The sequence below is a fragment of the Plantactinospora sp. GCM10030261 genome (assembly GCF_042666615.1).
Classification (GTDB): Bacteria; Actinomycetota; Actinomycetes; order Mycobacteriales; family Micromonosporaceae; genus KBS50.
In genome coordinates, this window is the sequence record NZ_JBHTDD010000041.1 from 1 (window position 1) to 43,030 (window position 43,030).

The 43,030-nt window shown below is 71.8% G+C and carries 46 protein-coding genes; 22 read left to right on the forward strand and 24 right to left on the reverse strand.

Translation table 11 applies throughout. The features are described from left to right. Positions 1-99 precede the first annotated feature (99 nt). From rocD to ACFQUZ_RS30165, 3 genes are all read right to left on the reverse strand, one after another. On the reverse strand, positions 100-1,302 hold the full coding sequence (gene rocD / locus ACFQUZ_RS30155) for an ornithine--oxo-acid transaminase (protein WP_377448304.1): 1,203 nt from the start codon (positions 1,300-1,302) through the stop codon (positions 100-102). Between the two features lie 11 nt (positions 1,303-1,313). After that, complete coding sequence (gene ddaH / locus ACFQUZ_RS30160; RefSeq protein ID WP_377448306.1) at positions 1,314-2,174, reverse strand: dimethylargininase; 861 nt, start codon at positions 2,172-2,174, stop codon at positions 1,314-1,316. Between the two features lie 378 nt (positions 2,175-2,552). Further along, positions 2,553-3,434 carry a DUF308 domain-containing protein gene (locus tag ACFQUZ_RS30165; RefSeq protein ID WP_377448308.1) on the reverse strand — a complete coding sequence of 294 codons (882 nt, stop codon included), beginning with the start codon at positions 3,432-3,434 and terminating at the stop codon, positions 2,553-2,555. 147 nt (positions 3,435-3,581) lie between these two features. Between ACFQUZ_RS30165 and ACFQUZ_RS30170 the strand changes: the two genes are divergently transcribed. Next, complete coding sequence (locus ACFQUZ_RS30170) at positions 3,582-4,406, forward strand: Fpg/Nei family DNA glycosylase (RefSeq protein WP_377448310.1); 825 nt, start codon at positions 3,582-3,584, stop codon at positions 4,404-4,406. A 15-nt stretch (positions 4,407-4,421) separates the two neighbouring features. Here the strand turns inward: ACFQUZ_RS30170 and ACFQUZ_RS30175 are convergent, their stop codons facing one another. Then, entirely contained in the window at positions 4,422-5,843 is a 1,422-nt protein-coding gene (locus ACFQUZ_RS30175) for a WGR domain-containing protein (RefSeq protein ID WP_377448312.1), read from the reverse strand. Positions 5,844-5,932: 89 nt separating this feature from the next. Continuing rightward, complete coding sequence (locus ACFQUZ_RS30180) at positions 5,933-6,730, reverse strand: NAD(P)H-dependent oxidoreductase (RefSeq protein ID WP_377448314.1); 798 nt, start codon at positions 6,728-6,730, stop codon at positions 5,933-5,935. 100 nt (positions 6,731-6,830) lie between these two features. Between ACFQUZ_RS30180 and ACFQUZ_RS30185 the strand changes: the two genes are divergently transcribed. Next, entirely contained in the window at positions 6,831-7,688 is an 858-nt protein-coding gene (locus tag ACFQUZ_RS30185) for a helix-turn-helix domain-containing protein (RefSeq protein ID WP_377448316.1), read from the forward strand. A gap of 21 nt (positions 7,689-7,709) precedes the next feature. Here ACFQUZ_RS30185 and ACFQUZ_RS30190 read toward each other — a convergent pair whose 3' ends face one another. Continuing rightward, positions 7,710-8,330 (reverse strand): DUF1707 domain-containing protein, encoded by a 621-nt coding sequence (locus ACFQUZ_RS30190; protein ID WP_377448318.1) that lies wholly within the window; start codon positions 8,328-8,330, stop codon positions 7,710-7,712. Positions 8,331-8,423: 93 nt separating this feature from the next. Between ACFQUZ_RS30190 and ACFQUZ_RS30195 the strand changes: the two genes are divergently transcribed. Next, positions 8,424-8,936 carry a SigE family RNA polymerase sigma factor gene (locus tag ACFQUZ_RS30195; RefSeq protein ID WP_377448320.1) on the forward strand — a complete coding sequence of 171 codons (513 nt, stop codon included), beginning with the start codon at positions 8,424-8,426 and terminating at the stop codon, positions 8,934-8,936. 1 nt (position 8,937) lies between these two features. Further along, a complete protein-coding gene (locus ACFQUZ_RS30200) occupies positions 8,938-10,224 on the forward strand; it encodes a hypothetical protein (protein WP_377448322.1) in 1,287 nt (428 codons plus the stop codon). Between the two features lie 18 nt (positions 10,225-10,242). Here ACFQUZ_RS30200 and ACFQUZ_RS30205 read toward each other — a convergent pair whose 3' ends face one another. The 3 genes from ACFQUZ_RS30205 to ACFQUZ_RS30215 all read right to left on the reverse strand — a co-directional run bounded on the left by ACFQUZ_RS30205 (position 10,243) and on the right by ACFQUZ_RS30215 (position 12,561). Then, positions 10,243-11,160 carry a DUF72 domain-containing protein gene (locus tag ACFQUZ_RS30205; RefSeq protein ID WP_377448324.1) on the reverse strand — a complete coding sequence of 306 codons (918 nt, stop codon included), beginning with the start codon at positions 11,158-11,160 and terminating at the stop codon, positions 10,243-10,245. 442 nt (positions 11,161-11,602) lie between these two features. Continuing rightward, a complete protein-coding gene (locus ACFQUZ_RS30210; protein ID WP_377448326.1) occupies positions 11,603-11,803 on the reverse strand; it encodes a DUF397 domain-containing protein in 201 nt (66 codons plus the stop codon). Next, positions 11,794-12,561 (reverse strand): Scr1 family TA system antitoxin-like transcriptional regulator, encoded by a 768-nt coding sequence (locus ACFQUZ_RS30215; RefSeq protein ID WP_377448328.1) that lies wholly within the window; start codon positions 12,559-12,561, stop codon positions 11,794-11,796. Before ACFQUZ_RS30215 ends, ACFQUZ_RS30210 begins: the two co-directional genes overlap by 10 nt. 194 nt (positions 12,562-12,755) lie before the next feature. On the opposite strand from ACFQUZ_RS30215, the gene ACFQUZ_RS30220 reads away from it, so the two are divergent. Together ACFQUZ_RS30220 and ACFQUZ_RS30225 are read left to right on the forward strand one after the other, a co-directional pair. After that, a complete protein-coding gene (locus ACFQUZ_RS30220) occupies positions 12,756-12,932 on the forward strand; it encodes a hypothetical protein (RefSeq protein WP_377448330.1) in 177 nt (58 codons plus the stop codon). A 116-nt stretch (positions 12,933-13,048) separates the two neighbouring features. Next, positions 13,049-13,210, forward strand: a complete 162-nt coding sequence (locus ACFQUZ_RS30225) for a hypothetical protein (protein WP_377448332.1) — start codon at positions 13,049-13,051, stop codon at positions 13,208-13,210. A gap of 64 nt (positions 13,211-13,274) precedes the next feature. Here the strand turns inward: ACFQUZ_RS30225 and ACFQUZ_RS30230 are convergent, their stop codons facing one another. The 6 genes from ACFQUZ_RS30230 to ACFQUZ_RS30255 all read right to left on the reverse strand — a co-directional run bounded on the left by ACFQUZ_RS30230 (position 13,275) and on the right by ACFQUZ_RS30255 (position 20,999). Beyond that, positions 13,275-14,663: an FAD-dependent oxidoreductase gene (locus ACFQUZ_RS30230; RefSeq protein WP_377448333.1), complete on the reverse strand. Its 1,389-nt coding sequence runs from the start codon at positions 14,661-14,663 to the stop codon at positions 13,275-13,277. Positions 14,664-14,673: 10 nt separating this feature from the next. Beyond that, the gene (locus tag ACFQUZ_RS30235) at positions 14,674-15,813 is read right to left on the reverse strand and encodes a glutamate--cysteine ligase (protein WP_377448335.1); all 1,140 of its coding nucleotides are present in this window, start codon (positions 15,811-15,813) and stop codon (positions 14,674-14,676) included. Between the two features lie 454 nt (positions 15,814-16,267). Beyond that, the gene (locus tag ACFQUZ_RS30240) at positions 16,268-17,692 is read right to left on the reverse strand and encodes a DUF1501 domain-containing protein (protein ID WP_377448337.1); all 1,425 of its coding nucleotides are present in this window, start codon (positions 17,690-17,692) and stop codon (positions 16,268-16,270) included. A 4-nt stretch (positions 17,693-17,696) separates the two neighbouring features. Beyond that, positions 17,697-19,508: a DUF1800 domain-containing protein gene (locus ACFQUZ_RS30245; RefSeq protein ID WP_377448339.1), complete on the reverse strand. Its 1,812-nt coding sequence runs from the start codon at positions 19,506-19,508 to the stop codon at positions 17,697-17,699. Positions 19,509-19,621: 113 nt separating this feature from the next. Further along, entirely contained in the window at positions 19,622-20,284 is a 663-nt protein-coding gene (locus tag ACFQUZ_RS30250) for a DedA family protein (RefSeq protein WP_377448341.1), read from the reverse strand. Positions 20,285-20,381: 97 nt separating this feature from the next. Continuing rightward, entirely contained in the window at positions 20,382-20,999 is a 618-nt protein-coding gene (locus tag ACFQUZ_RS30255) for a DUF1349 domain-containing protein (protein ID WP_377448343.1), read from the reverse strand. A 129-nt stretch (positions 21,000-21,128) separates the two neighbouring features. Between ACFQUZ_RS30255 and ACFQUZ_RS30260 the strand changes: the two genes are divergently transcribed. Together ACFQUZ_RS30260 and fabG are read left to right on the forward strand one after the other, a co-directional pair. Beyond that, positions 21,129-22,811: an alpha-amylase family protein gene (locus tag ACFQUZ_RS30260; protein ID WP_377448344.1), complete on the forward strand. Its 1,683-nt coding sequence runs from the start codon at positions 21,129-21,131 to the stop codon at positions 22,809-22,811. 105 nt (positions 22,812-22,916) lie between these two features. Beyond that, complete coding sequence (gene fabG / locus ACFQUZ_RS30265) at positions 22,917-23,675, forward strand: 3-oxoacyl-ACP reductase FabG (protein ID WP_377448346.1); 759 nt, start codon at positions 22,917-22,919, stop codon at positions 23,673-23,675. Between the two features lie 89 nt (positions 23,676-23,764). Here fabG and ACFQUZ_RS30270 read toward each other — a convergent pair whose 3' ends face one another. Both ACFQUZ_RS30270 and ACFQUZ_RS30275 read right to left on the reverse strand, forming a co-directional pair. Beyond that, on the reverse strand, positions 23,765-24,202 hold the full coding sequence (locus ACFQUZ_RS30270; protein WP_377448387.1) for a hypothetical protein: 438 nt from the start codon (positions 24,200-24,202) through the stop codon (positions 23,765-23,767). 13 nt (positions 24,203-24,215) lie between these two features. Continuing rightward, on the reverse strand, positions 24,216-24,608 hold the full coding sequence (locus ACFQUZ_RS30275) for a hypothetical protein (RefSeq protein WP_377448348.1): 393 nt from the start codon (positions 24,606-24,608) through the stop codon (positions 24,216-24,218). 194 nt (positions 24,609-24,802) lie between these two features. Here ACFQUZ_RS30275 and ACFQUZ_RS30280 point away from each other — a divergent pair, with 194 nt between their 5' ends. The 4 genes from ACFQUZ_RS30280 to erm all read left to right on the forward strand — a co-directional run bounded on the left by ACFQUZ_RS30280 (position 24,803) and on the right by erm (position 27,922). After that, the gene (locus ACFQUZ_RS30280) at positions 24,803-25,510 is read left to right on the forward strand and encodes a hypothetical protein (RefSeq protein ID WP_377448350.1); all 708 of its coding nucleotides are present in this window, start codon (positions 24,803-24,805) and stop codon (positions 25,508-25,510) included. Positions 25,511-25,569: 59 nt separating this feature from the next. After that, entirely contained in the window at positions 25,570-26,469 is a 900-nt protein-coding gene (locus ACFQUZ_RS30285; RefSeq protein ID WP_377448352.1) for a Gfo/Idh/MocA family protein, read from the forward strand. Positions 26,470-26,537: 68 nt separating this feature from the next. Further along, the gene (locus ACFQUZ_RS30290; protein WP_377448354.1) at positions 26,538-26,660 is read left to right on the forward strand and encodes a hypothetical protein; all 123 of its coding nucleotides are present in this window, start codon (positions 26,538-26,540) and stop codon (positions 26,658-26,660) included. Between the two features lie 449 nt (positions 26,661-27,109). Beyond that, positions 27,110-27,922, forward strand: a complete 813-nt coding sequence (erm, locus tag ACFQUZ_RS30295) for an ErmE/ErmH/ErmO/ErmR family 23S rRNA (adenine(2058)-N(6))-methyltransferase (RefSeq protein WP_377448356.1) — start codon at positions 27,110-27,112, stop codon at positions 27,920-27,922. An 89-nt stretch (positions 27,923-28,011) separates the two neighbouring features. Here the strand turns inward: erm and ACFQUZ_RS30300 are convergent, their stop codons facing one another. Then, positions 28,012-28,203 (reverse strand): DUF2795 domain-containing protein, encoded by a 192-nt coding sequence (locus ACFQUZ_RS30300; protein WP_377448358.1) that lies wholly within the window; start codon positions 28,201-28,203, stop codon positions 28,012-28,014. Between the two features lie 95 nt (positions 28,204-28,298). Between ACFQUZ_RS30300 and ACFQUZ_RS30305 the strand changes: the two genes are divergently transcribed. After that, on the forward strand, positions 28,299-29,558 hold the full coding sequence (locus tag ACFQUZ_RS30305; protein ID WP_377448360.1) for an erythromycin esterase family protein: 1,260 nt from the start codon (positions 28,299-28,301) through the stop codon (positions 29,556-29,558). Here the strand turns inward: ACFQUZ_RS30305 and ACFQUZ_RS30310 are convergent. Continuing rightward, on the reverse strand, positions 29,540-30,391 hold the full coding sequence (locus ACFQUZ_RS30310; protein WP_377448389.1) for an enoyl-CoA hydratase/isomerase family protein: 852 nt from the start codon (positions 30,389-30,391) through the stop codon (positions 29,540-29,542). The two genes, ACFQUZ_RS30305 and ACFQUZ_RS30310, sit on opposite strands and share 19 nt — an antisense overlap. 32 nt (positions 30,392-30,423) lie before the next feature. On the opposite strand from ACFQUZ_RS30310, the gene ACFQUZ_RS30315 reads away from it, so the two are divergent. The 3 genes from ACFQUZ_RS30315 (at position 30,424) to ACFQUZ_RS30325 (ending at position 33,037) form a co-directional block, all read left to right on the forward strand. Continuing rightward, the gene (locus ACFQUZ_RS30315) at positions 30,424-31,164 is read left to right on the forward strand and encodes an MBL fold metallo-hydrolase (RefSeq protein WP_377448362.1); all 741 of its coding nucleotides are present in this window, start codon (positions 30,424-30,426) and stop codon (positions 31,162-31,164) included. A 9-nt stretch (positions 31,165-31,173) separates the two neighbouring features. Then, positions 31,174-32,271, forward strand: a complete 1,098-nt coding sequence (locus ACFQUZ_RS30320; protein WP_377448364.1) for a dipeptidase — start codon at positions 31,174-31,176, stop codon at positions 32,269-32,271. Positions 32,272-32,359: 88 nt separating this feature from the next. Continuing rightward, positions 32,360-33,037: a hypothetical protein gene (locus ACFQUZ_RS30325; protein ID WP_377448366.1), complete on the forward strand. Its 678-nt coding sequence runs from the start codon at positions 32,360-32,362 to the stop codon at positions 33,035-33,037. A 41-nt stretch (positions 33,038-33,078) separates the two neighbouring features. Here ACFQUZ_RS30325 and ACFQUZ_RS30330 read toward each other — a convergent pair whose 3' ends face one another. Next, entirely contained in the window at positions 33,079-33,327 is a 249-nt protein-coding gene (locus tag ACFQUZ_RS30330) for a hypothetical protein (protein ID WP_377448391.1), read from the reverse strand. A gap of 41 nt (positions 33,328-33,368) precedes the next feature. Next, on the reverse strand, positions 33,369-35,771 hold the full coding sequence (locus ACFQUZ_RS30335) for a M4 family metallopeptidase (RefSeq protein WP_377448368.1): 2,403 nt from the start codon (positions 35,769-35,771) through the stop codon (positions 33,369-33,371). A gap of 217 nt (positions 35,772-35,988) precedes the next feature. On the opposite strand from ACFQUZ_RS30335, the gene ACFQUZ_RS30340 reads away from it, so the two are divergent. Further along, on the forward strand, positions 35,989-36,528 hold the full coding sequence (locus tag ACFQUZ_RS30340; RefSeq protein WP_377448370.1) for a hypothetical protein: 540 nt from the start codon (positions 35,989-35,991) through the stop codon (positions 36,526-36,528). On the opposite strand, the gene ACFQUZ_RS30345 is transcribed toward ACFQUZ_RS30340, so the two are convergent. After that, positions 36,509-36,715, reverse strand: a complete 207-nt coding sequence (locus ACFQUZ_RS30345; protein ID WP_377448371.1) for a hypothetical protein — start codon at positions 36,713-36,715, stop codon at positions 36,509-36,511. The genes ACFQUZ_RS30340 and ACFQUZ_RS30345 overlap by 20 nt on opposite strands. A 67-nt stretch (positions 36,716-36,782) precedes the next feature. On the opposite strand from ACFQUZ_RS30345, the gene ACFQUZ_RS30350 reads away from it, so the two are divergent. After that, complete coding sequence (locus ACFQUZ_RS30350) at positions 36,783-37,172, forward strand: integrase (protein WP_377448373.1); 390 nt, start codon at positions 36,783-36,785, stop codon at positions 37,170-37,172. 127 nt (positions 37,173-37,299) lie between these two features. On the opposite strand, the gene ACFQUZ_RS30355 is transcribed toward ACFQUZ_RS30350, so the two are convergent. Next, on the reverse strand, positions 37,300-38,736 hold the full coding sequence (locus tag ACFQUZ_RS30355; RefSeq protein ID WP_377448375.1) for a PLP-dependent aminotransferase family protein: 1,437 nt from the start codon (positions 38,734-38,736) through the stop codon (positions 37,300-37,302). A 53-nt stretch (positions 38,737-38,789) separates the two neighbouring features. On the opposite strand from ACFQUZ_RS30355, the gene ACFQUZ_RS30360 reads away from it, so the two are divergent. The 3 genes from ACFQUZ_RS30360 to ACFQUZ_RS30370 all read left to right on the forward strand — a co-directional run bounded on the left by ACFQUZ_RS30360 (position 38,790) and on the right by ACFQUZ_RS30370 (position 41,231). Further along, entirely contained in the window at positions 38,790-39,254 is a 465-nt protein-coding gene (locus ACFQUZ_RS30360; protein WP_377448377.1) for a carboxymuconolactone decarboxylase family protein, read from the forward strand. A 47-nt stretch (positions 39,255-39,301) separates the two neighbouring features. Further along, positions 39,302-40,072 carry an isocitrate lyase/phosphoenolpyruvate mutase family protein gene (locus tag ACFQUZ_RS30365; protein ID WP_377448379.1) on the forward strand — a complete coding sequence of 257 codons (771 nt, stop codon included), beginning with the start codon at positions 39,302-39,304 and terminating at the stop codon, positions 40,070-40,072. Between the two features lie 157 nt (positions 40,073-40,229). Continuing rightward, positions 40,230-41,231 carry a DNA polymerase domain-containing protein gene (locus ACFQUZ_RS30370; RefSeq protein ID WP_377448381.1) on the forward strand — a complete coding sequence of 334 codons (1,002 nt, stop codon included), beginning with the start codon at positions 40,230-40,232 and terminating at the stop codon, positions 41,229-41,231. Positions 41,232-41,246: 15 nt separating this feature from the next. Here the strand turns inward: ACFQUZ_RS30370 and ACFQUZ_RS30375 are convergent, their stop codons facing one another. Beyond that, positions 41,247-41,795: a CGNR zinc finger domain-containing protein gene (locus ACFQUZ_RS30375; protein WP_377448383.1), complete on the reverse strand. Its 549-nt coding sequence runs from the start codon at positions 41,793-41,795 to the stop codon at positions 41,247-41,249. 111 nt (positions 41,796-41,906) lie between these two features. On the opposite strand from ACFQUZ_RS30375, the gene ACFQUZ_RS30380 reads away from it, so the two are divergent. Further along, positions 41,907-42,905, forward strand: a complete 999-nt coding sequence (locus ACFQUZ_RS30380) for a DMT family transporter (RefSeq protein WP_377448385.1) — start codon at positions 41,907-41,909, stop codon at positions 42,903-42,905. The last annotated feature ends 125 nt before the right edge of the window (positions 42,906-43,030 follow it).

Below are 43,030 nucleotides of genomic sequence, written 5' to 3' on the forward strand. Positions count from 1 at the left end.
GGCAGATGGTCGTGATTGGAGATCAACTGACAACCATCTGCCCTAGATCGACGAAAGGGGGGAGCGGCGGGGAGGGCGGGAGGGGTAGGGGGTGGGGGGTTAGGGGGTTAGGACGGCGGCCAGTTGGTTGACGGCGTGGTCCAGTTCCTCGGTTTCGACCACCAGCGGCGGCGCGAGTCGGATGGTGGAGCCGTGGGTGTCTTTGGCCAGGACGCCCCGGTCGACGAGCCGCTCGCACGCCTCGCGGCCCGTCATCAGCGCCGGGTCGATGTCCACCCCGGCCCACAGGCCGCGCCCGCGCACCGCCACCAACCCCTTGCCGATCAGGTCACCCAGCCGGGCGTGCAGTCGCGCGCCCAACTCTGCCGAACGGCGCTGGAACTCGCCGGTGGCCAGCAGCCGGACCACCTCGGTGCCGACCGCGCAGGCGAGCGGGTTGCCGCCGAAGGTGGAGCCATGCTGTCCGGGACGCAGCACGCCGAGTACGGCTGAGTCGGCCGCCACCGCGGAGACCGGCACGATGCCGCCGCCGAGGGCCTTGCCGAGCACGTACATGTCCGGGGTGACGCCCTCGTTGTCGCAGGCGAAGGTTTCCCCGGTGCGGCCCAGCCCGGACTGGATCTCGTCGGCCACGAAGAGCACGTTCCGCTCCGTGCACAGCCGCCGAACGCCGGGCAGGTAACCCGCCGGCGGCACGACCACGCCCTGCTCTCCCTGGATCGGTTCGATGAGGACGGCGACGGTCGTGTCGTCGACAGCCTCGGCGAGGGCGGCGAGGTCGCCGTACGGCACGATCCGGAACCCCGGGGTGTACGGTCCGAAGTCGTCACGGGCGTCCGGGTCGGTGGAGAAGCTGACGATCGTGGTGGTGCGCCCGTGGAAGTTGCCGTCGGCGACGACGATTGTGGCTTGACCGGCCGGCACCCCCTTGACCCGGTAGCCCCACTTGCGAGCCACCTTCACGGCGGTCTCCACCGCTTCGGCGCCGGTGTTCATGGGCAGGACCATGTCCTTGCCGCACAGGTCGGCCAGCTCGTGGCAGAAGACCGCGAACTGGTCATGGATGAACGCTCGACTGGTCAACGTCAGCCGGTCGAGCTGGGCGTGCGCCGCGGCGATCAGGCCGGGATGCCGGTGACCGAAGTTGAGGGCCGAGTACCCGGCCAGGCAGTCGAGGTAGCGCCGGCCATCGACGTCGGTCACCCAGGCGCCCTCGGCCGAGGCGATCACCACCGGCAGCGGATGGTAGTTGTGCGCGGTCCAGCGCTCCGCGTCCACCACGGCGGACGGGGTGCGGGGCATGCCATCCACGATCATTCGCTCGTCCCTTTCTCACGCACGTTCAGGGTGCAGCACTTCGGCCCGCCGCCCGCCTTGCGCAGCTCGGACAGGTCCACCCCGATGGTCTCGTAGCCGCGGTCGCGCAGCGCCGCCGCGAGGGCGGTTGCCTGCACCGGCATGACCACGTGGCGACCGTCGCTCACCGAATTGAGACCGAAGACCACGGCGTCGGCCTCGGTGGCCAGCACCGCGTCTGGGAAGAGCCGCCGCAGGACGGCGCGGCTGCCGGGCGAGAACGCCTCCGGCAGGTACGCGATGGTGCGGTCGTCCAGCACACAGAGTGCCGTGTCCAGGTGGTAGAAGCGCGGGTCCACCAGATGAAGGCTGATCACCGGGCGCCCGAAGACCTCCTGAAGCTGGGCGTGCGCGGCGTGTGCCGTGCGGAATCCGGTGCCGGCGAGCAGCAGGTCGCCGACCAGCAGGACGTCCCCCTCACCCTCGTTCACGTGCTTGGGATCGTGCACGTCGAAGCCGGCGCGTTCGAGCCAGGCCCGGTACGCGGGCGCCTCGTCGGCCCGCTGCGGGTCGCGGAACTGCACCGCCATCGCCGTGCCGTCGACGACGGTGGCGCCGTTCGCCGCGAACACCATGTCCGGCAGGCCGGGCAGCGGCTCGATGAGATCGACCGTGTGGCCGAGGTCCAGGTAAGTCCGCCGCAGCGTGTCCCATTGAGCGACCGCGCGGGCCTGGTCGACCGGTGCGGCGGGGTTCATCCAGGGGTTGATGGCGTACGTGACGGCGAAGTGCGTCGGACGGCACATCAGGAAGTGCCGGTGGGCGGCGCGCGGGGCGGCGGGCTGCGGCCCGCGCGGCTCCGTGGCGTCCATCGTCATCGTTGCTCCCAGGGGTCGGGCGCGCCCGGGTCAGGGCCCCAAGCTGGCGCCGTCCCTCAACGCTATGCGGGCCGCGGCGTCGGGATCCACCGGTAAGACTTGCGTACAGCCGTTGATTGTTGCGTCTGTGTCGGGATCGACCACCGATTCGTTGCGTCGAGTGGTCGCCCGACGATCGCCAGGTGTGGTCAGGGGTTCTGTGGGCCGGGCACGCCTGCCAGGGTGCTCGGTGCGGTGCCGCCGGGGGACGTTTCTGTGGGCCGGGCACGCCTGAGGGGCGGCGAACCGCCGCCCCTCACTTCGCGCTCAACGGGTGAACCACCACTGCTGTTGCGCTGCCATCCGGTGCATCACCGGCGGCAAGATCTCAGCTACCCCTCAGAAACGATCCACAAACTGTGCGTCAAGCCACTCCCGGAACCGTTGCACCCAGTTGTCATCTGTGCTCGGCCAGCCGAACTGGCCGGTCATGGCCAGGATGCCGATGACGACGGCGGCGAGGCCCAGCAGCATGCCGGTCATCGCCTCGGTGGTGCCGGCGATGTGCCGGCGGCGGGTCGCGGAGAGGCCGGCCACGCCGAGCAGCGCGGCGACGCCGCCGAGCACCATTCCATACCCGGCGAGGGTGCCGGTCAGGACGAACAGCGCGCCAGCGACGCCGAAGATCAGGCTGGCGGTGGCGAGCAGGCTGGTCCGTGGGCGCGGCCCGCGGTCCACCACCACGTCCGTCCGGTCCTCTGGCCGCGGGCGGACGTCCGGCTCGGTCCGCTCGGGGTCCGGGTCAGCGGTCCGGTTGTCGACCGTGCGGTCCAGGTCCTCGTCGGTACGCGCGGAGCCCGCCGCCGGCACGACACGCTCGTCGGTGCGGTCCTCGGCCGGCGCGCGGGTCACCACCGGGTGGGTCCCGGTGCGGCCGGTGGCGGCGCGGGCCGTCGCGGCCCGGTCCGCGGCCCGCCGCTCCGCGTCGGTTCGGGTGTCGGCGCGACCGTCGTTCGCCGTCGCGTCACCTCGATCGTCCGCCTCATCCGCCGACCGGCTGCGGTACGTCGTGTGGTCCTCGGACCGGTCGGTGACCACCGGCGGCGGGGACGGCTCGGCGCCCACGGCGGGGCTTGTCGGTGCCGCCGGCCGGCCGTCCCGTCCGGGGTCGCTCTGGTGGGCGGCGAGGTCGGCGTCGCGCTCGTCGATCCGGCCGTCCTGATTTTCGTCCCGCACCGGTGCCGTCTCCCGGCGGCGGGAGAGCGAAGGAATTCTGACCACAGCACACCTCCTGATACATGCGTGGGACCAGTCCGGTGGCGCCTACGCAAACACCTCATCGGGATACCCCAATGCCCGAGCCGTCACACCTGCACAATGATCAACGGGGAAGTGGGGGTCGGGATACGCGAGCCGTAGGCTTGGCCGGTGCCCGAGGGACACACCATTCACCGGCTGGCCGCGCGGCACCGGGAGCTGTTCGCCGGCGACAAGGTGCTGGCCGGCAGCCCGCAGGGTCGGTTCGCCGACGGTGCCGCGGCACTGTCCGGCACGGTGCTCACCGGCACCGAGGCGTACGGCAAGCATCTGCTGCACCACTACTCCGGTGGGCTGATCCTGCACGTCCACCTGGGTCTGTACGGCCGGTTCACGGACGGTGACGGTGAGCCTCCCGCCCCGGTGGGCCAGGTGCGGTTGCGGCTGGCCAGCGACCGGCACTGGCTCGACGTGCGGGGTCCGGCGGCCTGCGAACTGCTCGGCCCGGCCGAGGTGGCCGCCCTGCGGGAGCGCCTGGGACCCGATCCACTGCGCGAAGACGCCGATCCGGTGGTGGCGTACGCGCGGATCAGCCGCAGCCGCACGGCGCTGGCCGCCCTGCTGCTGGACCAGTCCGTGGTGGCGGGTACCGGCCTGATCTTCGTCACGGAGGCGCTGTTCCGCGCCGGGCTGCCCCCGACGCTGCCCGGACGGGACCTGACCGAGCCGGCCTGGCACGCGCTCTGGGCGGACCTGCGAGAGTTGATGCTCGCCGCCGTGGCGACCGGGCGGATCGACACGGTGGCCGGCGAGCACCTGCCGGAGGCGATGGGCCGTCCGCCGCGGGTGGACCGGCACGGCGGCGAGGTGTACGTCTACCGCCGTCCCGGACTCGCCTGCCACGTTTGCGGCACCGAGGTGCGGCGGGGTGTGCTGGCCGGGCGCAACCTCTACTGGTGCCCCACCTGCCAGGCGTCGTCCACCCGGATCCGGTGATGCGTCACCGGACAGTCAGCGCAGCCGGCGGATGTCGCCGTACGCCCGGTAAAAGCCGCCCCGGCCGGACTCGCGGATCTCGGTGACCAGGTAGCGGGCTCCCGGTTCCCGGATTCCCTTCGGGAACTGGACCGACCAGCCGGAGTGGTATCCGCTGGAGATGACGTGGACGCGCAGCCGTCCACGCTCCTCCACGCACTGCACCACCACGCCGTCGCTCGCGTCGCTTGTCACCTCGACCACGGTTGGCGCCGCCGGTGCCGGCGCACGGCGGGGCGCCTTGACGTCGACCACATCGGGCACGCTGCCGGCCTCCGCCGCCCGGATCGCCGGCTCACTCGCGTCCACGCAGGCCAGGTAGCCGCCCGTGGTAACCACGTACAACCGCTGGTCGTGGTACTGCATCGAGTACGCCGAGCCGCAACCGGTGCCGAGCTTCCACAGCCGGTTGCCCGCCGCGTCGAAGCAGTAGATCGAGGACTGGCTGTCGCCGGCGAAGACGTACCGGCCGCCTTCGGCGGTCGCGCAGGAGAAGACGGGCGCATCGCACTGGTACGACCGCTCGGGCCGGCCGTCCTTGCTCAGCCGCACCACCTCCCGGGTCCCGGTGCCGGCGAAGACGGCACCGGTCTCCTGCCAGCCGAAGAGCACCGAGCCGGTCGGGACGTGCCAGATCTCGCGGCCGGTGCGCCAGTCGTAGCCGGTGACCCCGCGCGAGTGGCCGTGGTAGAGCGCGTCCGGATCGCAGCGGACCATCCAGGCCGCCCGGCCGCGCCCCGGTCGGCGCCAGAGGAACTCGTCCTCGTGGTCGATCGCGGCGATCCCGCCGCCGGCGTCGGAGACGCCGAGCACCCCGTCGTGGATGTCCAGCCAGTAGATGTCGATCTCCGGCGCGATGGCGTACGCCACCCGGGGAACCTTGCCGGAGAGGTCGTAGACGTTGCCGTCGTCACACCCGGCGTAGATCCAGGCGTCGTCGGCGACGATGCACTTCACGCCGTCGGGGAGCCGCACCTGCCCGGCCACGCGGGCATCATGGTCGAGCGTGGTGATCACGCCGTGCTCGTTGCCGACCATGCAGTTCTGCCCGTCGACGAAGATGCCGAAGGCGGGCGCGCCGGAATCGTACCGCCAGAGCACCGGTGCGGTGCGGGCGGTCGACCGGGTGCTGACGATCTGGCGGCGCGAGACGCTGCGCTTCTGCCGGGCTCCGCGCACCGCCGGGGCGTACCCCTTGCGGATCTTCTCCCCGATTTTCTTGTCCGCGGCGGCCCGGGCTCGGGTGTTGTCTGGGTAGCTTGTCGTCTTCACCTGGCCCCGGTCACCGATCCGGCCATATCGGACGGTCAACGCTGTGTCGTCGACGAGCACCTCGTAGAACTTGTGCGCACTGCCGTCCACTTCGGACAGTTCGAGGTAGGTCGTCTCCTGCGACATGGGCACCTCCGAGGGATTCGCGCCGGTAATCGGCACCGTGACAGCGCACACGCTAACCCCACCCCCCGACAGAACCTGTCGGACGCCGGTCAGCTTGGCCGGCGCAGGTGAAGACCGAGCCCGCTCGTTCCCGGCCGCTCCAGTCCGGGCAGCAGCCGCATCTCGCGGTCGTAGTCACCACCCACGAGGGACCGGTACGGCACCGGCTCGTCCGTGAAGAGCCCGTCGAGCCGCCGGCGGTACGCGTCCTTCGCGACCGTGAAGCCCTCCGCCGACAGGGTCAGCGAGTTGTGGACCGCGAACGGTTCGAGCGTCGCCATCCCGGTGAACCAGAGCACCCCGTGCTGGATCGGGAAGAGAAGGTCCGGCAGGTATCCGTGGATGCCGCGGTCGGAGAACGCCGACTCCCGCGCGCCGATGGTCACCGCGAGCAGTGCCCGCCGTCCCGCCAGCGGGCTGTTCTCGTGGTAGGGCGGTGGCACCGCCGGGCCGTGGGCGAACTGCATTGTGAAGACCCGGTCGATCCAGCCCTTGAGGATCGCCGGCATCGAGAACCACCACATCGGGAACTGCAAGATCACCGCGTCCGCCCAGCGGAGCTTCTCCTGCTCGGCCGCGATGTCGGGAGACAGGCGTCCGGCCAGCGTCGCCTCGCCCGACACCGGGAGCACCTCCAGCCGGCGGTCCGCGGGGTGGTCCGGGAAGTCGTCGGCGTCCACCGTCGCCTTCCATTTCATGGCGTAAAGGTCCGACACCCGTACCTCGTGTCCGGTCGCCCGCAGCTCGTCGGCCGCGAAGGCCGCCAGCGCGGTGGTGAGCGACCGGGCCTCGGGATGGGCGGTGACGAGGAGGATCTTCTTCCGCTGGGGTGGGAGTTCGTGGGTCATGTCGCCACGGTCCCCTGGCCACCAGGCGGTAGCCAGAACCCGGTCCAACCGCCCGAACGGTGATCCTGGTACTGCGAGTACCACCCGCATACTTGGGACCATGAACGGAGTCGACCACGCGGGCCGGGCGCTTGGCGGCTTCCTGCGCGCCCGCCGGGAGCAGGTGCCGCCGGAGCGGGTCGGGCTCGCCGGGGGTCGCCGCCGACGGGTGCGCGGCCTGCGTCGGGAGGAACTCGCCCAACTGGCGGGCATCAGCGTGGACTACTACGTCCGCCTCGAACAGGGCCGGGCCACCCAGCCGTCGGCCGAGGTCCTCGACGCGCTGGCCCGGGCGCTCGGCCTGGACGCGGCGGGGCGGCAGCATCTGCGCACCCTGGCCACCGCCCGGCGTGGCCCGGCGCCGAAGACCCAGGTGAGCCCGCTGCTGCGGCGGGTCCTGGACGACCTGACCCGGTCTCCCGCCTTCGTCACGAACGAACGCCTCGACGTGGTGGCCTGGAACAGACTGGGTGCCGAACTGCTCGGCGGGCTGGGCGACCCCGGCCGCCGTGACCGTAACCAGGCCCGTTTCCTCTTTCTCGACCCGGCCTCCCGCGAGGTCTTCCCGGAGTGGCCGGACCGGGCCCGCGAGGCGGCGGGCCAGCTCCGGGTGTCCGCGGGACGCTACCCGGACGACCCGGATCTGGTGGCGCTCATCACCGACCTGTCCGCCTGGAGCATGGATTTCCGGCGGTTCTGGGCGACCGGCGGGGTGGTGATGTGCGGGGCGGGACGGAAACGGCTGCGGCACCCCGCGACCGGGCCGCTCACCCTGGACTACGAGACGTTCCAGGCGCCGGCGACGCCCGGCGAGTCCGGCCTCGTGATGCACGTGTTCAGTGCGCCCGAGGGCAGCCGGGAGGCCGCCGCGCTGGCCCGCCTGATCACCACGTCGTCCGGCGTCGCGCTGGAGACCTGACCGGGCTACGCCTCCGGCGCCTTACTGCGAGCCCTTCTTCCGTTTCGGCAGCCGTACCTCCACGCTGCCGAAGACCACGCGCGACCGCACCTCGATCACCGGCGCGCCGGGAGTCACCGGCCCGCGCAGCTTGGACTCCTTGCTGCCGAAGACCGCGGTTCCGGTCAGTCGGACGTCGATGCCCTCCGGCACGAACAACGTCGCCGCGCCGAACACCGCGAACACCTCGATCACCGTCACCTGGTTCTCGAGCTGGGCGTCCTGCATCTCCAGGTGGCAGTCGCCGAACACGGAGATCGCCCGCATCCAGGCCGGCACCCGCCAGAACCCCTTGCGGGACTCGGCGCCGAAGACGGCGACCAGGTGCTCCGGGGCCTCGTCGTCAGTCCGGGTGGGAAAGCGGCGTGCCGTCGCGCTCACTCCCGAACCAGCCGCCATCGACCGTCCCACCGGGAGATCGTCGGTGAGTCGCGCCAGCTCACCCCGGGTTTGCGCGCTGTGCGCCGAGGTGGCCCGGTCGGCGTACTCCTCCAGGCTGAGCCGACCTTCGGCGGCGGCCTGTCCGAGCAGCTCGACGATATGTTCGCGTTCGGCGTCGGAGACCCGGATGCGGTCGGCGTCGTCATGCGGTTGCAGGCTCACGGCTGCGAGCCTAACCGGGAGAGCAGCCCGACCCGTACAACCGATCCGGTCGGGACGTCGTCCCATATCCAGACCCCCGACGAAGGCAGGACGATGCGGAAAGCCTCGGAACAGGAGTACGTCGAGTACGTGACCGGGCGATTGCCGGCGCTGCGCCGGCTGGCGTACTCGCTCAGTGGTGACCGGGACCAGGCCGACGACCTGGTCCAGGAGGCGGCCACCAAGCTGTACGTCGCCTGGTCGCGTACGCCGACGGTGGGCAACCTGGACGCGTACGTCCGGTCCATCCTGGTCCGTTGCTTCCTGGACAGCCAGCGCAAGGGTTGGTGGAAGGTCCGCCTTGCCGGGGCGGTCCCGGACGTCAACCGGCACACCGACGACGGGCCCGAAGACCGCACGGTGCTGCACGCGGCCCTGGCCGAGGTGCCACCGCGCCAGCGGGCCGTGCTCGTGCTGCGCTTCGTACACGACCTGCCGGTCGACGAGGTGGCCGGGCTGCTCGGCTGCTCCTCGGGGACCGTCAAGAGCCAGACCTCGCACGGCCTCGCCGCGCTGCGCCGGCTGCTGGACAGCCGGCAGTTCGCCATCGCCTCAACCGGAGAATGAGATGACCGAGGATCAGCACACCATCGAGGAGCTGCGGCGGCTCGACATCGAGCCGCCGTCCGGGCCCAGCCGGCTCGATCTGCGGAACGTGATCGCCGAGGGTCGGCGTCGGCGCCGGCTGCACCGGACCAGGCTGGCCGGGGGAGCGGCGATGGCGTTGCTCGCCGTGGCGGTCGCCGTGCCGGCCGCACTGCGGCAGGTCGGCTCGGAGCCGGACCGGTCCGCCGCCCCGGGCACCGCCGCACCCTCGTCCGAACTGTCCCCGACCGCGGGCGCGTCCATGAACATCCCGGACGAGCCGACCGAGTGCACGGCGAAGCGGTTGCCGGTGCCGGGCGGGGTCACGATGAGCCTGATCACCGCCGGTGACCCGACCGGCCGGTTCCTCGCCGGCCGGTCGTACCCGAAGGGGCACCAGGGGAGCTATCCCGTCGTGATCTGGGAGAACGAGAAACCGCGTGTAGTGTCGATGCCCGGTGACGACCAGCGGCTGACCGATATCAACTCGCGTGGCGTGGCGGTCGGCTCCGGCTATTCCGGTGGTAAGGAACTCCCGTACGTCTATCGGGACGGCAGGGTCAACCCGCTGGGTGGGGTGTCCTCCGGGGGGCCCACGGCGATCAACGAGTCCGACCGGATCGTCGGCACCCGGGAGGAGAACGGACGGCAGCGCCCCGTCGTGTGGCCGGCACCCGACCAGCCGGCGCGGGACCTCCCGCTGCCCGGACGGGACTGGGACGGCCGCGCCACCGGCGTCGACGACGACGGCACGGTGGTCGGCGTTGTCGACAAGGTCGACGGCGATTCCGACGCGGCGGGTTCCCGGGAGGCGGTGGGCTACCTGTGGCCAGCCGATGGCGGCCCGGCCCGGCAGCTACCCATGCCCACGGTTCCGGGTGGTCAGGCGACCGGCCTGGCTCCGCTGTCGATCCGTAACGGCTGGATCGTCGCGGTGGCGTCCCGGCGCGAGGACACGGCGATCGCGTTCCACGCCGTCCGGTACAACCTGGCCAAGGGCGAGTACGTGCCCTTCACCGGACGAGCCGCCGTCTCGGTCGGCAACGGTCGGGGCTGGGGGGCCGGTCGCAGCTGGGGTGGCCCGCAGGGACGTTCGGACGGCGCGGCGCTGCTCACCGACACCGGCACGGTGAAGCTGCCGGACCTGGCTGGCCTGACTGGCGGCGAGTTCGTCGATGTGCGCGCGTTGAGTGACGACGGCAGGATCGTCGGCGGTCAGTTCGACGGGCCCGATGGGAAGCCGCAGGCCATCGTCTGGCACTGCCGTTAGCTGACGCCGGCCGGCTTCTCAGCCGACGCCGGCCCGGCGGCGGTCCGCGCCGACCGGGGCACACAGCGGCTCGCCGAGCAACTCGGCGAGCCGCTGCGCGTCCCGCTGCGCCTGCCCACCGCAGCAGTTATTCAGCAGCACGTGCACCTCGTCCGCCTGCTCGGCCAGCTCACCCAGCGGGCCGACCCACTCGCCCAGCTCCGCGTCGGAGTACGCGTACCGGAACTTGTCCTCCTTGCCGCCCTCGACCCAGTCGGCGCTGTGCCCGTGGAACCGCACCATCGCCAGCTCCGCCGTGGCCACCAGGATCGGCGGGATCGACGACGGATGACCCTGCGGCATGTCCACGCAGGTGTACGACAGCTCGTGCCGGCGCAGGAAGTCGATTGTGTCCACCCCGTCCGTGCCGGTCAGCCATGAGCTGTGCCGGAACTCCACCGCCACCCGGTGCGGCTGGCAGCGTCGCGCCAGCTCGGTGATCCGCCGCTTGGCCGCCTCGCCGTACCGCAGCCAGGGCGGGAACTGCAACAGCACCGCGCCGAGCCGGCCGGCGGTGGCGAGCGGGTCGAGCGCCGCGTGGAACCGGGCCCACAGTTCGTCGTACGCGTCCTCGGGCAGGTCGCGGCGGCGAAGCCGGCCGGTGTGCCGGGCCGGGCGCAGGTCGCGGGGGAGCGCGTCGACCGGCGTGGGATGCCCGGTGAACAGGCTGAACGCCTTGACGTCGAAGGTGAACCCGGGTGGCGTGCGCTCGACCCACGCGGCAGTGGTCTCCACCGCCGGCACCGCGTAGTAGCTGGTATCGACCTCGACCAGGTCGAACCGCTCGGCGTAGTAGGCGAGCCGGCCGGCGGCCGTGTTCACCGACCGGGGATACCAGCCGGACGCGAGAAGGGAACGATCCGCCCAGGATGACGTACCAACCCTGATATCGCCCATGGCGGGGATATTGACCGGCCCGCAACGCATTCAAACAACACGAGTGTCATTCGCATCGCGCGGCGTCCGCCCCGCGCCGGTCGCCTGCCGCGCCCGGCCCGGCGAAGGGTGCATGGTGCCTCTGCCCACCACAACCCTGCACACTTCCGCCGGCCGTCGCTATGCGGCCTCGTGTTCTGGTACGGCGTTGGCGCGCACGGTCCGGAGGATCGTGACGATCGAGCACACCGTGAGTCCTCCGCCTTCCTCCGAGGCTCTCTCGCCTCAGCCCAGAACCGCCGTCCGGCGGTACCGCGAAAGAACTGGCCGGGGTCCGGGGCACCTCGTGCGGCCGATCCGTACTGGGGTGACAAGTACTGATTTCCTGCTGGCTCAATAGTGGGCTGAGCCGCCGCCGTGTCCCGGCGGGCTGGGGGTCGCCGGGACGTCGGCCGTCAGGGCGCTATGCGAGTGGGGCGATCCGCTTGGCGAGGTTGACGAAGGTCTGCCACTGGGCGGGGCGGAAGCTCAGCGTGCCGCCGTCGCGGTCCTTGGAGTCGCGGACGAACACGACGCCCGCGAGGTTGTCGGCCACCTCGACGCATGCGCCACCGTTGTTGCCGCTGCGGGTGCTGGTGCGCCACCTGGCTCCGGTCACGTCCATGACGATGCCGCTTCCTTGATGAGGGTGAGGGAATGCTGCCGGGAGAGGGCATCTCCGCGGATCCGTTCCCATTGACGGTCAAGAGTAGCAATTTCCTTCGGCTGGTCGAGGGTCTGCGCTCGCGTCTGGCCGTCCACGTGCGCCACCCGGCGGTTGTCGGGCAGCTCGGCGACGATGAACGGACCGCCGAGGCCCGGGTACATGCCGACGTCAGCCGGCACCACCTGGATCTGGACCGTCGGCAGCTCGGCGCACTCGGCCAGGTAGGCGAACTGCTCGGCCATGACCGCGCGGTTGTTGGCCAGCGGTCGCCGGAGCGCGAGTTCGTCGATGACGGCGACGAACAGCGGCGGGCGGTCCCTCCGTAGGATGACCTGCCGGCTGAGCCGGGACTCTACGAGCTGGTCGATCTCGACCTCGCCAAGCGACTCGTTTGCCAGCGTCGCGCGGGCGTACGCCTCGGTCTGCAACAGGCCCGGAATCCAGGCCAGCTCGTACCAGCGCAACGCGACCGCCTCCCGTTCCCACTCGACCCACTCCCGGAACCACACCGGCGTACGGTGTCGCAGGACGTCCGGCCAAAGGTCCTCCACGTCCCGCCCGAGAGCTTCGGCGGCGGCGAAGCGGTGCCGCGCGTGTGGGATCCGGCCCGGCGTCACCCACCGCGCGACGGTCTTCGGGTCGACGCCCACGCGCTCGGCGAGCGACTCCGCGGTTTGACCGGCATCGGCGAGGGCCGCCCTCAAGACAGCGTTCATCGGCGCTCCCATCGAACGTCTGGAATGTCCATGAGGAACACCGTAGCGAAGTGTGACTGTCTGGTCACTCGTCGGACGATCGAGTTAACGAAAGTGATCAGGTTCGCACCGGGTCCAAATGTGAACTCGTGAAGTGGTCCGGTCAGCTGGGAACGGCGCGGTGAGCTGGCGTTTTGTGTGACGAGGGGCGTGACATGCATCGACGGAGAAACCTGTTCTCGCGGCGCTGCGTCTGCGGCCTGCCGTGGCGATTCCGCGTCGGCTGCCTCGACGCACGGCGGTTGAACCGGCGACCCGCCTGGGTGACCGATCCGACCGAGGAGTTCCCGCCCGCGCGGCGGGCACGCATCTGGAACCGGGGCCACTGGTGACCGCTTCGGGGCCGGCGCACATGCCGGCGCCGGGCTGGATGTGTGGGCAGTGCGGCGAGGACTATCCGTGCTTGGCAGTCCGAGACGTGCTCGCCGCCGAGCCGGATCGCAGATCGGTGGCAATATATCTCGCTGCGCTGTTCATCGACGCCGTCCGCGAGCTACCGGACCGGCCCGTCACGGAGCTGTACGCCCGGTTCTTCGCCGTACTGCGACGCGAACGGCCTGCCGAGAGTCAGGCGCGGCTCTGGGTGCGGCGCGCCTACGGAGGCCCGTGACGGCCCTTCCTCGCGTCAACCGTCGTAGGTCAGTGCCGCCCCGCCACCGTCAGAACGGGAGCGGTCAGGAGATCGGGTTGTCCGCGTGGATCGCGTCGACGGCCTTGCGCGCGGCGATCAGCACCGGATCCCAGACCGGCGCGTACGGCGGGGCGTAGCCCAGGTCGAGCCCGGCCATCTCGTCCACGGTCATGTAGTTCCACAGCGCCACGGCCAGCGAGTCGATCCGCTTCGCCGCCTCCGAGCGGCCGACGATCTGGGCGCCGAGCAGTTGCCCGCTGCGCCGCTCGGCGATCAGCTTGACGGTCATCGGCTGGGCGCCCGGGAAGTACCCGGCCCGGTTCGTCGACTCCACCTGGACACAGACGAACTGGTAACCGGCCTCCTCGGCCTCCCGTTCCAGCAGGCCGGTGCGGGCGACCTCCAGGTCACATACCTTTGTCACGGCGGTGCCGATGACGCCGGGGAAGGTGGCGTACCCGCCGCCGATGTTCAGCCCGGCCACCCGGCCCTGCTTGTTGGCGTGCGTGCCGAGCGGGACATGCACGGCCTGGCCGGTCAACCGGTGTACCGTCTCCACGCAGTCGCCGGCCGCCCACACGCCGTCCAGCCCCACCACCCGCATCCGCAGGTCCACCCGGATGCCGCCGGTCACCCCGATCGGAAAGCCGGCCGCCGCGGCGAGTGCCGTGTTCGGTCGTACGCCGACGCTGACCACCACGATGTCCGCCGGCAGCTCACCCTCGGTCGTCCGCACGGCGCGGACCCGGTCGCCGCCGTCGACCACCAGGTCGGTGACCGTGCAGTCGGTACGGATGTCGATGCCGAGGTCCACAAGCGAGTCGCGGACCAGTACGCCCATGTCGGGATCGACAGTCGACATCGGCTGGCTGTCGCGCTCGACCAGGGTGACCGACAGGCCCCGCTGGATCATCGCCTCGGCCATCTCGACCCCGATGTAGCCGCCGCCGATCACCACGGCGTGCCGAGGTTTCGATGCCCTGTCCAGCCAGGCGAGCAGCGCCGCGCCGTCGTCAAGGGTCTGCACGCCGAAGATCCCCCCGGCGTCGGTGCGGGCCCACGGCGGCTTCGTCGGCACCGCGCCGGCGGCGTACACCAGATGGTCGAAACCTTCCCGGACCTCCCTGCCGGCGTCGGCGTCGTGGGCGACGACCTCGCGCTTGTCCAGGTCGATCCCGATCACCTCGTGCCGCAACCGCACGTCGATCGCGTACTCGTCGCGGAACGTCTCCGGCCGGCGGGCGATCAACTTGTCCCGGTCGTCGACCAGCCCGCCGATCCAGTACGGGATGCCGCACGCCGAGTAGGACGTGAAGTTGCCCCGCTCGAAAGCGATGATCTCCAGATCGTCGGGTCCGAGCCGGCGCCGCGCCTGGGAGGCGGCGGACATGCCGGCGGCGTCCCCACCGATCACCAGCAGACGCTGTGTCACATTCGTGACCTTACCCCCGGGCCTGCCGCGCCAGGTCGTCCAGCACCGCGGAGAGCTGGCCGGTGCGCTCGTACACCGCGCGCTGCCGTTCGGCGCCGGTGCCGTGGCTGTGCAGCTTGCCCAGCAGGTAGGTGGCCAGGCCGAGGTCGCCGTGCCGGTCGAGCTGCGGGCGTACCCGATCGACGAGCTGGCGCAGCACCCGCCAGGCCGGCCGGCGGTCTCCGGTGACCGGATCGACCGCCTGCCCCGCCAGTCCGTCGTGCGCCGCCAGCCAGTGCGCGGCCGCCACCAGGTGGTGGTCGGTCCGCGGCGCCTCCCGGCCGGCGTCGATGTCGGCCAGGGCGGTCGCCACCAGGGCCCGGCACAACGCGGCGATCAGGATCGTGTCGTCAAGCGACGGGCACACGTCACCGATCCGGATCTCCACGGTCGGGTAGCTCGCCGACAGCCGGGAATACCAGTAGAGCATCCCGTCGTCGAGCATGACCCCGCTGGCGATCAGCTGGTCGATCAGTTTCTGGTAGTGGGCGTACGACTCGAGGTAAGGGGTGGGGGCCGTCGATGGCCAACGCTCCCAGAGCATGGAACGCCAACTGGCGTAACCGGTGTCCTGGCCCTCGTAGAACGGCGAGTTCGCGGTGGCGGCGTGCAGGATCGGCAGCCACGGGCGGATGTGGTTGAGCACCTGGACGGCCACCTCGGGGTCGCCCACACCGACGTGGACGTGCATCCCGTTGGTGCCCGGGCCGGGCGCCAACAGCCGGTACTGCTCGATCATGCGGTGGTAGCGGGGTTTGTCGACCACCGGAGGTACCGGGCCGGGCATCGGGCCGGTGCCGACCGCGAGGAGCCGGGCGCCGGCCGCCTCGGCGGCCTCCGCCACCCCGGTCCGGAGCAGCCCCAACGAGTGCCGCAGCGCGGTCAGATCCAGGCCCGGCGGGCTGCCGATCTCGATCTGGCTGGTCTGGAACTCAAGCTGCACCTGGCCTCGCAACTCGGCCGGCACCTGGTCCAGGACGGCGTGCACAGCCGGCACGGCCGCCCCGGTGGCGGGGTCCGCGAGCAGGAACTCCTCCTCGACCCCCACGGTGATCAGGTCCGGTTCGGCGGCCTCCGCCGGACGAACCTGTTCCGCCACACCTGGCGCCATCGCCGCACCACCCCGTCTGCCTCGACGGCAATCGACATGTCCCGTCCCGGACCCGATCGGGTCGGCTGGTCCGGTGTCCCGATACCGTCCGGCTGGATCCGGTGTCCCGATACAGGCCGGCTGGGTCCGGTGTTCCGATACCCAACGCGGCCGACGCGGGAAACCCCAGCGGACTACCGCGACCACAGTGGCATCACAGAACGCCTGAATCATCTGATATCTCTTTTGTCGCTGCGACTCTGACACACCCCCGGCCCGGAAGTTCGACGCCCGGCCAGCCTCAGCGCGGCGAGCAGCCGGCAAGATCGCGCAGGATCCGGGATCCAGGGGCCTCCCCGCAGGGTCGAGAGCCCTCGAAGCGGGATCGAGGACGATCTTGCGGTCCAGTCCCGGTGCGGAACTTGCGGGCCCGTCACGTGGCCGGATCTCGCGGCCCTGTCACGCGGTGCGGAAACTAGCGGAAGACGCCGATGGCCCGCTGCTGGAGGCCGGGGAAGATCTTCTTCGCGTCGGCGATGCCGAGCCGGGCGCGCAACAACTCCGCCAGCACGTCCCGGTAGTCGTTCGCCCCGGCGAGGTCGCCCTGTTCGAGGGCGCCGGGAGCCAGCCCCGGCCACCGGCCGTGCACCCTGCCACCGTTCATCCCGCCGCCGAGCAGCATCATCAGCCCACCGTGCCCGTGGTCGGTGCCCGAGTTGCCGTTGGCCTCCACCCGCCGGCCGAACTCGCTCATCGTCACCACCGTGACGTCGTCCAGCGCCGGACCCAGGTCGGTGGCGAAGGCGCCCAGCGCCCCGGCCAACTCGGTCAGCCGGTTGCGCATGTCGCCGCCGTCCGGCCCGCCGATGTTTGTGTGCATGTCCCAGCCGCCGATGTCGATCGCCGCCACCCGCAGCCCCACCTTGGCCTGGATCAGCCGGGCAACGTCGCGCAACTGGTCGGCGAACCCGCCGCCCGGCCACCGCGCCGTCGACCGGTAGCTGCCGGCGGCGATCTTGCGAGCCGCGGCCACCGACCGCAGCGTCTCCTCGGCCTGGGTGGCCAGCGGATGCTCGCCGAGCCCGGTGTAGAGCGCCCGCAGCGCGGTGAGCGTGCGGTCCCGTGGCGCGCCGTGCTCCGCCAGGTCGTAGTCCCGGATGCCCCGCAGGACAAGTTTGCTCTCGCCCCCGACCAGCGAGCGGGGCAGCGCCGCACCCTCGGCGATGGCCCGGAAGGTCGTCCCCGGGCCCAGCGCGGTCAGCACCCGGTCCAGCCAACCGGTGTGCACGGCGGTGGAGGCGGCACCGCGTTCCAGGCAGTCCTGCGCCTGGAAGTGGCTGCGGCTGGCGTCCGGCGAGGCGACCGCGTGTACGGCGGCCATCGTGCCGGCGGACCAGAACCGCTCCAGCGGAGCCAGCGCCGGGTGCAGCCCGAACCGCCCGTCACCGGCGATGAGCGCCCCCGCCGGCACCGCGATCCCGCGCCGGGCGTTCAGATAGTTGCGGTCGCCTCGCGGTACGACCACCGACAACCCGTCCATCCCGCCGCGCAGGAAGACCACCACGAGCGTGCGGTTGCCGGTGCCCGGGGCGGCGAACGAGACCCGGGTGGTGGCGACCTGGCCGGCGAGGCTGGCCACGCCGACCGCGCCCGCCCCGGCGAGCACCCGCCGTCGGGTGAAGCCGTGCCGCCACCGGTCCCGCTGCCCGGCCAGCTCGGCGGTCACCGTCTCGGCGTACACGCGTACCGCCGCGTCGGCCGTGGTGGGGCCGTGCCGGCGCAGCTCGGCGGCGGTCCGGGGACGCGGTGGCGCGTCGTCCGCGGTCCGGGGACGCGGTGGCGGGTCGTCCGCCGGCCGGGGACCGGCCGGGTCGGCGGCGGAACGTGCGTCGTCGGTCATGTCCTCACCGCAGGGCGTGGTAGATGGAGTCCAACAGCAGCGGCACCAGCTTGTCGACCCGGCCACCGAGCGAGGCGTTGCGCACCGCCGAGCCGTCCTTGGCGCCGAGGAAGGCGAGCAGGGCCGCGCGGTCCTTGGCCGCCAGCGGCTGCTGGAGCAGCCGTGCCGCCAGCGCGTCCAGGTACTGGCCCGCGGTCGGCGGACGCTTTCCGACCAGGCCCTCCGGCCGGGGGTACGCGAGACCGCCGTGCCGGCCACTTACCAGCGCCCGGTGGCTGTTCCACACGGCCAGCATCGCGTGCGCGGACCGCCAGGCCGGCGCCACGTCCGGGTAACCGTTGGGGGGTACCCACCCGAGCGGCGCCTGACCGAACCGCTGGGCGACCTGGTACAGGCCCTCGATTCCGCCCCGCGTGTCGGCGCCGGGGGCGACCCCCAGCGCCCGGACAGCGGCCACGAGATTCTCCAGCGGACGTCGGGTCTTCAGCCCGGTGGCCACCCAGAACTCCCGCGATCGGAACAGCGTGCGCAGCACCGGCACGATCGCGGTGTCGTTCGCCAGGTAGGCGTCGGCCAGCCGCTGGACCAGCCCGTTCGGCGGGGAGTCGCAGACGAACCGGACCGCCAGCTTGCGGGCGATGTTGCGGGCGGTCGCCGGATGCGTCGCCAGGTAACGCAGGTACCGGTCGCCCACCTGGAGTCCCTTGGCCCGGGACGGGTTCTTGTCGGTGAAGCCGAGCACCTTCACCGGATCGATCCAGTGCCGTGCGGCCTCGTAGCGGAACTCGCCGTTCGAGCCGACCGTCCGGCCGGTCATGATGTACGCGCTGTTGCGCACGTCGGCCTCGGTGTAGCCGCCGTCGATCCCCACGGTGTGCAGCTCCAGCAGTTCCCGACCGTAGTTCTCGTTCACCGCGCGCCGGTGCGAGTCGGCGTTGTTGAGGTAGCGCAGCATCGCCGGGTTGCGCGCGCTCGCCGCCAGCAGGTCCGTGAAGCGGCCCAGCGCGTGTTGGCGGATCACCAGGTCGTACGAGGTCCGCACGTCCCAACCGCCGTCGAACGGGTTCGTCACGTTCAGGTGGTTGGACCAGAAGTCCACAATCACCTCGAACAGTTGCCGGTTGCTCCAGAACTGCCGGACCAGCGTCGCCTGTCCCAACTCGTACTGGGCCTGCCAGTCGAACTCCTTGACGGTCCGCCGGATCTCGGCGGTGCTCATGGTCGCGGTGGGGAAGGCGCGCAGTGCCCGGTCGGCCACCTGGTCGTCGATCCGGCCCGGATCGAGTTGGGCGTCGATCCAGGCGTCGACGCCCATCCCGCGTACCGCCTCGGCCTGGCTGCGGATCGGACCGAAGGTGGCGCGGCGCAACAGGTGTTGCACCGGGTCGCGGCTGAGCGGGTTGGCGAAGACCGGAGTGGCGGCCAGGGCGTCGGCGGCGGCCCGCGCCGGGCTGTCGGCCTCCCCGGCGGCACCCAGGTCGATGGAGTCGCCGAGCGACTGGCTGTAGGAGGCGTCCCGGTCGGCGAAGGCCCCAGCGTCGCGCGGCGACCGGGAGGAGGTGGCGGAGTCGCTCATCGCGGCGGCCAGCCCTGAGCCGCCGAGCGCGGCCGCGGCCGAACCGACCGCGCCGGTGGCCACCCCCGCCGCACCGAGACCGATCAGCACCTGTCGCCGGTTGCGGACCAGTTTGCGCAGGGCGGGCTGGCTCGCCCGGGCCAGCCGGGTGACGGTCTGGGCGACCGGCGGCTGGGCCGCCCGGTGCCGGGGACGGGTGCTCCCGCGTGGCCCGTCCGGCTGCTCGCGCCCGTCCACCATCGCCTCGCGCACCTCGTTCGTCGCCGGTCCCCCGGCGAACCCTAGCCAGCTGCTGATCGACGGCTCAACCGTCCGGGCCCGAAGTTAAGCGGTGGCAAAGGAACGGGTGTTGGTCAGCCGGCCGTTCCCGCCCGCTGGCGGGCGCGGCGCTTACGGATCTTCTTTGTCGCCCAGCTCGCGATGCTCACCCCGAAGAAGGCGAAGATCGCGTAGTTGAACCAGTCGTTGTACCGCTCCACCTGCTGCCACTGCGAGCCCAGCGCGTAACCGAGCCCGACGAACAGGGAGTTCCACACCCCGCTGCCGAGCGCGGTGAGCGCGAGGAACTCGGGCAGCGGCATCCGGTTGGCACCGGCCGGGATCGACACGACACTGCGCACCACCGGCACCAACCGGCCCAGCAACACGGTCGCCCTGGCGTGCCGCTCGAACCAGCGGTCGGCCTTCTCCAGGTCGTCGAGATCCACCAGGGGGATGCGGTCGAGCCACCGTTTCAACCGGTCCTCGCCGAGGCCCCGGCCGAGGTAGTAGAGCAGCACCGCCCCACCGACCGAGCCGGCCGTGGCGGCGACCGCGGCCAGCACCACGTTGCCGCTGCCCTCGCTGGCCAGGTATCCCGCCATCAGCAGGACGACCTCGCTGGGGATCGGCGGGATGATGTTCTCGAGGGCCACCAGCAGGGCGATACCGAGCGCGCCGACCGAGTCGATGACCTGCGCCACCCATCCGGTGAGCCCGCCCAACTCGGTGGGTTCGACGTTCTGGGCGAGCGCCACGGGGACCTCCAGGACTGCGGCCGGAGCTGTAGCCGTACCCGGAGAACGGGCCGGTCACACGCGCTGTGCGGAGGATCTCCGGCTGGTGTCCCGGTGGTTACGGCTCGGTGTGCGGGTCGGTGTCCGCCGGCCCGGTCGCCCAACCGAGGAACCGTACGGTGAGATCGTCGCGCGACGGCGCGCAGCAGTACGGGCCGGCGGTGGTCGGCGCGTCGGGGGCCAGCGGGGCGAGGCGCACCAGCCGCCACGGTTCACCCTCGGCCCGGGCCCGGACGGTCAGCGCGTCGTCGCGGCGGCTCACCCGCATGGTGACCCGCCGGCCGGCCCACTCGGGCGCCGGCGCGGTGGACCAGTCGGACATCCCTCGGGTGACCACCGCACCGACCTGCGGCGCGCCGTCGCAGAACTCCACGCCGGTCTTCACCCAGTGCTCCGGGTCCACCCGCACCAGGATGCCCGCCTGGTCGAACTGCGACTCGTAGTCGACCACGAAGGTGACCTCCATGGCGGTGCCCGAGGCCAGCGGCGCGAGCAGCGCGTGCCCGTCGTCGTGCACGAAGCCGTACGAGGTGTGCCGCCAGAAGTCGGTGCCCGCGCCGCAGGTGACGAGCAGTTCGCCGTCGCCGATCGGGAAGCTGCGTACCGGCGGGTTGAGCCAGTCGCCCGTCACCCAGTCGATCCTGCGCAGCCCGCCGCCCGGCGCCGGTTCGGTCATGCGCGAACGGTACCGGCTGCCGGCCGGTCACGGCGGCCCGCTCGTCGGCCGGGTCGTCGTTTCACACCTGGCGGATGTGAACGGCCCTGCTGGTTTGGCTGATTGACCCGTCGGTTAAGCCAGGAGGGCATGAGCGACCGGTGGTACTCCGAGGCCGTCGTCTACTGCCTCGACATTGACACTTTTGCGGACTCCGACGGCGACGGCGTCGGCGACATCCGGGGACTGATCGGCCGGCTGGACTATCTGGCCCGGCTCGGCGTCACCTGCATCTGGCTGCAACCCGTCCATCCGACGCCGGACCGCGACGACGGCTACGACGCCACCGACTTCTACACGGTGGACCCGCGCTTCGGCAGCCTCGGCGACTTCGCCGAGCTGTTGCACCAGGCGAAGAACCGGGGCATCCGGGTGATCATCGACCTGGTCGTCAACCACACCTCGAACGAACATCCGTGGTTCGTGTCCGCCTGCTCGTCGCCGGACTCGCCGTACCGGGACTGGTACGTCTGGTCCGACCACGAGCCGGCCGACCGGCACCAGGGCATGGTCTTCCCGGGGGAGCAGAGGGAGACCTGGACCTACGACCGCACCGCCAAGGCGTGGTACTACCACCGGTTCTACAAGTTCCAGCCGGACCTCAACTTCGGCAACCCGGAGGTACGCGAGGAGATCAAGAAGATCGTCTCGTTCTGGCTCCAGCTCGGCGTCTCCGGATTCCGGATCGACGCGGTGCCGTTCATCATCGAGATGACCGACCCCGGCAACCCGAACTCGCCGAAGGACTTCGAGTTCCTCACCGAGCTGCGCCAGCACGTCCAGTGGCGCAAGGGTGACGCCATGCTGCTCGCCGAGGCCAACGTCGAACCGGACGAGTTGCCGGTCTACTTCGGCGACGGCGGCGGATCGGCCAACCGGCTGCACATGCTGTTCGATTTCATGCTCAACGGTCGGCTGATGCTCGCCATGGCCCGGGAGGACCCCGAACCGATCATCGACGGGCTGCGGGACACACCGAAGCTGCCCGAGGGCGCCCAGTGGGCGACCTTCCTGCGCAACCACGACGAGATCGACCTGTCCCGGCTCACCACCGACCAGCAGGAGGAGGTGTTCGCGAAGTTCGGTCCCAAGGAGGAGATGCAGCTCTACGGGCGGGGCATCCGGCGCCGGCTCGCCCCGATGCTCGGCAACGACCGCCGGCACATCGAACTCGCGTACGCCCTGCAGTTCTCGCTGCGCGGCACCCCGGTGCTGCGCTACGGCGAGGAGATCGGCATGGGGGAGGACCTGTCGCTGCCCGGCCGCGCGGCGATCCGTACCCCGATGCAGTGGTCTCCGGGCCCCAACGCCGGCTTCTCCACGGCGGAGGCCGAGAAGCTGGTCCGCCCGGTGATCGACAAGGGTGACTTCGGTTATCGGCGGGTCAATGTGACCGCACAGCGCGGCGACAGCGGATCTTTGCTGGCCTGGTTCGAGCGGATGATCCGGACCCTGCGTGAGGCGCCGGAGATCGGAGCCGGCTCGACCACGCACATCGACGAGGCGATGCCCCCGGGTGTGTTGGCGCACCGGGCGGACGGGCCCACCGGCACGATGGTGTTCCTGCACAACCTCGGCACCAAGGACGTGACGGTGGATCTCGGCAGCCTGTACGCCGAGGCGGACATGCCCAACGACGTGCTCACCGACCGGCCGTACGAGCCGGCCGGAAAGCTGGACGCGTTGCACCTGGGTGGGCACGGCTACCGGTGGATCCGGTTGTGCCGCAACGCGTCCGGCTTCGGGCACCCGGCGAGCCGGCCGACCACCTGACGGGTGGTCCGGCGGGGCCGGCACGGGGAGCCGGACTTCTCGCTAGGTAGCTGACGGCTGGGTTAAGCTCCGGCTCCCAGCCGTTAGTTACCGGGAGGTAGCCTCATGCCTGACCAGTCCCGAGTCGCGATCGTCACGGGCGGCGCCCGTGGCATCGGTGCCGCCACCGCCCGCCGCCTCGCCGCCGACGGTCACGCCGTCGCCGTGATCGACGTCGAGGAGACGGCGGCCCGGTTCACGGCCGAGGCCATCGCCGCCGACGGTGGGCGGGCGATCCCGGTCGCCGCCGACGTCGTCGACCGCGAGCAGGTCGAGGCCGCTGTGCAGCGGGTCGTCGACGAGCTGGGCGCCCCCGGCATCCTGGTTAACAACGCCGGCGTGCTGCGGGACAACCTGCTGTTCAAGATGACCGAGAGCGACTGGGACACGGTCCTCGGCGTGCACCTGCGCGGCGCGTTCCTGTTCAGCCAGGCGGCCCAGCGGCACATGGTCGAGCAGCGGTGGGGTCGGATCGTCAACCTGTCCAGCACCTCCGCGCTGGGCAACCGCGGGCAGGCCAACTACGCCGCGGCCAAGGCCGGTATGCAGGGCTTCACGAAGACGTTGGCGATCGAACTGGGGCCGTTCGGGGTTACCGCGAACGCTGTCGCGCCGGGTTTCATCGTGACCGACATGACGGCGGCGACCGCGGCCCGGATGGGCGTCGACTTCGAGGCGTTCCAGAAGCACGGCGCCGAGCAGATCCCGGTACGCCGGGTGGGCCAGCCGGAAGACGTCGCGCACACCATCTCGTTCCTGGTCAGTGAGGGTGCGTCGTTCGTTTCCGGCCAGGTGGTATACGTCGCCGGGGGGCCCCGGACCTGACCCCGGACCGGTCGGGCGCGGTCCGCCACCCGGCTGCGCGCGCGGGCCGGTAGCTGGCCGGGCGTGGCCGGGCCGGCCGTCCGCGCGGATCAGTCGCTGGCCGGGCCGGGGCGTGGCCGGGTGCGGCGCAGCCACAGCAGGCCGAGCACGGGCAACACCAGCGGCACGTAGCCGTACCCCCGGCCGAAGCCGGACCAGACGGTGTCGTCCGGGAACAGCGCCGGGTCGAGCAGGCTGATGGTGCCCACGGCGAGCACCCCCAGCAGCTCCACCGTGCAGCAGAGGGTCGCGGTCCGGCGTCCACCGCGTCCGCCCCGGGCCAGCCCGACGGTGGCGACGATGTAGATGGCCGCCGCCAGCGCGGAGAGCAGGTAGGCCACCGGCGCCTCGCCGAACTTCGCGACGAGCTGGTAGCCGGCCCGCGCGCTGGCGGCGATCGCGAAGAGCAGGTAGACGGCGATCAACAGCCGTCCCGGTCCGCGGCCGATCCCGCGCGCCGGAGTGTCACCTCCCGGCCGCGCCCGGATCCCGCCCCGCGACTCAGCCACCCACGGCCTGCCAGGTCTGCTGCAACCGCACCACCACCACCGGGATCACCAGGCACACCACCGTGACGATCCCGGAACCCCACCGGGTGGGTTCCATCCGGGCGAGCACATAGGCCAGCGGCGGCAGGCAGACAAGCGTCACCAGGTAGCCGGCGAACACCCCCGGCTCCCCGGGCCGGCCACCGCCGACGAGGTCGACGACGGCGACCACGGCCAGCACCAGCAGGGCCGCCTCGACCACTGCGACGCCGACGAGCTGCCCGCGATCCGGCGGTCGGTCGCGCACCGTTGCGACAAGTGCCCAGGCGGCGACGACGAGGGAAAGGACGATCGGGACGGTCGCGACCGCCCCGGTCACCGGGGTCGCCTCGGCCGCGCCGGTCACGGGACGCACCCCGGCTCGAGATCGGTCACCGGAACAGCGTACTGAGCGCGTTGGAGCTGCCTCGACCGGCCACACCGGTCCGGTCGTGGCGGCGGCTTCGGCGTGCCCCTCCACTGGCATGGCCATGCCCATCCATCAGCTTCTATCATCGATTAGCTGTTTTCACCGGGTGCTCGGTGGAAAGGATCTCCAGCGTGGGCGCAGCGGGTATCTGGACGTTGTTGTTGGTCGGCGGAGGCGTGGCGCTGGCCCTGGTCGGGCTGGCCGTGCTGGCCGACCGGCCACGCGACGACGACGGACCCGACCCCGAGTCGGCGCACGCCGAGGCGGCCGAGCTGACCGCGCACGCCGCCCGGATGCATGACGACGCCCGCCGGGCCGCCGCGAACTCCGTCGAGGCCGCCGAGCGGCTCGCCGCGGCGCAGCGGGCGAGAGACGAGGCGTGGGACGCGCAGGAGCGCGCCGAGCAGGCGTACGAGCGAGCCTTCCAGGAGGTGCTTGACGGCCGGAACACCGAGAAGCCGGTGATCGACGGCGTGCCCGAGGACCCCGAACGGGAGCGCGAGGTGTCCCGGGCGGCGCTTTCCGCGTACCGGCGGGGGGACATCTCGGTGCGGGAGCTGCGGGAGGTCTGGCGGCTGACCGGCGACTGGGATCCGGCACAGGAGGAGCGGGAGTGGGCCGCTGACCGGCTGCAACGCGAGCGGTCGGCGGCGCGTCGGGCGTACGAGCGGGCGGCGGCCGAACTCCACCGGACCGCCGAGGTGGCCCGGGTCGCCGAGGTGGCCGCCAACGCGTTGGTGGCGGAGGCCGCGGCCGCCGCCGTCGAGGCGCAGCAGGTGCAGGACGTGCTGGTGGCGGATCGGCGGCGCGCCGGGCGGCGGTGGCGTGTCCGGCGGTGACGCCCGCGGTGTGTTACCAAGGGACCTTCCCAACCGAAGCGATAAGAAGGGGCCCTTTCTTGCTCAACGTTGGAGTATTCGGGACCGGGCAGTGGGCCGCCGAGACGCACGCCGCCGCGATCGCGGCACATTCCGGTACGCGGCTCGCCGGGGTGTGGGGACGGAACGCGGACAAGGCCGGCGCGTTGGGCGCTCGGTTCGGCGTACCCGCGTTCACCGAGGTCGACGAACTGATCGAGGCCGTGGACGCGGTGGCCGTGGCGCTGCCGCCGGACATCCAGGCCGACATCGCGACCAGGGCCGCGACCGCCGGGCGGCACCTGCTGCTGGACAAGCCGGTGGCGCTGCGGCTGGCCGACGCCGACCGGGTGCTCGCGGCGACCGAGCAGGCCGGGGTCGCCTCGGTGGTGTTCTTCACGAACCGGTTCCACGGCAACGTCTCCGCGCACCTGGCCACCGCGGCCGCGCTCGGCGGCTGGTGCGGTGCCCGGGTCACCATGCACGCGTCGATCTACCAGCCGGGCAACCCGTACGGCGAGTCGCACTGGCGGCACGAGCACGGGGCGCTGTGGGACATCGGGCCGCACGCCCTCTCATTGCTCGTCCCGGTGCTCGGACCGGTTACCCGGGTGGCCGCCATGGACGGGCCGCGTGGCCTGGTGGACCTGTTGCTGGCACATTCGTCGGGCGCCACGAGCACGGTGTCGTTGACCCTGGACGCGCCGGCCGCCGCCATGGCCCGGGAAGCGGTCCTCTACGGCGAGAACGGCACCGACGAGGTGCCGCACGGCGACGGCACGGCCGTGGACGCCTTCGGCCGGGCGATCGACCAGTTGCTCGCCCAGGTCGACTCCGGCGCCCGGGACCACGGCTGTGACGTGCGGTTCGGCCGGGACGTGGTGGCCGTGCTGGCGGCGGCCGAGACCGCCCGTACCGAGGCTCGCACCGTCGAACTGTGACAAGACAGTCGCGACCGGCGCCGATAAACGCTTTGGCGGCCGGCGCCGGTCGCGTTAGCCTGGCCTCCATGTGCACGCATGCCCTGATCCGGACGGTCGGTGCGCCGGCCGCCCGGGGTCCGCAGCGCGGCCCCCGCCCGTGGAGCCGGCGTACCGCCCTGGCCTCGCGCCAGGACGCGTCCGCCGTCTGAGTCTCCACCTCGCGATTCGTCACCCCGCGAGGGTTCTCTTCGCGTATCCGCGTCCGCGTTGACGCCAGGGCCTACCGAGTCCAGATTCCTCGGACAGGCCCCGAGCGCGCACACCTTCCGTCGCGCCCACCCATCCCCACCCTCCCTCCTCCCCCTTCCCCTCCCTCCCTCCCCCTCCCAACTCGTCGATCTAGGGCAGATGGTCGCGTTTGGAGATCGACTAGCAACCATCTTCCCTAGATCGACGGGGAAAGGGGTGGGTGGGAGAAGGGGAGGGGTGGGTGGGAGAAAGGGGTGGGGTGGCTCGTGGCCTGTCCTCATCGCCGCCATCGGTGGCAGAACAGGACACGGCCGTGGCTTTGCGCCGACCGCACCAGAATTCCCGATCCCACAAGCAGACCCCGCGCCCGAATCGACAGCCGCCGCGAGTGGATCAGCATCCTCCCCGAATGCCGGCTGCTGGTCCAGAACCGGCGTCCCGACCGGCCCGGCGAACCGAACGCGACCGTTCCCGGCGGGTCCTCTCGCAGAACTTTCTCGCCGACCCGGGCGCGCTGCGCCGCGTGGTGAAGGCGGCCCGACTGGGACCGGACGACCTGATTCTTGAGGTGGGTGCCGGGCGGGGTGACCTGACCCGGGCGCTCGCCGCCGGTTGTCGGCGGCTCATCGCGTACGAGATCGACCAGGTGCTGGCCGAGCGGCTCGCGGCGGCCTGCGCGGACCTGGACCACGTCGAATGCCGGGCCGAGGACTTCCTCGCCGCCGTGCCGCCGGCCGAGCCGTTCGCGGTCGTGGGCAACATCCCGTGGGCGCTCACCGCCCGGGTGGTGGACTGGTGCCTGGCCGCGCCGCGGCTGACGTCCGCGACGCTGCTGGTCCAGTGGGAGTACGCCCGCAAGCGCACCGGTGACTTCGGCCGGTGGAGCCGGCTGACCGTGCTCACCTGGCCGATCGTGCACTGGCGGCTCTCCGGTCGGGTGCCCCGGACGGCGTTCCGCCCGGTGCCCGGCGTGGACGCCGGGATCCTGCGGCTCGACCGGCGCGCGGTGCCGTTGCTACCGGCGCGGCAGCTTCCGGCCTACCACCGGCTCGTGACGACCGGTTTCACGGGGACCGGCGGTTCGTTGCACGCCACCCTGCGGCGACACCATCCCCGGGGCCGGTTGGACGCGGCCTTCCGGGCCGTACGGCTGGAGCATGACACGCCCGTCGGATCGGTGTGGCCGGAACAGTGGTTGGCGCTGCACCGCCTGTTGGCCTGACCGCCAGCGTTGGCGGGCAGCACCAGCGTCAGTGCTCACGAGCTGGTCTGACCGCCAGCGCCAGCGGTGGCGAGCTGGCATGACGGCCGTCAGGCCAGCTCGCTGAGCGACTCACCCACCTCCTGGGCGCTGGCGAACTGGTCGGCCGGCAGCGACCGGAGCAACTGCAGCACAGCCGTGCCGGCGCCGTTCTCCTGAGCCCGCCGGACCATGTCCTCCTTCGATACGGGAAAGTCGAGTCCTTCGAGATACTCCTGCAACTGCAGGACGTTGACCGCCATGTGCCGAGTTGTACCCATCGGTCCCGCCGGCACACCTGCGACACGCCCAAACCGGCCCGGGTTTGTCACATGGCACGAGGGGTAGCCCGACGCTCATGGAGGCACACCGGCTCGGGGATCCGCGCGACTTCGATCCGTTGCTGGAGCGCATCGGCCGGGCGCGGGTGGTGATGCTCGGCGAGGCGAGCCACGGCACGTACGACTACTACCGGCTGCGGGAGCAGTTCACCCGCCGGTTGATCGCCGAGCACGGCTTCTCCTTCGTCGCCGTGGAGGGCGACTGGCCGGACTGCGACCGGGTGCACGCGTCGGTCGTCGGCGCGCCGGGTGGTGACGCCGACCCGCAGGCCGCCCTGGGCCGGTTTGTCCGGTGGCCGACCTGGATGTGGGCCAACGCCGAGGTCGCCCGGTTCTGCCGCTGGCTGCGGGCCTGGAACGTGGAGCGGCCCGCGGCCGACCGCGCCGGCTTCCACGGGCTCGACGTCTACAGCCTGTGGGAGTCGATGCAGGCCATCGTTTCCTACATCGGCGAGGACGATCCGCCGGCCCGGGCCGCCGCCACCGACGCGTACCAGTGCTTCGAGCCGTACGGCAAGCAGATCGAGGAGTACGGCGCGGCCAGTCGGTTCGTCTCGGCGCGCTGCGAGGACGAGGTGGTCCGCCTGCTCACCCGGCTGCGGGAGGGGGCCGCCACGGACGGCGCGGCCGCCTTCACCGCCTGGCAGAACGCCGAGGTGGTGGCGGGGGCCGAGCGCTACTACCGGACGATGGTCGGCGGCGGCCCGGAGTCCTGGAATGTCCGGGACACACACATGGCGGACACCCTGGACCGGCTGCTCGACCGGTACGGTCCGGCGGCCCGCGCCGTGGTCTGGGCGCACAACACCCACGTGGGTGACGCGCGGGCAACCGACATGGCGCGGTCCGGCATGGTGAACATCGGCCAACTGGCGCGGGACCGGCACGGTGCCGACGACGTGGTCCTGGTCGGCTTCGGCAGCTACCAGGGAAACGCCGTCGCGGCGTCGCGCTGGGGCGCCCCCGCCGAGGTGATGACGGTGCCGCCGGCCCGGCCGGGGTCGCTGGAGCGGCGCTGGCACGAGCAGTTGCCGGAGCGGGCGTTAGTGATCTTCGGGCATCCCGACGACGAGCCGGACTGGCTCACCGAGCCGGTCGACCACCGGGCGATCGGGGTGGTCTACGACCCGTCGTTCGAGCAGTGGGGCAACTACGTGCCGACCCGGGTGGCGCAGCGGTACGACGCATTCATCTGGTGCGACCAGACCACCGCGCTGCATCCGCTGGTCGCCCGTGCCGCGCCGGGGGAGATGGAAACCTACCCGGCCGGCGTCTGACCGGCGGCGGGCGTCTGACCGGCGGCGGGCGTCTGGTCGGCGGCGGGCGTCGCCGGGGGAGCCCAGCCGAACTCCGGGGTACGCCGTTCCGCGAACGCCCGGACCCCCTCGGCGGCTTCCCCGGAGTCGAGGGACAGCCGATGCCAGGCCGCCACCCGGTCGGGGTCGGTCCGCCCGGCGATGGCCATGTCGACGATCTCCTTCGCCGCCATGACGCTCAACCGGGAGCGGTCCGCGATGCCGGCCGTCAGCGCGGCCACCTCGGCGTCCAGCGCCTCCGCCGGCAGCACCCGGTCGACCAGGCGCATCGCGGCGGCCCGCGGCGCGTCCACGAGATCCGCCGTGAACAGCAGGTACTTGGCGGCGGACGGGCCGACCAGGTCGACCAGGCGCCGGGTGGCACCGGCCGGATAGACCAGGCCGAGTCGGGCCGGTGGCACGCCGAACCGGGCGTCGTCCGCGGCGATTCGCAGGTCACAGGCGACGGCCAACTGGCAGCCCCCGCCCACGCAGGCCCCGACGATCCGGGCGATTGTCGGCTTGCCGAAGCTGGCCAGCCGCTCCTCCGCGGCGACGGCGAGGCCGCCGTCCCCGGCTACCAGCATGGCGTCGAGGTCGGCCAGGTCGGCACCGGCGCTGAACGCGTCCCCGGCGCCGGTCAGCACCAGCACCCGTACCCGGGAATCGGTCGCCAGCCCGTCCAGCAGCACCGGCAGGTCCCGCCACATCGCACTGGTCATCGCGTTGCGCCGGGTCGGGTTGTGGATGGTGACGGTGGCTACCGGACCGGCCACCGCGACCAGCAGCCGGCCGTCGGACGTCGTCGCGGTCATCCTGGCCATCGAGCCTCCGGTAGGTTGCTGAGGTGCGTCGACCACTGACTCATCTGGCCGGACGGGTGTGGCTCTACCCGCACGACGAGGACCCGGCCAACGTCCAGGGCAGCGTCGCCATCATCGCCGACGACGCGGGCAGCGTACTTGTCGACTCGGGCAACGGGCCGGCGGCGGCCCGCCGGGTGATGGCGGCCATCGCCGACGCCGGGCTGCCGGACCCCCGCCGGTTGGTCTATACCCACCACCACTGGGACCACGTCTGGGGCGCCTGCGCCTGGCCGGATGTGGAGATCATCGGTCACGTCGCCGGTGCGCGGATCCTGGCCGACGAGGCGCGTCGGCCCTGGAGCCACGATTACCTACGGGAGCAGGTGGCCGCTAATCCCCGGCTCGGACCGAGCTTCGAGGCGCGGAGGCGGGCCATGGAGTCATGGCGGGACTTCGTGGTGCTGCCACCGCACACCGAGTTCGTGGACACGCTGTCCCTGCCGGGCGGGATCGAGGTGCGGCACGTCGGCGGTGGGCACGCCGAGGATTCGACGGTGGTCGCGGTGCCTGATTCCGGCGTCCTGCTGCTCGGTGACTGTTTCTATCCGCCTCCGCTGCACCTGCGAGGGCCGGACGACGGGTACGACGTGGGGCTGCTCCGGACGCTGCTGGACGAGAAGCGGTCCGGCCGCTTCGACTGGTACGTGGACAGTCACGGCGAGCCGAGTTCGGCGGCCGCGGCACGGGCGCTGCTCGCTGCGGCCGACGGCGGAGCCGGCTAGCCTCGATCGATGACCGTGGAAGAGTCGACACAGCCGACCGTCTGGGACGGGCACAACGATCTGGTCTGGGAACTGCGCGACCAGGCCGGTTACGACCTCGACAAGCTGGATGTGGGACGGCACTGCCCATCGGTCCGCACCGACCTGCCCCGGCTGCGGGCCGGCGGGGTCGGCGCCCAGTTCTGGTCGGTCTTCGTGCCGTCCTCGCTCGCCGAACCGGCGGCCGTGGTGGCCACGCTGGAGCAGATCGACGGGGTGCGGCGCCTGGTCGACCGCTACCCGAACGACCTGGCTCTGGCCACGACGGCCGACGAGGCGACCGGGGCGATGTCCGCCGGCCGGATCGCGTCGCTGCTCGGTGCCGAGGGCGGCCACTCGATCGGCTCCTCGCTGGGGGTGCTGCGCGGCCTGTACGCGCTGGGCGTGCGCTATCTGACGCTGACGCACAACGACAACACCCTGTGGGCCGACTCGGCGACGGACATCCCCGCTGTCGGCGGGTTGTCCCCGTTCGGGGTCGAGGTCGTCCGGGAGATGAACCGGATCGGGATGATCGTGGACCTGTCCCACGTGCACGAACGGACCATGCGGGCGGCCCTGGCGGCGACCCGCGCCCCGGTGATGTTCAGCCATTCGAGCGCGCGGGCGCTCTGCGACGTACCCCGGAACGTGCCGGACGACGTGCTCGCCGCGATCCGGGGCAACGGTGGCGTCTGCATGGTCACCTTCGTGCCCGAGTTCGTCACCCCCGGCCGGCAGGCGTGGCGGGACCGCCGGGAGCGGCACCGGGCCACGCTGACCCCGGACGAGCGGGAGGGTGACTGGCGTGCGGGGTTCCTGGCGACCGATCCGGCGCCGGTGTGCACCATCGACCACGTGGTCCGGCACGTCGAGCACGTCCGCGAGGTGGCCGGGGTGGACCACGTCGGCATCGGTGGTGACTACGACGGCGCCGACAGCATGCCGGACGGGCTGGCCGACGTGTCCGGCTACCCGCGCCTGTTCGCGGCGCTCCGTGAACGCGGGTGGTCGGCGGTCGAGCTGGCCAAGCTGGCGCACGGCAACATGACGCGGGTATTGCGCGCGGTCGAGGACGCGGCCAGCTAACGCGACGTCCGTGAACGCCCGTCGCACCGCTTCTGCTGATGATCCGACGCTGCGCTCCGGTGGCGAACGAGCTTGGGGAGGAACGTCGATGGTGGGGGAGACGACGCCGTCCGGGGCCCAGGAGGGCGGGCGGGTCCGACGGATCGTGCTCTGGGCCGGTCTCGCCGTCGTGGTGCTGGCCGTGGGGGCGCTCGCGGTGGTACGCAGTGGCGTGTTCGCGCCCGACCCACCGCCTCCCAGCCCGCCACCGGTGGCCGACTGCGAGGCGTTTGGTGCGGTGCTGTCGGCCGACCCGGGCGGCTCGTGGTCGGTAACGGACGACGAGATCAGCGCGTCCGACGACGAGGCGAGTTGCACCTTCCGGCACCGGTCCGCCGACCGGCGATTCTCCATGGAGGTCCGCATCGCGGTGAAGTCCGAGACAACGGAGTCGGCGCGCCGCAGAGCCGCCCAACTCCGTTGCATCGGCGACCCGCAGCAGGTGCCGCCGGACACCGCCGGCGCTCAGGGGATCGCGCTGTGCCAGTACTGGGACGAGAACATCTTCGCGGTCAATCTCCGCGCGGTCGGCCACGAACGCTCAACGCGCCTGCGGGTGACCTCTCGGGGGAATCCGAAACCGTCGCCCGAGGAGGCCATCTACGACCGTGACCTGTCGGTGAAGCTGACTCGCCGCAGCCTCACCCTGCCCGCCTGCGCTCTGGTCGAGTCGAGTCGGGACGAGGACACGCGCCAGCGATACGGTCGCGCGTGTCAAGTGACTTGATCTCCGGCGCGGCGCCGCCCGACGGGCGCCGCAGCGTACGCTCATCGTTCGTCCTCCCGGCCCTCGGTGGTCCGATCCAGCCGGGCGACGCCGATCTTCGCGTCCGCCATCCCGTAGAACACGTACCGCGTTCCGTCGATCTCCTCGATGGCGGTCGGGAACACCACGTTCGCCACCACCCCGGTGGTTTGGTCGGGGGTCTCCGGCACCATCAGCGGTTCCTTGGTCCGGGCGAGCACCCGGGCCGGGTCGGCCGGGTCGAGCAGCGAAGCGCCCCTTACTAGCGCTATGCACCAATAAGGGGCGCTTCGGTGCCCTTAGTAGCCGCGCGTCAGGAGACGTTGATGGCGGTGTCGTCGATCACGAACGAGGTCTGCAACGACCAGTCCTCAGTCCCGAGGAACCTCACCCTGATCGTCTGTCCCGCGTACGCCGACAGGGAGAACGACTTCTGGCTGTAGCCGCTCGCCGCGTTGAGGTTGGAGTACGTCGCCAGGGTGGCCAGCACCGAACCTGACGAGTTGAGCACCTGGACCCGCAGCGTGTCGTACGCAACGGAGGAGGTGGTCTCGGCCGTGTCGATGTGCAGCCAGAAGCTGAACTGGTACGCCGAGCAACCAGCCGGCAGGCTCACCTGCTGCTGGATGTACTCGGTGCTGCTGTAGCCGTACCCGTTCAGCCAGGCGAAGCGGGTGCCCGAGTGTGGGGTCTGGCCGCTGTACGAACCGATCGCACCGGTGTTCCCGGTCCACGGCGAGGTGCCGCTCTCGAAGCCGGGGTTGCCGAGCTTCTGGCCGGGGCTGGAGCAGCCACCGGCGCCGGTCACCGTGAGCGTGTAGCTGGCGCTGCGGGTGGCCGACGGGCCGGTGCCGGTGATGGTGACGGGGTACGTCCCCGGCGGGGTCGAACCCGAGGTGGCGATGGTCATCGTGGAGGAACCACCGGCGGTCACCGACGGCGGGTTGAACGAGGCGGTGGCCCCGGCCGGCAACCCGCTGGCGGAGAACGTCACCGTCTGCGCCGAGCCGCTGGTGACGGCGGTGGAGACGGTGGCGGAGACGGACCCACCCGGTGCGGTGGAGCCGGCGGTCGGCGAGACCGCCACGGAGAAGTCGTTGCCGGTGGAGCATGGCGCGTCGTTGCCCGCGACGTTCACCGCGGTCCACGCGGCCTGCACGGTCTTGTACTCGGTGCTGCAGCTGCCGTACAGGTCGGTGGCGGCCCGCAGGGTGTAGGCCCGCGCGGTGTTCGCCGGGTTGCTGGTGTTGACGTACGCCGTGTTGGACGTGAAGTACACGTCGAGCGCCCGCCACCAGATCTTCTCGGCCTTGGCCCGGCCGATCCCGGTGACGGCCGGGGCGGAGCCGCAGACCGGGGAGGTGCCGTACGGCGTTGCCCCGGTGCCCTCGGCGAGGTTGAAGTAGAAGTGGTTGGCTACGCCGGAGGAGTAGTGGACGTCCTTGTTCCGGGTGCTGGTGGACCAGCAGGAGTCGGAGCTGCCGTCCAGCGACGGGTTGTACATGTAGCGCAACGGGGTGCCGTTGCCCCTGATGTCGATCTTTTCACCGATCTGGTAGTCGCCCGGGTCGGCCGAGGTGTTGGCGTAGAACTCGACCATCGAGCCGAAGATGTCGCTTGTCGCCTCGTTGAGTCCACCGGATTCGCCGGAGTAGGTGAGCCCGCCGGGTACGACGTTCTCGGTGACGCCGTGGGCCATCTCGTGGCCGGCGACGTCGAGCGCGACTAGCGGCCGGGCGTTGCCGGACCCGTCGCCGTACGTCATCCGGGAGCCGTCCCAGAACGCGTTCACGTAGTTGTTGCCGTAGTGCACCCGGCTGGCCACGCCGCGACCGTCACCGAAGATGCCGTTGCGGCCGTGCACGTTCTTGAAGTAGTCGTAGGTCTTCGCCGCGCCGAAGTGCGCGTCGACACCGGCCGACTGCCGGTTGGACTGGCTCCCGTTGCCCCACACGTTGTCGGCGTCGGTGAACGTCGTGCAGCTGGACGTGCCGTTGTTCATGTCGCAGGTGGACCCGTTGCCGCGCACCGGGTCGACCATGGAGTAGGTGGACCCGCTCTGGGTGGTGTCGATCGTCACCGTGCCGGAGTAGATGCTGTTGCCGGTGCCGGCGACCGCCTCGATCTCGTCGTCGGAGCCGAGCACCGCGCCGGTCCCGGCGTCGGTGTAGACGTGCAGGCGGGACGGCGTCTGGCCGTCGGGGGCCCAACCGTGCACGAGGGTGTCCCAGGCCAGTTTGCCCACGCCGGAACTGGCGTCGACGAACAGTCGGGGGGCGTCCACCTTGGTGATCTTTCCGGAGAACTCGGCCCGGGCCGCCTTCGTCGCGGCGGCGGCGTTCACCTTTGGTGTGGTCCCCACCGACACGGGTCGGGTGAGGCCGACCGAGGCGCCCGCGTACCCGCCGCCCGGCGCGAGGTGGACGACGAAGTCGCCGCCGTACACCGGAAGGCCGTGGTAGGTCCGGGTGTAGCGCACGTGCGCGGCGCCACTGGCGTCGATCTTGGTGCTGTGTACGGTGTACGCCTCACCGTCCGCGGCCTGGGTGGCGCCGCGATTCGTGCGGAGTACGTCGGCCGCCCTGGCGACGGCGGTCGGCTCGGCGGTGGGCGGTGCGGCGGCGGGCGGGGGTGCCGCCGCGACGGTGGGGGAGACGCTTACCAGGGCCACGCTGGTGAGTAGCGCGGCGCCGGCTGCGGCGAGGGTTCTGTTCACTCTGCCCTCCTGGGGGGTGGTGTGACGGTAGTCACCCATGTAGATATAGCTATATGATCGGGGGAAGGGAATTGGACGAATGTCTATGCTTCGATGTGACATCCAGGTGAACTTGGACGCACGCCCCCGACATGTCGACCGTCAGCCGTCGCCGGAACCAGGCAGGTCCGGCCCGCGTCCGAGTCTTATGAGGCAAACGACGCTTCCCGCCGCGCTGATGCTCCTCCTGTTGGTCGGTTGCGCATCGGCTGATCCGGAGTCATCTGCCCCCACCCCGAACCCGTCCGGCCAGGTGGCGACCGACGGTTCGGCCACACCCACGGCATCCGTTCCGGCGACGCGGCTCCCCGGCACGCCGGCCACCCCGCCGAGCCAGGCCAGCCCCGCCCCGAAACCGTCCGGCAGCCGTGCCGTTCCAGCCGGCGTCCGGATCGAGGTGACCCGGTCCGGCGGCTTCGCCGGGCTCGCCGAGACGGTCGTCGTGGAGCCGAACGGACAGTGGGCCCGGGACGGCTCCGGTGCCCGGTCCACCGGCTGGCTGACGGCCACCGAACGGAGCCGGCTCACCGCGTTGCTGAGCGATCCACGGCTGGGCCGCGAGGCGGGGGACCACCTGCGCGAGGGCTGCGCCGACACATACCGGTGGACGCTTGCCGCCGGGTCGGTGAAGGTGACCTACGACGAGTGCCTGCCGCCGGGTGACCGGCCGGCCGCCACGGTCGCCGTGGTCACCTACGTCATCGAAACGGCTGCCTGAGCCGCTCGACGGCCGAAAGGCCGCGCACCGCCGGGAGACGGCGGCCTGAGTCCCTGCACCGCCGGAAGGCGGCCAGCGCGTCGGGGTTCTCGATGGTCGGCGGCACCGGTTCGTCGCGGACCTCGACCAGGGTCCGGATAGTCCGGCGCAGGATCGTGCCGGAGCGGGTCTTGGGCAGCGCCGGCACCGGCGCCGAACGGTGCGTGGCGGAGAAATCGCGACGGCGCCGCCCCCGGTCGGGGGACGATGGCGGCATGCGATCGAGACTGCGGAGGCTGCACGTCGACGGCCGGGCGTACATCTGGTCCGCCCGCGTCGGTCACGTGGTCGGCCCGGACGGGCTCTGCCATCGGTGCGTACGACTGCGCGTCTGGGGAGCCGGCAGGAACGGCCGGGCGCTCCAGGTCGATCTCCTGTCCGAGGCGCCGCCGGGACCGTGGGGGGATCCGTGCGCGACGGACGGATGCTTTCCGGAGGCGGCCGACGTCCGGACCGTCATCGAGTACGGGCTCAGGCACGGGTGGCAGCCCGACCAACTGGGCGGCACCCACCTGCTGACCGCCGATCCGCCGGGGGAGGCGTTGACCCTGCCCCACTTCGTCGCCACCGACCTGCTCCGGGCGGCCGACGCGACGGCGCGCTGACCGGGCGGGGGCCGACCGGGCGGGGGCCGACCGGGCGGGGCTGGGCCCGGCGGGGCTGGGCCCGGTGGGGCTGGACCGACAAGGCGGGACCGACCTGGGCGGGTGGCCCACCGATCCGGGGTCCTGATCAGGCCGAGCGCAGCACCCGGACCAGGGTGTCCACCGCCGCCGGGTAGCGGTGTGTTCCCGGCGTCCCGTACCCCACGATGATCCCCGGCGGTTGCCGGACCGGCCCGTCACCCCCGGCCGGGTGCCAGTGGCTGGTCAGACCGGCGAGGGCAAGCCCCTGCCGGGCGGCGGCGGCGAGCACCGTCGCCTCGGACCGGCCGGACGGTGGCAGGTCGATCAGTGCGTGCAGGCCGGCGGCCACCCCGCGCGGCGCCGGCCGCCCGGGCAGCGGCGGGCCGAGCCGATCGACAAGCAGGTCGCGCCGCCTCCGGTAGCGCAGCCGGCAGGCCCGCACGTGCCGGTCGTACCCGTGGCTGCCGATCAGGTCGGCGAGAGTCAGTTGGCCGATCACCTCGGTCTGCGCGTCAGCGTGCCGTTTCGCCTCGGCCAGCGGTTCGACCAGCCGTTCCGGCGGCACCATCCAGGCCAGCCGGAGCCCCGGCGCCAGCGTCTTCGCGGCCGTGCCGAGATAGACCGTGTGCTCCGGGGCCAGTTGCTGCACGGCACCCACCGGCTGGCGGTCGTACCGGAACTCCCCGTCGTAGTCGTCCTCGATCACCAGGCCACCGGTGGCGCGCGCCCAGTCGGCCAGGGCGTGCCGCCGGTCCGGATGCAGGGTGACTCCGGTGGGGTACTGATGCGCCGGGGTGACAAGCACCGCCCGGACTCCGGCGTACCCGGCGGTCGACAGCAGGTCGGTCCGGGCGCCACACCCGTCGACCGGCAGCGGCAACACCGGTACTCCGCGCCGGAGGACCACCTCCCGGTGGAAGGCCAGCCCGGGGTTCTCCATCGCGATCGCGGTGTGCTGGCCGGCCTCGTCCCGGAGCACCTCGGCGAGTAGCGCGAGCGCCTGCACCGAGCCACTGGTGACCAGGATCCGTCCCGGGGTGGCGAGCACCCCCCGGGCGCGGCCCAGGTAGCCCGCGAGGGCGGTGCGCAGCTCGACCGTCCCCCGCGGGTCGCCGTAGCCGTAGGCGGTGGCGGGCGCGGCGGCCAGCGCCCGCCGGGTGGCCCGCAGCCAGGCGTCGGTGGGAAAGCTCGTGACGTCGGGGCTGCCCGGTCGCAGGTCGTAGCGGAACGCCCCGTCTGGCGGCGCCGTGGCGCCCGGCTCGGCCGACAACGGCGTGACACCGGTCAGCCTCGCCACCCGGGTCGCCGAGCCGGGCACAGCGGTGAGGTAGCCCTCCGCGATCAACTGGTCGTACGCGGCGCTGACCGTCCCCCGGGAGAGTCCGAGCTGCGCGGCCAGGGTGCGGCTGGCCGGCAGCCGCGCGTCGGTAGCGAGCCGGCCGTCCCGGATCGCCTCCCGCAGCGCCCGTTCCAGGCCGGCCCGCCGGCCGGCGCTCCGGTCCAGCTCCACATGCAGGTCGATGCCGAAATTGGCCCAATCCATCGGCACAAAGTTGGACCTTACCGTAGGGCCGCCTGTCACCTACCGTTCCCGGTATGACGACGCAGACCGTCGCCGGGCCCGCGCCCCGGCTCGCCGTGGACACCCTCGCCCCGCACATCGACAAGGCCATGAACGCGCTCGACGCCGCCTCCCGGCAGACTCGCCTGGAGGCGCCGTTGCTGGAACTCGTCCGCGCCCGCGCCTCGCAGCTCAACGGCTGCGCGTACTGCGTGGACATGCACAGCAGGGACGCCCGCGACGGCGGGGAGACCGAGCGTCGGCTCTACGCGTTGCCGGTGTGGCGGGAAGCGCCGTTCTTCACCGCCCGGGAGCGGGCCGCCCTCGCGCTCACCGAGGCGGCCACCCGGCTCACCGACGGCCCGGTCACCGACGAGGTGTACGCCGCCGCGGCAGCCGAGTTCGACGAGACCGAACTCGCCGAGCTGATCTGGACGATCACTGTGATCAACGCGTGGAACCGGCTCGGCGCGACCGCCCGGCCGTGGGCCTTGTCATGACGGAACGCGGGACGCCCCCGGCGTCGGGTCAGGCAACGCCGCGGCCGGTGGCGTCGGACTCGGTCGGCGCGGACCGGGCGACGGCGCTGCGCGCCCTGCACCGACCCGGTGCCCCGGTGGTGCTCCCCAACGCCTGGGACGCCGGATCGGCGCGGGCCGTCGAAGCGGCCGGCTTCCCGGTCGTGGCCACCAGCAGCGCCGCCATGGCCGAATCGCTCGGCTACGCCGATGGTGAACACGCCCCGGTGGATGAGGTCATGGATGCGGTGGCCCGGATCGTCCGGGTGGTCTCCGTCCCGGTCACCGTAGATCTGGAGAGCGGGTACGGGCTGGCCCCCGTCGAGTTGGTCGAGCGGCTGGTGGCCACCGGGGCGGTCGGCTGCAACCTGGAGGACACCGACCCGCGTACCGGCGAACTGCGGGAACCCTCGGCGCAGGCCGACTTCCTCGCGGCGGTCCGGTCGGCGGCCCAACGTGCCGGCGTGGAACTTGTGCTGAACGCCCGGACCGATGTCTACCTGCGGGGCGGCGCGGAACCGACCACCCTGCGGGCGGAGGCGGTCCGGCGCGGGCGGGCCTACCTGGCCGCCGGCGCGGACTGCGCCTATCCGATCGCCGTCGGCGGAGCTGCGCTCGACCGGACGACGCTGGTGGAACTGGTACGGGAGATCGGCGGGCCGGTAAACGTGCTGTACCGACCCGACGGGTTGACGCTCGCCGAACTCGCCGAAACCGGAGTCGCCCGGGTGAGCTTCGGACCGGGCATCTACCGGGCGTCGCAGGCTCACCTGTCCAGCACCCTGGCTACGCTCCGCTGAGCGGGAGGGACCCGCTCATGTCCTTGACCCGCTAACCGGGCCGGTCGGTTTCCGTCATGGCGTACGACGAGCGGCTCGGGTGTCGTTGACCTCTGCCCGTGGACCGGGGAAGGTGATCGGATCAGCGGCGGACCGACCGGGCGAGTGGAGTGGGCGGATGACCGGCAGCGAGGAGCGGGACGGGGTTTCCCTGACCAATCTCGACCAGGCGCTGTTCGAGGGCGCGGACGCGACGAAACGCGACCTGGTCGACTACCTGGACGCCGTTCGGGACCGGATCGTCCCGCAGTTGCGGGACCGGCCGCTCTCGGTGATCCGGGTGCTGCGCGGTCAGGACCCGTTCATGCAGAAGAACCTGCCCAAGTACACCCCGGACTGGGTGCCCCGGGCCGCGGTGTGGGCAGAGGCGTCCCGGCGCGAGGTGTCGTACGCGCTGTGCAACGACCGCCGGACGCTGCTCTGGTTCGCCAACCAGCGGGCGGTGGAGTACCACCCCGCGCTTGCTCTGGCCGACAGGTGGGAGCACCCCACCCACATGATCCTGGACCTGGACCCGCCGGAAGTCGAGGATCCGGCAGCGGCCGCACCCGGGTCCGCGGTGTCGGTCGACGCGTTCCGGCAGGCCGCCCGCGCCGCCCATCTGGTCCGCTCGGCGCTGGCCGACGCCGGCTTGGCGGGGGTGGTGAAGACCAGCGGGGCGAAGGGTGTGCACGTGTTCGTCCCGGTGGGCGGGGAGGCGACCATCGAGGAGGTGGCGGCCGCGACCCGGGCCCTCGCCGCCCGCGCCGAGCGGCTCGATCCGGACCTCGCGACCACCGCGTTCATCCGCGAGGATCGGGGTGGCAGGGTGTTCCTCGACTCCACCCGGGCGGGCGGCGCGACGGTGGTGGCGGCGTACAGTCCACGGCTCCGCCCAGGCGTTCCGGTCTCGTTCCCGGTGGCGTGGGATGACCTGGACCGGGTGGTCCCGGCCGACTTCACCGTACGGACGGCACCCGGCCTGCTGGCCGACACCGATCCGTGGACCGAGGCGATGCCGGACCCCCTGCCGCTGCCCGTGGACCTGATCGAGGAGGGGCGGAGCATCCCGATGGCCCGGGTGCAGGCGATGCACGAGGGCAAGCGGCGTGCCCGGGCCCGCCGCGCGGCGGCCGGCTGACCGAAGGTCGCGGGGTCAGGATCGTTTGGTGGCCTGGCGAGCGCGATAGGCGGCGACCGCCGCGCGGTTGCCACACCCGGCGTCGCAGAACCGCTTGGAGCGGTTCTTCGACAGGTCGACGAGCACGTTGTCGCAGTCCGGGTAGTCGCAGAAGCGCAGCCGGCCGAGTTCCCCGGCGCGGATGAGATCCACGAACGCCATCGCCGCCTCCACCTTGATCCGTACCGCGAGTGGCGCGTCGCGGGGAACGGCGTGCAGGTGGTACGGCTCGTCGTCGTGCTTGATGAGTTGCGGCATGGCGTGCGCCTCGCGAAGCAGTCCGTTCACGATCTCCACGGCCCCGTCCTCGTCCGACCGCCAGATCGTCCGCAGCCGTGGCCGGACGGCCCGGACCTCTCGTAGCTCGGCTTCGGTGCGCTCGTGCCGGCCCGTGTACCGGTGAGTTTCGACGAACCGGTGCAGCGCGGCGAGGTCGGGCAGCCCGTCTCCGTCGCGGCGCGGCAGGGTGTTTACCAATGCGGCCGCCGCGACCAGGGCGCACTCGGTGTCATGAGCAAAAAGCACCTTGACTCCTGTCGGTGGGTCGGCCTACGGTCATAACCATACCGAGGCTTTGCTTATTACTCCTCGGTGGTGTCGCCGGGCGCCACCACGTTCCAAGCCGGAGGCTGTCCCATGCGCCCACGCCAATCCGCCCAGGTCGGCTTCGTTCTGGCCGTCGTCTCCGCATTCACCTTCGCCACCTCCGGAACCTTCGCCAGGTCCCTGCTGGAGGTCGGCTGGTCCGCCGAGGCTGTGGTGATCGCACGGGTCGGAGTGGCCGCGTTGGTGCTGGCGGTTCCGGCCATCCTCGCGGTGCGCGGCCGGTGGGCGTCACTACGCGGCAGCCTAAGCATGATCGGGCTGTTCGGTCTGCTCGGTGTCGCCACCGCGCAGGCGTGCTTCTTCAACGCGGTCCGGTACCTGCCCGTCGGCATCGCGCTGCTGCTCGAATACCTGGGCGTCATCCTCGTGGTGCTCTGGATGTGGGCCCGACACGGGCACCGGCCGCGCCGACTCACGGTGATCGGGGCGGCCACCGCCATACTCGGGTTGGTTTTCGTGCTCGACCTGACCGGCGCCGAGCGGATGGACCCGGTGGGTGTCCTGTGGGGCCTGGGCGCGGCAGTCGGGCTCGCCGGTTACTTCGTGCTCGCCGGCCGGGCCGATGCCGGGGTGCCCCCGGTGGCACTGGCCAGCGGCGGCATGGCGGTCGCCGCCCTCACCCTGCTGGGGCTCGGCCTGGTGGGTGCGCTGCCGCTGCGGGTCGCCTTCGACACCGTGACCTTCGCTGGTCAGCGGACCAGTTGGATGGTCCCGGTGCTCGGCCTGTCGCTGGTCGCCGCGGTCGTCTCGTACGTGACCGGCATCGCCGCGACCCGGCGGCTGGGCGCTCGGCTCGCGTCGTTCGTCGGACTGACCGAGGTGCTGTTCGCGGTGCTGGTCGCCTGGCTGTTCCTCGCCGAACTGCCGAGAGCCGTCCAGTTGCTCGGCGGGGCACTGATCGTCGCGGGCGTGGCGCTGGTCCGTGTCGACGAGCTGCGAGCCGCGTCGGTCGTACCCGGGCAGGGACCCGATGCCCCCCGTCCGCCGGATGCCACGGCGCGTGAGGACGGGCCCCTCGTCAACGCGTAGCGCGTTGGCGAGGGGCCCGTGCCGTCATGTCGTGGGTCAGCTGTTCCACTGCTCGGCGACCAGGTCAGCGGCCTGGCTCTCCCACTGCGCGTACTTGTCCGGGTACGCCGACACCTGCACCGTCT

Bases quoted from the DNA above. Each gene is read 5' to 3' on its own strand.
- rocD (WP_377448304.1), bottom strand. From the start codon at position 1,302: ATGCCCCGCACCCCGTCCGCCGTGGTGGACGCGGAGCGCTGGACCGCG.
- ddaH (WP_377448306.1), bottom strand. From the start codon at position 2,174: ATGACGATGGACGCCACGGAGCCGCGCGGGCCGCAGCCCGCCGCCCCG.
- ACFQUZ_RS30175 (WP_377448312.1), bottom strand. From the start codon at position 5,843: ATGTCGCAGGAGACGACCTACCTCGAACTGTCCGAAGTGGACGGCAGT.
- ACFQUZ_RS30180 (WP_377448314.1), bottom strand. From the start codon at position 6,730: ATGACCCACGAACTCCCACCCCAGCGGAAGAAGATCCTCCTCGTCACC.
- ACFQUZ_RS30185 (WP_377448316.1), top strand. From the start codon at position 6,831: ATGAACGGAGTCGACCACGCGGGCCGGGCGCTTGGCGGCTTCCTGCGC.
- ACFQUZ_RS30195 (WP_377448320.1), top strand. From the start codon at position 8,424: ATGCGGAAAGCCTCGGAACAGGAGTACGTCGAGTACGTGACCGGGCGA.
- ACFQUZ_RS30200 (WP_377448322.1), top strand. From the start codon at position 8,938: ATGACCGAGGATCAGCACACCATCGAGGAGCTGCGGCGGCTCGACATC.
- ACFQUZ_RS30205 (WP_377448324.1), bottom strand. From the start codon at position 11,160: ATGGGCGATATCAGGGTTGGTACGTCATCCTGGGCGGATCGTTCCCTT.
- ACFQUZ_RS30210 (WP_377448326.1), bottom strand. From the start codon at position 11,803: ATGGACGTGACCGGAGCCAGGTGGCGCACCAGCACCCGCAGCGGCAAC.
- ACFQUZ_RS30215 (WP_377448328.1), bottom strand. From the start codon at position 12,561: ATGAACGCTGTCTTGAGGGCGGCCCTCGCCGATGCCGGTCAAACCGCG.
- ACFQUZ_RS30220 (WP_377448330.1), top strand. From the start codon at position 12,756: ATGCATCGACGGAGAAACCTGTTCTCGCGGCGCTGCGTCTGCGGCCTG.
- ACFQUZ_RS30235 (WP_377448335.1), bottom strand. From the start codon at position 15,813: ATGGCGCCAGGTGTGGCGGAACAGGTTCGTCCGGCGGAGGCCGCCGAA.
- ACFQUZ_RS30240 (WP_377448337.1), bottom strand. From the start codon at position 17,692: ATGACCGACGACGCACGTTCCGCCGCCGACCCGGCCGGTCCCCGGCCG.
- ACFQUZ_RS30245 (WP_377448339.1), bottom strand. From the start codon at position 19,508: ATGGTGGACGGGCGCGAGCAGCCGGACGGGCCACGCGGGAGCACCCGT.
- ACFQUZ_RS30255 (WP_377448343.1), bottom strand. From the start codon at position 20,999: ATGACCGAACCGGCGCCGGGCGGCGGGCTGCGCAGGATCGACTGGGTG.
- ACFQUZ_RS30260 (WP_377448344.1), top strand. From the start codon at position 21,129: ATGAGCGACCGGTGGTACTCCGAGGCCGTCGTCTACTGCCTCGACATT.
- fabG (WP_377448346.1), top strand. From the start codon at position 22,917: ATGCCTGACCAGTCCCGAGTCGCGATCGTCACGGGCGGCGCCCGTGGC.
- ACFQUZ_RS30290 (WP_377448354.1), top strand. From the start codon at position 26,538: ATGTGCACGCATGCCCTGATCCGGACGGTCGGTGCGCCGGCCGCCCGG.
- erm (WP_377448356.1), top strand. From the start codon at position 27,110: ATGCCGGCTGCTGGTCCAGAACCGGCGTCCCGACCGGCCCGGCGAACC.
- ACFQUZ_RS30300 (WP_377448358.1), bottom strand. From the start codon at position 28,203: ATGGCGGTCAACGTCCTGCAGTTGCAGGAGTATCTCGAAGGACTCGAC.
- ACFQUZ_RS30305 (WP_377448360.1), top strand. From the start codon at position 28,299: ATGGAGGCACACCGGCTCGGGGATCCGCGCGACTTCGATCCGTTGCTG.
- ACFQUZ_RS30310 (WP_377448389.1), bottom strand. From the start codon at position 30,391: ATGACCGCGACGACGTCCGACGGCCGGCTGCTGGTCGCGGTGGCCGGT.
- ACFQUZ_RS30320 (WP_377448364.1), top strand. From the start codon at position 31,174: ATGACCGTGGAAGAGTCGACACAGCCGACCGTCTGGGACGGGCACAAC.
- ACFQUZ_RS30325 (WP_377448366.1), top strand. From the start codon at position 32,360: ATGGTGGGGGAGACGACGCCGTCCGGGGCCCAGGAGGGCGGGCGGGTC.
- ACFQUZ_RS30340 (WP_377448370.1), top strand. From the start codon at position 35,989: ATGCTCCTCCTGTTGGTCGGTTGCGCATCGGCTGATCCGGAGTCATCT.
- ACFQUZ_RS30350 (WP_377448373.1), top strand. From the start codon at position 36,783: ATGCGATCGAGACTGCGGAGGCTGCACGTCGACGGCCGGGCGTACATC.
- ACFQUZ_RS30355 (WP_377448375.1), bottom strand. From the start codon at position 38,736: ATGGATTGGGCCAATTTCGGCATCGACCTGCATGTGGAGCTGGACCGG.
- ACFQUZ_RS30360 (WP_377448377.1), top strand. From the start codon at position 38,790: ATGACGACGCAGACCGTCGCCGGGCCCGCGCCCCGGCTCGCCGTGGAC.
- ACFQUZ_RS30370 (WP_377448381.1), top strand. From the start codon at position 40,230: ATGACCGGCAGCGAGGAGCGGGACGGGGTTTCCCTGACCAATCTCGAC.
- ACFQUZ_RS30380 (WP_377448385.1), top strand. From the start codon at position 41,907: ATGCGCCCACGCCAATCCGCCCAGGTCGGCTTCGTTCTGGCCGTCGTC.